Below are 55,106 nucleotides of genomic sequence, written 5' to 3'. Positions count from 1 at the left end.
GCGACTTCTTCGACGGGCAGGACGCTCGGTGCGCTGACGGACACCTGCGCGTGCGCTCCCGGACAAAGCGGCTCCGGGTTCGGCTCCTAGGGTCGACCGCGCATAGTCAGCACAGCATCGCAGGAGGCACCTCATGACCACCGGCTCCACACCCACGAGCAGTCAGCCGTGGCTGCACCAAAAAGGCTCGGTCATCCAGGAGTTCGGGACCGTCAAGCAGTTCCCCATCGCTCTGTCCTACGAGGCGCGCATGTATTCGTCCCAGCGCCTGAACAAGGTGCTGGCTGACACCCAGATCCTTTACGGCCTCTACAAGAAGCACCACTGGATCATGCGGGGCGCGACCTTCTACCAGCTGCACCTGCTCCTGGACAAGCACGCGGGGGAACAGCTGGAACTCGTCGACACCCTCGCCGAGCGCGTCCAGACCCTGGGCGGCGTCGCCGTGGGCGATTCCCGGCACGTCGCCGAGATCACGTCGATTCCGCGCCCGCCGGACGGTGTGGAGGAGGTCCCGGCCATGCTCTCGCGGCTGCTCGAGGCCCACGAGCTGATCCTGACGGAAGCCCATGACGCGGCCGCCCGCACCGCCGAGCTGGGCGACGACGGCACGAACGACCTGCTGGTCTCGCAGATCATCCGCACCGGTGAACTGCAGTCGTGGTTCCTGGCGGAACACCTGGTCGACACCCCGCTGGTCCGCGTCTGATCCGCGCCGCATGGCTCGCCGGGGATCGCCGTGACCGGCGGGCCGGATACTTCGACGTGGGGGCGCGCGCGGGGGCGGAGCGCACCCCGTGAGCGCCGCCCCGACCGTGCTGCTGGACGAGCCTGCCGCGAACCGCACCGGAGACCCGGTGCCCGAGCGGCTACGGGAGTGGGCGGCCGTGGACCGACCCGAACCGCGCCGCGCGGGACTGCTGCGCGGCGCTGCCCAGTCGGGCACGGTCGGCGCTGCCGGCCGCGCTGCCCCGAGCGCCTGCCCGCGACACCGCTGGTGATCGCGTTGCAGGAGCAGGACATCGACCTGCTGGACCGGGCGCCGGCGGCGGTCGTCCGCCTCGGTCATACCGCTGACGGCTCGCCGTGGGCCCGGTCGGCGCATGGGCTCAGTCGAAACGCAGGTCGGACAGTTGCCGTTCGAGTGCGGTGACATCGTCCTCGGGAGCCGCCTCGGCCGGACGAGCGGCCATCAAGCCGGCCAGCTCACCCCCCGCCCGCCGGATACGCACGGGCAGTCCCTCCGTGTACTCGTCGCCGCCGGAACCCCAGTCCTCGGACGCCGCGTACACCGCGGTGGGGACGACGGCGGCGCGCAGATAGGAGAACAGCGGGCGCAGAGCGTGCTCCAGGACCAGGGAGTGGCGGGCCGTCCCGCCCGTCGCCGCGATCAGGACCGGCTTGCCGGTGAGGGCGTCCGGATCGATCAGGTCGAAGAAGGACTTGAACAGTCCGCTGTAGGAAGCGGTGAAAACGGGCGTCACCACGATCAGGCCACCGGCGCCCGTCACCGAGTCGATCGCGGCGGCCAGAGGGGGCGGCGGAAACCCGGTCACGAGGTGGTTGGCGACGGCGACGGCCAGTTCGCGCAGCTCGATGGCTTCGGTCTCCACGTCGTGGCCCTGAGCGACGAGTTCGTCGCGGGCCGACTCGGTGAGACGGTCCGCGAGCAGACGGGTGGAGGACGGGGTGCTGAGCCCCGCCGACACGGCGACGAGCTTCATGCGGCGGTCTCCCCCTTGGCGGACACCGTGTCCTTGGCGGACTCAGCGGCGGCAACCCGCACCGGGTGCGTCGGCGCGTCCGGCACATCGGCGGGGCGGCCGTTCGCGAACTCCTTGCGCAGGACGGGCACGACCTCCTCGCCCAGTATGTCGAGCTGTTCCAGCACGGTCTTCAGCGGCAGGCCCGCGTGGTCCATCAGGAACAGCTGCCGCTGGTAGTCGCCGACGGTCTCACGGAAGGACAGCGTCCGCTCGATGACCTGCTGCGGGGAGCCCACCGTCAGCGGGGTCTGCTCGGTGAACTCCTCCAACGACGGCCCGTGGCCGTAGACGGGCGCGTTGTCGAAGTAGGGGCGGAACTCCCGCACGGCGTCCTGCGAGTTCTTCCGCATGAACACCTGCCCGCCGAGACCGACGATGGCGTCCTCGGGCCGGCCGTGGCCGTGGTGGGTGTACCGCCGCCGGTACAGCTGGACCATCCGCCTCGTGTGCTCGGCCGGCCAGAAGATGTTGTTGTGGAAGAAGCCGTCCCCGTAGAACGCGGCCTGCTCGGCGATCTCCGGCGAGCGGATCGAGCCGTGCCAGACGAACGGCGGTACGCCGTCCAGCGGACGGGGAGTGGAAGTGAAGCCCTGCAGCGGCGTACGGAACTTCCCCTCCCAGTCCACGACGTCTTCACGCCACAGCCGGCGCAGCAGCGCGTAGTTCTCCTTGGCGAGGTTGATGCCCTGCCGGATGTCCTGCCCGAACCAGGGATAGACGGGGCCGGTGTTTCCACGGCCCAGCATCAGGTCGACCCGGCCGTCCGCGACGTGCTGGAGCATCGCGTAGTCCTCGGCGATCTTCACCGGGTCGTTGGTGGTGATCAGCGTGGTGGCGGTGGACAGGACCAACTTCTCGGTACGGGCGGCTATGTAGCCGAGCATCGTCGTCGGGGACGACGGTACGAACGGGGGGTTGTGGTGCTCGCCGGTCGCGAAGACGTCCAGGCCCACCTCCTCCGCTTTGAGGGCGATGGCGACCATCGCCTTGATCCGTTCGTGCTCCGACGGAGTGCGGTTGTCGGTCGGGTCGGTCGTCAGGTCTCCGACCGAGAAAATGCCGAACTGCATGGGTCACTCATTCTTTCGTTAATGGTGTGAGGTGAGAACATCCCCCAGTGCGGACACCTCTGCCAGGAGGAGCATCCCGACGCCGCCGACGGTCTACCGCGGCTCCACCCGGTGGTGCTCGGTCATTCGCTCCATGATGTGCCGGATACGGGGGTGACCGTTGTCCGAATTCGACCCATTCGTGCCCACTCGGCAATCCTCCGTATCGGCAACAGCAGGCATCAGCGATGCGGCACCAAGCTATGCGGGTGTCCCCGTCGCGGGTTTGCCGACGGCGCACGGACTCTTGTCCGTCGGTGTACCGGACGGCTGTACAGCCCGTCAGGCGGCTCGGGGCCAGTCGTCCACGGTCCGGTGGTCGCGCGCCACCTCTTCCAGCGCACGTATCCCGAGGTCGACAAGCGGGTGCCGCCGACTGCCCCGGCGCACGCAGGTGAGAATCCGCCGCGTCGGCATGTTCTCGCTCGACACCGGCACCCGCACCACCGCCTGGCCCGCCGCGCCCTCGGCCAGCCGCGGGACCAGCGAGACGCCCAGCCCGTTCCCGACCAGGGACCAGATCGCCGCCCACTGGGTGGCGGCGTGCACGATCCGCGGCGAGAACCCGGCCGCCGCGCACAGCATCCGCACCCGCTGGGCGTGGTCGCAGGTGCCCGGGTCGGAGACGATCCAGTCCTCGGCCGCCGCGTCCTCCAATCGCACCGATGCCACCTGCGCAAACGCGTGGTCGGCGGGCACCAGCATGATGTACTGCTCCTCCAGCAGGAGGCTCTGCTCGAACCGCGCGTCATCCAGCGGCGGCCCGCCCTCGGTGGGCTCCACGACCGCGAGATCCGCCTTGCCCGCCACCAGCAGGTCCGTGCTCGCCATGGTGTCGCACTCGCGCACCTGCACCAGGAGGTCGGGATGGCTGTGCCGCAGCCGCCCGGCCGCGGGGGCGATCAGACCGCTGATCGCGGTGTTGAAACCCGCGATGCGCAGTGGTCCGGCCACGCCCGCCCGATAGGACTCCAACTCCGACTGCGCCTCCTCCCACCGGGCCAGCAGCGCGTCGGCGTGGTCGACGAGCAGGTGCCCGGCCGGGGTCAGCCGGACGCGGCGGCCCTGCGGCTCCAGGAGCGGGACCTTGAGCTGCCGCGCGAGCTCGCGCATGTGGTGGGAGACCGCCGACGGGGTGAGGTGCAGGGCCTCTGCGGCCGCGGTGACCGTGCCCTGCTGGTGCACCACGCGGAGCATGTGAAGCCGACGTAGGTCAATCATGAAATTATTTTGCACATACGACCAGTAAAACTTGCAATAGACCGCAACGGTTGTCCGGGGTCATCCTGCTGCCATGAACACCAACACGAACACCATCGTTTCCCGGCACACCACCAGCAAGGGTGTCGTGGTCTGGAGCCGCTGCGCCTGCGGACGGCTTCAGATGGCCCTGATTCCATACGGCACCGACGGCAGCGGACTCGCCGCGGGCGGACACGACATCCAGTGCCCCCACCGCGGCCGTTAGCGCTGCCCGGCGTCGGGCTCTCCCTCCACCGGGCTCGGGTCGGTCAGTTGCCGGGTGACCTCCGGAACTTTCCGGCCGTGTCGTCCCAGTCGCTGCCCATGGCGCCGGACGCCTCGGGGATGATGTGGCCGGCGAAACGCAACAGCCGCGGTGCCGGGCCGGGCTCCACGGCCGCCGTCCCCGTGGTGACCGCCACCGCTGCCGCACCGTCGCCGAACAGGCTGTTGACGACGGACGTGCGCATGGTGGCGTCGAGTACTACGCTGCCGAGCGCACCTCCGCACACACCATCAGGGCGACGCGTCCCGGATTGGCCCGGGATGCGGAGTCCCGAACTCGACACGCGGCACAGGTAGCCGAGATCGTCGAGGGTGCGTCCCGACGCCTCCAGGCAGGCGCACACAGCGGCGGCACCCAGCTCCACTCCCAGGCGGCCGTGTTTACGCAAGAGATCGCCCTGGGTCCCTGGGGCGCGGCTCGTGGGAGTCGCCCCCGACAACCTCGACCCGGCCCGCAATGCCCTGTTTTCTCAGCACCTCGTGTGCGTCGGACACGACATGCGGAAGGTCGAAGACAATCCCACGACGGTCCGCGTGGCGGCCGAGCAGGACGACAGCGGCGGGCGCGGCGACTTTGGCGGCCGGGACGCTGACGGCCACCGCCGTGAACACCGGGACGGCGACGGCCGCAGCGCGGCGTACCGGACCGCTGCGCGTGGACATCGCACGAGGATCGAGGTCGAGCACCGTTGGGCGGCGTGGGAGGCGGATGTGATCGTGGTGCCCGGTGGCGGGTACACCCGCCGTGACGGCCCCGGCATCTGGGCGGAGATCGACAGCGGAGTCCTGCCGCGGGCGCTCGCCGCGGCGCCCCGCCGGGGGCTGACGATCAGTTCACTCTGTACGGGGGCGCTGCTGCTGTCCGCCGCCGGGCTGACCAAGGGCCGTCCCTGCACCACCCATCACGGCGCGAAGGCAGAGCTCGAAGCGCAGGGTGGCGTCGTGAAGGACGCCCGTGTGGTCGACGACACGGATCTGGTCACCGCCGGGGGCATCACCTCAGGGCTCGAGCTCGGCCTGTGGCTGGTCAACCGCGAACTCGGGGCGGTTGCCGCGACAGGCGTGGAGGGCATGCTGGAGTACGAGGCACGCGGAACGGTCTGGACAGCGTCCTCGTCGTCATAGCCCGACCTTGGTCCTGACCTGGATGTGCACTGTTCGTTCTTCAACGAAAGTGAGTGTCATGAGCTCAGGAATACGGCGGCGCAGCATTCTGTCCGCGGCCGCTCTCGGAGGAGCAGCCAGCTCGCTCGGTCTCTCCGCGCCGGCGTTGGCACAGCCGGTCGTCGGCACCGAACCCTCAGCGGCCGCACTGCCCGCCGAGGACGGGTACGAGCTGTGGCTGCGCTACAGACGGGTGGAGGATTCCGGTCAACTCAAGCGGTACCGGGCCGCCTTACGGTCCCTGGTCTGGCAAGGGGGCGGCCCGCTCCAACAGTCGGCGGTGGACGAGTTGGCCCGCGGGCTCACCGGACTGCTCGGCACACGCGTGAGGCCACGCTCCAACGCTGCCTCGGGCGCGGCACTTGTGGTGGGCACCCCGACGAGTTCCGCCCTGATCCGGGAGCTCGTCCCCGCGGCCGACCTGGCCGAGCTGGGCGACGAGGGGTATGTCGTCCGCCGGGTCACCCGGCGCGGCAGGGACTTCACCGTGGTGGCGGCCCACGCCGACCGCGGTGTGCTCTACGGCGCGTTCCACCTGCTGCGCCTCGTACAGACCCGACAGCCGCTTGAACACGTCGACCTCACGGAGCGCCCGGCCGCCCCGCTGCGCGTGGCCAACCACTGGGACAACAAGGACGGTTCGATCGAGCGCGGCTATGCCGGCCGGTCCTTCTTCGACTGGGAGAAGCTGCCGCAACTCGACAACCGGTATACGGACTACGCGCGTGTCATGGCCTCGCTCGGCATCAACGGCGCCGTGATCAATAATGTCAACACGCCCGCGGACTACCTCGCCGAGCCGTTCCTGACCAAGCTGGCCGCGCTGGCCGGCGTACTGCGCCGCTACGGCGTGGCGCTGTACGTCACCGCGAACTTCGCCGCCCCCATCGACCTGGGCGGGCTGGACACCGCCGACCCCCTCGACCCGGGGGTGCGCGGTTGGTGGACGAAGAAGGCCGAGGAGATCTACGGCAGGATCGAGGACTTCGGCGGCTTCCTGGTGAAGGCCAACTCCGAGGGCCGCCCCGGGCCGTTGGACTACGGTCGCACCCACGCCGACGGCGCCAACCTGCTGGCGGACGCGCTGAGACCGTACGGCGGGATCGTGATGTGGCGTGCGTTTGTGCACGACAGCGACGAGAAGTGGGACCGGCAGGCCTACCTCGACTTCACCCCGCTGGACGGGAAGTTCGCGGACAACATCGTCGTACAGATCAAGAACGGGCCGATCGACTTCCAGGTCCGCGAGCCCGCCCACCCTCTCTTCGGCTCGCTGCCGCGTACCAACTCGGTGATCGAACTCCAGGTGACACAGGAGTACACCGGGCACGCCACCCATCTGTGCTATCTGGTTCCGCAGTGGAAGGAAGTCCTGGACTTCGACACGCTCAAGGCCGGCGAGGGCAGCACCGTGGCCCGTGTCGTGACCGGCCGGGTGCACTCCTACTCGCACTTCGGCTTCGCCGGCGTGATGAACTTCGGCGACGCCAGGAACTGGACCGGCTCACACCTGGCCGCCGCCAACACCCACGGCTACGGACGGCTCTCCTGGAACCCGGACCTGTCCGCGGAGGACCTGGCCGCCGAGTGGACCCGGATGACCTTTGGCAACGATCCCCACATCGTCGAGACGGTCTCGACCCTGCTCCGGGACTCCTGGCGCACCTACGAGGACTACACCTCGCCGCTGGGCACCGGATACCTCACGCACCCGCCGGACGGCTCGGTGACCGGGCACCTCGACCCCAGCCCGACGACGACCACCCAGTTCCACAAGTCCAACCGCGAAGGCATCGGCTACGACCGCACCGCCGCCACCGGCGACGGCTACACCAAGCTGTACGCGCCGGCGATACGGGACGCCTACGAGTCGCTGGAGAACTGCCCCGAGGAACTGCTCCTCTTCCTGCACCATGTCCCGTACACCCACCGGCTGGACAACGGCGAGACGGTGATCCAGCACATCTACGACACGCACTTCTCCGGCGCGGGGCGGGTGGCGGACATGCGCACCGACTGGGATGGGCTGCGGCGCCGCGTCGACCACCGGCGGTTCACCGAGGTGCGGCGCCAGTTCGGGGAGCAGATCACCGGGGCCGCCCAGTGGCGGGACACCCTGGTCGCCTACTGGTTCGACCTGAGCCGGATCCTCGACGAGCGCCGCGGCTGGCTCCAGGCGATCGTCGCCCCGGCCGATACGGCGCTGCTGGGCGGGGAGCGCAACGAACTGCCGGTGCAGGTGGTCAACGCGACGAGCTCTGGGCTGCGCACGGTGACCACCCTGGACGTACCCGAGGGCTGGCGGTCCGAGGAGGCGAGCTGCTACGTGGCCTCGCGGGAGGGCGAGACGGTGAAGATGGCCGTCGTGCCGCCGCCGACCCCCGCGCTCGCCACCCTGCACGCGCGCCCGAAATCGGGCGCGGTGCAGGTCCTCGACTCCTCGCTGCGCAGCCTGGCCAAGGCCGTCGTCGTCCCGCCCGCCACGCGATGCGTACACGCGCTGGACGCCGGGCCCGACTCGGCGCCGGTGCTGAAGGACTACACCCGTCTCTCGCCGGCCAGCCGCTGGCACGAGGGCGCCGCGTTCGGCTGGGTCGACAGCACACCCGCCGCCACGGACACCGGACTGTTCGATGTCGTCCGCCGGGACTACGTACGCGGCGGCGCCCCGACCGTGCTGCGGCTGAAGCTGCCCGCCGGACGCTGCACCGCGCATCTGCTCACCGGCGACCCCAACACCTTCAACAGGCCGCTGATCGTCCGTGTGGACGGGACGGAGAAGGCCCGGAGCGAGCAACTCGCCGGCCGGGAGTTCACCTGGCTCCGGATCCCGCTGGACGGCGGCTCGTCCGGAAGCGAGGTGGATCTGGAGCTGTCCACGGAGGAGGGACACACCTGGCATCTCAGCGCCTGTGTGGTGCTGGCCGACGACCAGGAGCGGGCCTAGCCTCGATCGCTGATCCCGGCGCCTGGGCCTGGTAAGCGCGCAGGTCGCCGGGGCGCGGTGGCGGGTGCCGAGGTGCCGCCCTACGGTGGACGGGGGAAGCGCCGTTTCGCAGGCACTGCGGAAGGGATGTGGCCCATGGGTGCACGCTCCGGCGAGCCGGTTCCCCAACCGGTGCTGTCCCCGCTGACGGCTGCGGCGATCTTCCTGGTCGCGACCATCGACCAGGGCGGCGAACCGGCCACCCGGGAACTGTTGTCGGATCTCAATGGCCTGCAGCGGTCCGTCGGATTCCACGCCACGCCGGACGGGCTGCTGAGCGTTGTCGCAGGGATCGGCTCGCAGGCGTGGGACCGCCTGTTCGCCGGGCCACGCCCGGCGGAGCTGCATGCCTTCCGCGAGCTCTCCGGACCGCGGTACCGAGCGGTGTCGACGCCCGGTGACCTGCTGTTCCACATCAGGGCCACCCGCCCGGACCTCTGCTTCGCGCTGGCCGCCGAAATCATGGAGCGGCTTCGCGATGTCGTGACGGTGCGCGACGAGGTCCATGGTTTCAAATACTTCGACGTGCGTGACCTGCTCGGCTTCGTCGACGGCACGGAGAACCCGACGGGCGCGGCGGCGAGCGCCGCCGTGCTGATCGGCGACGAGGACCCGCAGTTCGCCTCGGGCAGCTATGTGATCGTGCAGAAGTACGTACACGACCTGCAGGCGTGGAAGGCCCTTCCCGTCGAGGCGCAGGAGATGGTGATCGGGCGCCGGAAGCTGTCGGACATCGAACTGGACGACGCCGTCAAACCGGCCGACTCACACGTGGCCCTCACCACGATCGAAGACCCCGACGGGACCAAGCACGAGATCCTGCGCGACAACATGCCTTTCGGGACGGTCGGACAGGGCGAGTTCGGCACGTACTTCATCGGATACGCCCGCACTCCGACCGTCACCGAGCGGATGCTGAAGCGCATGTTCCTGGGCGCTCCGCCGGCGTCCCACGACCGGATCCTGGACTACTCCACACCGGTCACCGGGTCGCTGTTCTACGTGCCAAGCAGCGACTTCCTGGACGACCTTCCCGAACCGCCGGGCCGGAGCGGGACGGCTGACGCCGATACGGCGCCGCCTGTGGCCAGATTTCCGGCCGTGAACGGCTCCCTGGGAGTCGGCGGTCTGCGGAAGCAACAGAAGGCGAGCACCGCCGATGGACAATCTGCACCGTGAACTGGCGCCCATCTCGGCCGTCGCGTGGGCCGATATGGAGCAGGAGGCGCGACACACCTTCAAACGCCACGTGGCCGGCCGCCGGATCGTCGACGTTCCCGATCCGGGCGGCACCGAACTGTCCGGGGTGGGCACCGGCCGCCTCGAGGCCGCCGAGGCTCCGGCAGAAGGGATCACGGCCCATACCCGCGCCTTCCGGCCCCTGGTGGAGCTGCGGGTGCCGTTCACCGTGGATCGGCAGCAGGTGGACGATGTGGAACGCGGAGCCAAGGACACGGACTGGCAGCCGGTGCAGGACGCGGCGCGGGACATCGCGCTCGCCGAGGACCGGGCCGTGTTCGAGGGCTACGCCGCCGCCGGAATCGCGGGCCTGCGCTCAAGCTCGTCGAACCGGGCGCTCACCCTGCCCACCGAGGTACGCGAGTACCCGACCGTCGTCAGCGAGGCCGTGAGCGCGCTGCGGCTGGCGGGTGTCGGGGGTCCGTACACCATGGCGCTGAGCGTCGAGGCGTACACCGCCGTCAGCGGTACGTCCGACCACGGCTATCCGGTCGTCAAGCACATCGCCCGCCTCCTGGGAGGCGACATCGTCTGGGCGCCCGCGATCGACGGGGCCTTCCTGCTGTCCACCCGGGGCGGCGACTTCGAACTGCGCATCGGCCAGGATGTGTCCATCGGCTATCTGTCGCACGACGAGCGCAGCATCCGGCTGTACTTCCAGGAGTCGCTGACCTTCCTCGTGTACACGAGCGAAGCCGTGGTGCCCGTGGGTCGCCCGGCACCCGGGTAGCTCCTACGACAGCATCAGCCGGCCGAGAAGCCGTCCGGTCGAGTCACCAGGCGCACCAGGTCCGCCCAGGTGGCCTGGAGGTCGTCGGCGGGGATTCCGCGATCGCGGACCAGATGGTCCGCCGTCTCGAAGGCCGTGAAGGCGAGCAGGGCATGGGCGAGCACGTCGGAGTCGGTGTCGACGCCCGCTTCCCACAGGAGGTCCGAGACATGGCGGTGAAACGCGCGGCCCGTCTCGGAGGCGTTGCGGTTCCGGGGCCGGAGTTGTCGCGCCAAGGCGGCGCCCAGGTCCGTGGCATCGGCGATGCGGTCGATCAGGGTCCAGCCGAACGCCGTCAGCCGGTCCGCCGCCGGCGCACCGGGGCCAAGTGGCGGGGGACCCGAGGTGCACACCTCGCGGAAGTCGGCCTCGACCTCGTCGAGGAGGACGCGCAGAAGGCCCTCCCGATCACCGAAACGGCGGAAGAGGGTGCCCTTCCCCACCCCGGCCTCCTTCGCGACCGCCTCCATCGTCACATGCTCGGCGCCGTGCTCGCTGACCAGGCGACGGGCGGCCGCCAGCAGCCGGGCGCGGTTGCGGGCGGCGTCGGAACGCTCGGCGCCGCCGGCGGTGCCATCCGGTGTCTCCATCAGCGCCGAGGCTAACGGCGCGGGACGGTGCCGGGATGCGACCCCGGCCCCAGTCCGTGTCGGCAGATGGGACTAGGACTCCGGCAGGACTCCCCTCCCCAGCGACTAGCGATCTTGGGTCTGGAGAATTAGGTTCTCTACTGCGAGAATCCAATCACCATCCGACTGCCGTTCCAGAGCGAGGGAGGCGGGCCAGTGGCGCCCACCGACGAGCCGTCCGACGACATTCACGCGATCGACTTCTTCCGTGACGACGGGGCGGTGGCGGACCCGTACCCCTACTTCGACTCCCTGCGCACACGCTGTCCCGTGCTCCGCGAACCCCATCACGACGTCGTGATGGTGACGGGATACGACGAGGTGGTGGAGGTGGCCCAGGACTCCAAGTCCTTCTCGTCCTGCGTCTCGGTCACCGGCCCCTTCCCCGGCTTCCCGGTCCCGCTCGAAGGGGAAGACGTCAGCGACCTGATCGAGCGGCACCGCGACGAGCTGCCGATGAGCGACCAGCTGCCGACCCTCGACCCGCCGGTGCACACCGCGCACCGCGCACTGCTGATGCGGCTGATCACGCCCAAGCGCCTGAAGCAGAACGAGGCGGCCATCGGGGAGATCGCCGACCGGATGCTGGACACCTTCCTGGCACGGGGCGAGGGCGAGTTCATCAGCGAGTTCGCCGGCCCCTTCACGCTGCTGGTCATCGCCGATCTGCTGGGTGTGCCCGAGGAGGACCGGGAGGAATTCCTCGACCGGCTCCAGCGCCGGCCGCAGGCCGGGGGCGGCATCGGCAGCACCGGCGAGGGCGCGATGGCGCACTCGCCGTTGGAGTTTCTGTACGGGCGCTTCGCGGACTACATCGAGGACCGGCGGCGGCAGCCACGCGACGATGTGCTGACCGGCCTGGCCACCGCCAGGTTCCCGGACGGCTCCCTGCCCGATGTCGCCGATGCGGTGCGGGTGGCCGCCAATGTGTTCTCGGCCGGGCAGGAGACGACCGTACGGCTGCTCAGCTCCGCGCTCATGCTGATCGCCGAACACCCGGACATCCAGGAGCGGTTGCGTACGGAACGCGGCCTCATCCCCAACTTTGTCGAGGAGGTGCTACGGGCGGAGAGCCCGGTCAAGGGCGACTTCCGGCTCGCCCGGATCCCCACCACGGTGGGCGGCGTCGACATTCCGGCGGGCACCACCCTCATGCTGCTCAACGGCGCGGCCAACCGCGATCCGCGGAAGTTCGAGGACCCGGCCACCTTCGACCCGGCCCGTCCCAACGCCCGTCACCACCTCGCCTTCGGCCGCGGCATCCACACCTGCCCCGGTGCGCCGCTGGCCCGGGCCGAGGCGCGGGTGGGCATCGAGCGGCTGCTGGACCGCACGAGCGACATCAGGATCTCCGAGCGTGTGCACGGCCCCGCGGACGCACGCCGCTACCGGTATCTGCCGACGTACATCCTGCGGGGCCTGACCCACCTCAATCTGGAGTTCACGCCCGCCGGGGAGGCCACACGATGAAGGTCGTCATCGACGAGGACCGCTGCCGCGGCCACGCGGTCTGCTGCACGCTCTGCCCCGAGGTCTTCGACCTCAGCGACGACGGCTACGCGGTCGTCGAACCGGCCGACGTTCCGGCGCAGTTCGAGCAGGCCGTACGCACCGCGGCGACGTCCTGCCCCGAACGTGCCATCACCGTGCTGATCTGACCCGTGGCCGGTGCCGGCCGGCTCACTTCTCCGCGGCCGCCAGAGCAGCCTGCGCCTTCGTACGGTAGACGGCCAGCTTCTCCGCCGGGGCGACGATCTGGTGGCTGCGGGGCTTGATGGACACATCGTGGCCCTCGGCGGCCTTCCGCAGGGCGCCCACGGTGGCCCGCTCGCGCGGGATGTGTGCGAACGGGTCGAAGGAGTACCAGCGCATCGCGTTCTCGTACGTCATCTTGTTGATCTCCGCGTCCGGTACGGAGTTCGCGGTGAGCACGTCGTGCAGTTCCTCCGGGGCGTTCGGCCACATGGAGTCGCTGTGCGGGTAGTCGGCCTCCCAGCAGATGTTGTCGATGCCGATCTCATGGCGCAGCTTCACCCCGATCGGATCGGAGATGAAGCAGGTCAGGAAGTGCTCACGGAAGATCTCGGACGGCAGCTTGCCGCCGAAGTCCTGGAGGGTCCAGGTGGCGTGCATCTCGTAGGTGCGGTCGATCCGCTCCAGGAAGTACGGGATCCAGCCGGTGCCGCCCTCCGACAGCGCGATCTTGACGTCGGGGTACTCCTTGAGGACGCGGGACCACATCAGGTCGGCCGCCGCCTGAACGAGGTTGACCGGCTGGAGCGTGATCATCACATCCGGCGGGGCGTCGGCGGAGGTGATGGCGAGGCGGCCGGAGGAGCCGATGTGCAGGTTCATCACCGTGCCGCAGTCCGTCAGCGCCCGCCATACCGGGTCCCAGTAGTCGGTGTGGAAGCTGGGGTAGCCGAGCGGGACCGGGTTCTCGGGGAAGGTGAGCGAGTGGCAGCCCTTCTCGGCGACCCGCCGGATCTCCTGGGCGCACAGTTCGGCGTCCCAGATCGCGGGGAGAGCCATCGGGATGAAGCGGCCGGGATGGGCCGCGCACCACTCGTCGATGTGCCAGTCGTTGTAGGCCCGTACCAGGGCGAGGGAGAAGTCGGAGTCCTCCGTGGCGAACATCCGGGCCGAGAAGCCGGGGAAGGAGGGGAAGTTCATCTGGGCGAGGACACCGCCGGCGTTCATATCGGCGACCCGCTCGTCGACGTCGTAGCAGCCGGGCCGGATCTCGTCCAGGCCCTGCGGCTCCATGCCGTACTCCTCCTTGGGACGCCCGGCGACCGCGTTGAGGGCGGAGTTGCCGACGGTGTTGTCCCGGAACTGCCAGACATCACTGCCGTCCTCGCGGTGGACCAGGCGCGGGGCGTCCTTCTTGTACCGCTCCGGCAGGTGGTTGGCGAAGATGTCGGGCGGCTCGATGATGTGGTCGTCGACGCTGATCAGGATCATGTCGTCGCGGTTCATACGGGCTCCTTGGGGCTTGGCTGGGATCAGTCCGAGGCGGGCAGCGCTTTGGGGGCCTTGATGGTCAGCGGCTTGCCGCCGTAGGTGAGCGGACCGGCGCCGGAGGCGGTGCAGAGAAGTTCGAGGGTGTCGGCGGCGTCGACGTACCGCTTGCCGATGAGGGCGCCGGGCGCCTCGTCGGAGGGGGGCGGGGCGGGGACTTCGGTGGCGGGGACCATCGGACTGCCGCCGCACTCGACGGTGCCCGCCGCGTCCCGCGGGGCCCGGATGACGATGACGCGGGTGGAGCTGGTGGCGGAGGCGAGCTGGTCACCGGGGCGCGGGGTCGGTGCGGGGGACTCCATTGCGCGGTTCTCCTTCGGGTACGGGTGCTGGTGTGCCGAGGCGCTCCCCCAGCCGGTCCAGGTCGTACGACTGGCGGGCGAGCCAGAAGCGCAGGAAGCCGGTGAGCGAGTAGCGCAGGAACAGGGCGCCCCCCACCACGGCGGCGGCGATCCCGCCGAGGCCGATGGCGAGGGCGTCGCCCTGGGCCAGGGAGTTGTCGGTGGCGTGGGCGAGCGGGAAGGCGAGGGCGCCGAGGAAGAGGCCCGCCGCCATGAGCAGTCCGCCGAGGCGCAGCCACAGGGCCGCGCGGGCGGCGGCGGGGTCGGGGATCTTCAGCTCGGCGAGCTCGCGGACGAACCGGTCCGCGCGCGCCTCGGAGGCGGAGGTCATGTCGGGCTCCCCAGGTAATAGGAGGACAGTTCGGCGTGCAGGGAGCTGTCGGGGTGCCCCTGCCACTGGATCCGGCCGCCGGCGAGGACGGCGGCGTGGTCGGCGATCTTCAGGACGGCGGCGGCGAACTGTTCGACCACGAGCACCGCGACGCCCTGCCGCGCGATCTCGGCGACGTGCTCGTACAGTTCGGCGACGACCAGCGGGGCGAGTCCCATGGAGAGCTCGTCGAGCAGCAGGACGGCGGGGTCGGTGGCCAGGCCCCGGGCGAGGGCGAGCATCTGCTGTTCGCCGCCGGAGAGCGTGCCCGCGTGCTGTGCGCGGCGGGCGCCGAGTACGGGGAACCGGGCGTACGCGGTCTCCTCGATCTCCTCCCGGCCGCGACCGGCGAAGGTCATCATCAGGAGGTTGTCGCGTACGGAGAGGTTGGGGAAGACCCCGCGGCCCTCGGGGATGAGGCAGACGCCGACGCGGGCGAGGTCCTGGGGACGTGCACCGGTGGTGTCCCGGCCACCGAGGAGCACCCGGCCGCCGGTGGGCGGGTGCATACCGGCGGCGGTCTTGAGGGCGGTGGTCTTTCCGGCGCCGTTGGGGCCGATGAGCGTCACCACCTGGCCCGCTTCGACGGCGAGATCGATGCCGTGCAGCACGGTGATGCCACCGTAGGCGGCCCGGATGCGGGACAGTTCGAGCAGCGGGGTCACGGTTGTGCCTCCCCCAGATAGGCCGCGAGGACCGCCTTGTCCTGCCGGATCCGCGCGGGCGGACCGCAGGCGACGACGGCCCCCAGGTCGAGGACGTACACCTCGTCGCAGACGCCCATCACCAGGCTCATGTCGTGTTCGACGAGCAGCACCGCTGTGCCGCCGTCCGCGAGGGAGCGGAGCAGGGCGGCGAAGCGTTCGGTCTCCTCGGTGTCCTGTCCGGCCGCCGGTTCGTCGAGGAGCAGTACCCGCGGGTCGAGGACGAGGGCGCGGCCGACCTCCACGAGGCGGGCGAGTCCGGTGGGGAGAGCGTCGGCGCGGTCGTCGGCCACCTGGGTCAGGCCGAGCCGGTCGAGCACCTCCTCCGCGGTACGGGACGCCTGGCGCCGCCCGGAGCCGAGTTCGGCGGCGACGAGGAGGTTGTCGCGCACCGAGAGGCGGCCGAAGAGCTCCAGATGCTGGAAGGTGCGGGACAGGCCACGGCGGGCGCGGCGGGCGGGGCCCTCGCGGGTGATGTCCCTGCCGTCCAGCCGCACCCGGCCGGTCCGGGGGCGGCGCAGTCCGCAGACCACGTCGAACAGGGTGCTCTTCCCTGCTCCGTTGGGTCCGATGAGCCCGGTGACGCGGCCCGCCTCGGCGGTCAGCGACACCCCGTCGAGGGCCCGGCGTCCGCCGAAGGTGACGGTCACCTCCTCAGCCCGCAGCAGTGGCACGGTTCAGCGCCTCCCCGTCCTCGGGCCGCCAGGGGCGGCGCAGTCCCCACCACTCCAACGGGATGTCGGAGGGCCCTTGTCGGCGTGCGGCGGCCCGGACGCGTAGCGCCAGGGCCGCCGCGAGGGCCACGGCGAGCAGCGGCCATCCGTCGGCCGCGCCGACCGCGGCGAGCAGCCAGCAGCCGGCGAGTACGACGCACAGGGCGGGCATCAGCAGCCGGTCACGGACCAGCGGCGCCCATTCGGCGCGCATCCCGGCGAGCACGCCGCTCGGGCTGTGGGCCAGGCCCATCCCGGCGAGCGCGACGAGGAGCGCGGTCACGTCATGGGCCCAGGGGCCGAGCCCGTCGAACAACTGGGCCGGTACGACGAAGGCGACACCGGTGAACAGACCCGCGCCGACCGCGCCGAGCCCGCCGATCACCGCGATGAGGAAGATGGGCAGTCCGGCGACGAGGTTGAACTGCTCGGCGGTGACGGTCTGCAGCTGCATGCCGTACAGCGCGCCGCCCAGCCCCGCGATCCCGGCCGACAGCGCGAACACCGCCGCCTTGGCGCCGAGCAGGCGCCCGCCGAGGGTGGCGTAGGCGGCCTCGCTGTCCCGCAGTGCGATCAGGCGGCGCCCGAACCTGCCTCGGCGCAGCGCGACGACACCGAGCGAGGCGAGGGCGAGGCAGACCGCGGCCAGGAGCAGCAACTGAGTCGGCGAGGTGAGGTGCAGGCCGAAAATGTCCGGTCCGGTGATGACCACCGAGCCCTGGTCGAACAGGGCGATGCGCACACCGAGCACGTCGAAGGCGGGCAGGGTGAAGATCCAGCGGTCGAGGACGACGGCGAAGGCGACGGTGCCCAGGGCCAGGTAGATCCCGGACAGGCGCAGGGCCGGCAGCGCGATGAGCGCGCCGACTGCCGCGGCCACCAGCACGGCGACGGGCAGCGCCCACAGTTGCCCCTGCGCGCCGAGGTGTCCCCACACCACCGCGCCGATCCCGGCGATGGACAGCTGGCACAGGGAGATCTGCCCGGCGTACCCGGCGAGTGGGACGTACGACAGGGCGATGACGCCGAGCGAGAAGACCGTGCCGTACGAGACGATCGCGTCCTCGGTCAGCACGGTCACGAGGAGCAGCGCGAACACGAGGATGCTCCCCGCGAGGAGCAGGCTGCCGCGCACCGTCGGCAGCGGCACCCGCACCAGGGTACGGTCGCGGCCGCGCAGCCTTCGGTGCGGGAAGGCGAGCAGGGCCAGGAGGAGCAGCAGGGCCGGGGCGGCCAGCCGCAGGCCCGGCAGGTAGTCGTTCCGCGGCAGGTAGCCGGTGAGGTATGCCTCCAGCAGGGCGACGACGACCGCGCCGAGGAAGGTCAGCGGGAGGCTGCGCAGGCGGCCGAAGACGGCGGCGGTGTAGGCGCTGACGATGAGCAGCGACAGCTGCTGGGCGTCCAGTGCGACGGTGGGGGCGATGAGGATGCCGCCGACGGCGGCGAGCTGGATGCCCAGCACCCAGGCCAGCCGCCCCGCGCGCAGCGGGTCGGCGCCGGTGAGCCGGGCGAGTGCGCGGTCGTCGACGCAGGCGCGCATCTGGGTGCCGGCGCGGGTGCGGTGCAGCAGGACCCACAGAGCCGCCGCGATCGCGAGGGCGGCCGCCATGGTGATCGCCTGGTGCCAGGTGACGGCGGCCGGGCCCAGCCGGATCGCGGGACGGTCGGCGAGGAACGGGCTGAGCGGGCGCGGGGTGTTGGGGTCCCACACCCAGCGGGCGAGCGCGATGCACCCGGTGAGCAGGGCCACCGTCATCACGAGGCGTTCGGCCTCGCCGAGTGCCTGTACGGGGCGCATCAGGACGCGTTCCACGAACAGTCCGAAGGCGGGCGCGAGCACGAGCAGCACGGCGGCGAGGGCGAGCGGTACCGGCCAGCCCCAGCCGACGGCGAGCTGCCAGTAGGCGAAGGCGGCGAGCATCCCGGCCGCACCATGGGCGAAGTTGAACACTCCGGCCGTGGTGTGGGTGAGTACCAGGCCGCTGCCGATCACGGCGTAGATGGCGGCGGTACTCAGGCCCACCACCGTGAAGGCCAGGAACTGATCCATGATTTGGAAACTAGCTTCTCCTTATTGGAGAAGCAACCATTCGCGCAGAGGGAGCTTCCCTGCCGTTGACGACTCCCCCTGCCGCATGGAAGCGTGATACTCGAATTCGAGAATCACATTCTCCAGGAGGACCCGGTGAGTGACACCGACGATCTGGTGGCGATCGAACAGCTCCTGGCCCGCTACGCGGTCGCCATGACCCGCGGTGACGTGGACCGGGTGCTCGCCGTCTTCACCCCGGACGGCACCTACAGCGCCTTCGGCGACAGCTACCCCCTCGACGAGTTCCCGGCGCTGATCGCCGCCGCGCCCAAGGGCCTCTTCCTCGTCGGCACGCCCGTGATCGAGCTCGACGGCGACAGCGCCACCGGCACCCAGCCGCTGTGCTTCGTCGAGCACTCCGAGCACGAGCTGCGCATCGGCTACTACCAGGACACGTACGCCCGCACACAGGACGGCTGGCGCCTGCACACCAGGGCCATGACCTTCATCCGGCGCAGCGGCGCACACGACTCGGGCCGTCCGCACGCCTTCGAACGCGGCCGTTCATGAGGACCGAGGAGTTCCGGCAGTCCTTGCGGAGCTGGCTCGACACCCATGATCTGACCCCGGAGACGAACCATCACGACCTCGACGCCCAGGTGGCCCAACTTGCCCGGGTTCGGCGGGCGTTGTGGGACGCCGACTGGATGCGCCACGGCTGGCCGCGGGAGGTCGCCGGGCTCGGCGGGCCGAGCGTGCTGCGTGCGGTGCTGGGCGAGGAGGTCGCCTCCCGCGATCTGGCGGAACCCGGCATCTGGTCCATGGTCGAGGTCCTGGTCCCCACCCTCATCGACTACGCGCCGCCCGCGCTCGCCGCCGAGATGGTGCCACGGCTGCTGGGCGGCGCGGAGCAGTGGTGCCAGGGCTTCTCCGAGCCCGGTTCCGGCAGCGATCTGGCGTCGCTGTCCACGCGGGCGGTGCGCGACGGGGACGCGTGGGTGGTGACCGGCCAGAAGGTGTGGACGAGCCTCGCGCAGTACGCGGCCCGCTGCGTCCTGCTGGCCCGCACCGGAGGACCGGGGCACGACGGCATCAGCGCCTTCTTCGTCGACATGGACTCCCCCGGCGTCACCGTGCGCCCCCTGCGCACCATGCACGGCGTCGACGAGTTCGCCGAGGTCTTCCTCGACGAGGTGCGTGTCCCGGCGGCCCGGCTCCTCGGGGCTCCGGGGGACGGCTGGCGGCTGGCCATGGACCTGCTGCCGCACGAACGGTCCACCTGCTTCTGGCACCGGGTCGCCCACCTCTACAGCCGTCTCGACCGCCTCCTCGCGCAGAGCTGCGAACCCGACGCCGACGCGCTCGGCGCCGCCTGGCTCGAGCTGCACACCGTGCGCTGCCGCTCGGCCGCCACCCAGCGGTCCCTCGCGGAGACCGGGCGGCTCGGCCCGGAGACCTCCGTCGACAAGATCCTGCTGGCCACCGCCGAACAACGGCTGTTCGACACCGCGCGTGACCTGCTGCCGGGCACCGTCGAACTTGCGGCGGACGACACGTGGCGCACCGAGTACCTCTACTCGCGGGCCGCGACCATCTACGGCGGCACCGCCGAGATCCAGCGCAACATCGTCGCCCGCCGTCTGCTGGACCTCGGGAAGGAGTGACGCGCGTGGACGCCGCCGAACGGGAACTGCTGGCAGAGGCCCTGCGCAAGACGCTGACGTCGGACACCGATGCGGACACCGATGCGGGCGCCAATGCCGACGCCGACGCGGACGCCGGCCTGGCGGACCTGGGCTGGCCACAGATGCTGACTGAGGAACCCGGCACCGCCGTCCCGCTCGTCTTCCGGCTGCTCGGCGAGACGGGCGCGCATGCGCCGGTCCTCAACGACGTTCTCCTGCACGCGACCGGCCGGCCGCTCGGGGGCACGCTTCCGCTGCCGTACGCGGGCGGCGCCTGGGTGGAGTGGCCGCGGGACGGATCGGGCGACGGGACGGCGCTGGACCCCGCGCTCCCGCTCCGCCGGGTGGACCCGGGCGATCCGGTCCCGCTGGCCGCCGGGCGCCTGGCACTCGGCTGGTGGCTGCTCGGCACGGGCCGCGCGATGCTCGACCTCGCTCGCCAACACGTGCTGGACAGGGTCCAGTTCGGCCGCCCGCTCGCCTCCTTCCAGGCCCTTCGGCACCGGCTCGCCGAGACGTACGTGGCCCTGGAGGGCGCCGAGGCGGCCCTCGCCGCCGCCGCGGACGACACCGGCGCCCTGCTCGCCAAAGCGGCGACGGGCCGGGCCGCGCTCACCGCCGCCCGCCACTGCCAGCAGGCACTCGGCGGCATCGGGTTCACCGCCGAGCACGGCCTGCACCGGCACGTCAGACGCGCCCTGGTGCTCGACGGGCTGCTCGGCTCGGCCCGCGAACTGACCCGCGAGGCGGGCGCGTCGCTGCTGCGCGAGGGGCGGGCGCCCCGCCTCGTCGACCTGTGAGTGCTGGACTCGTGAGTACTCGACCTTTGAGGGAGTACGTGTGACCACGGACCTGTGGCACGATCTGCTCGGCTGCCTCGACCTCGCGCCGCTGGGAGGCGGCGCCTACGAAGGCCGCTCGCAGCGACTGGAGTACCACCGGCTGTTCGGCGGTCAGCTCCTCGCCCAGTTCGCGCGCGCCGCCACCCTCGCCGCGCCCGACAAGGGCCTGAAGTCACTGCACACGCAGTTCCTGCGCGAGGGCAGCACCGATGAGCCCGTGCGCTACGAGACGGACGTGCCGCAGCAGGGGCGCACCTTCGCGACCGTACGGCTCACCGCCCGTCAGGGGCAGCGGGTCATCGCGGTGGCGAACGCGAGCCTGCACACCTGGGAGGACGGGCAGCCGGAGCGGCAGACGGTCGATTCCGCACCGGCGCTGCCCGGCCCGGAGCGGATCGTGGACCTCGGAGTGCTGCCCTGGGAGTCGAGGGCGGCGACCGACCTCGACACCGAGAAGTCCGAGCCGCCCGGCTACGAGCTGTGGACCCTGATCCCCCAGGTCCACCGGGTCCTGGCACCCGCTCTTGTCGCCTACGCCACCGACCTCACGCCGATCGGTACCGCGCTGCGGCCCATGGCAGGCGTCACACAGACGGGCGCGGGGCGCACGTTCACATCGGCCGTCACCTCGCACACCGTGTGGTTCCACCGCCCGTTCGACACCGGGGAGTGGCTGCTGCTGCGCCAGCACAGCCCGCTCGCCGCGCACGGGCGGTGCTTCGGGCGCGGCGACGTACTGGGCGCCCAGGGGGCGCTGATCGCGTCGTACGCGCAGGAGGCGCTGTTGCGCTTCGGCTGACGCCCGCCCCGGGCGCGGCTCAGGGTGCGCCGCCCCGGGCCGGACTCAGGGCGCGGGCACCTCCACGACCAGCGCGGAGCCCATACCGCCTCCCGCACACATGGCGGCCACACCCACTCCCCCACCCCTGCGGCGCAGTTCGTGGACGAGGGTGACGACCATGCGCGCACCCGTCGCGGCGACCGGATGGCCGAGGGAGCAGCCGCTGCCGTTGACGTTCACCGCCTCGGGGTCCAGGCCGAGTTCGCGGACGGCCGCGACCGGCACCGACGCGAACGCCTCGTTGATCTCGAACAGATCCACATCGGACACCGCCATACCGGCCCGCTGAAGCGCCTTGGGGATGGCGTACCCGGGGGTGAGCCCGGTCTCGGCGGGGTCCAGGGCGACCGACGCCCAGGAACGTATGATCCCCAGGGCGGGCAGGCCGAGGCGGCCGTCCGCGACCGCCAGGGCCGCCGCCGCGTCGTTCGCCCCGCACGCGTTGCCCGCGGTGATCGAGAAGCCCTCGATCTCCGGGTGGAGCGGCTTGAGGGCGGCGAGCTTTTCCGCGCTGGTGTTACGGCGCGGATGCTCATCGGCCTCGAAAGGGCCGTGCGGGGTGTCGACGGGCACGACCTCGGCCTTGAACCGGCCCTCGTCGAGCGCGCGCACGGCGTTGCGGTGCGAGCGCAGCGCCCACGCGTCCATGTCCTCGCGGGTGATCCCGGCACGCACCGCCGTGTTCCAGCCGACCGTGATCGACATATCGAGGTTGGGGGCGTCGGGGCGGTCGGGGTGCGAGGGCGGCACCCATTTCTCGGCGCCCCGGTAGGACAGCTTGGGCGCGGTGGAGGCGGAGTTGACCCCTCCGGCCAGTACGAGCCGGTCCATGCCGGCGCGGATCGAGGCCGCGGCGGTCTGGACCGCGGCGAGCCCTGCCGCGCAGTGCCGGTTGAGGGCCAGGCCCGGCACGCGCGGCAGTCCGGCGGTGACGGCCGCATGCCGCGCGACGACCCCACCGCCGTAGTGGGTTTCGGCGAGCACCACATCGTCGACGAGGGCGGGGTCAAGCCCCTCGGCGACCGCCGTGACGACGCGGTCGGCAAGTTCGTAGGCGGTGGTGTCCCGCAGGCTCCCCTTGAAGGCGGTGCCGATCGGTGTGCGCAGGGCGGTGACCAGGACGGCTTCAGGCATCGGCGGCCTCTTCCAGTTCTGTGACGAGGGTGCGGCGCAGGAGCTTGCCGGTGGGTGTGCGGGGCAGTTCGGGGCGGAAGACGACGGTGTCCGGGGTCTTGGCGGAGCGCAGCCGCTGCCGGGCGAAGGACCGGATGTCCTCGGGGTCTCCGGCCCCGACCAGGACGGCGACCAGCCGCTGCCCCCACTCGGGGTCGGGCACGCCGAGCACGGCGGCCTCCCGTACGCCCGGGTACTGCAGCAGTACGTCCTCGATCTCGGCGGGCGCGATGTTCTCGCCGCCGCGGATGATGGTGTCGTCGGCACGGCCCTCGATGAAGAGATAGCCCATCTCGTCCAGTCGTCCCCGGTCGCGGGTGGCGAACCAGCCGTCGGTTTCGAGGGCACGGCCTCCGGCGTACTCCCCGGAGATCTGCTCGCCGCGTACGAAGACGAGCCCGGTCCTGCCGGGGTCGAGCACCTTGCCGTCCGCGTCCCGGATCTCCACCCCGATCCCGGGCAGCGGACGGCCCACCGAGCCGAGCCGTTCGCGCACCGCCGGATCGCCGGAGGCCAGCGCCCTCCGGTGGTCCTCGGGGCCGAGGACGCAGATGGAGGAGGCGGTCTCGGTCAGCCCGTAGGCGCCCACGAACCCGGTATCGGGGAACTGCCGCAGCGCCCGCTCCACCACCGGGCGCGGGGCGCGCGCCCCGCCGTAGGCGAGGCTGCGCAGGGTGGGCGCGTCGGCCCGGCCGTCGCCGAGTTCGGCCGTGATCCGGGCGAGCATGGTCGGCACCAGCATGGCGTGGGTGACGCCCTCGCGGCGTACGGTCGCCAGCCAGCCCGTCGGATCGAAGGCGGACTGGTAGACGATCCGGCGGCCCGCGTAGAGGTTCGTCAGCAGGTTCATCAGCCCGGCCACGTGGTACGGCGGGAGCGCCACCAGCGTCGCGTCGCCCGCTTCGGCCGAGCCGAAGTCCTGGGTGTTGAAGACGTAGGCCAGCAGATGGCGATGGCGGAGCAGGGCCGCCTTGGGGGCGGAGGTGGTGCCGCTGGTGTAAAGGATGACGGCGGTGGCGTCCCGGTCGTCGGGCACCGGCCGCCACTCCGGTTCACCGGTCGGGGCCAGCAGGGCGTCGAGATCGCCGGGGTGCAGCACCTCGGCGCCCGGGTGCCGCTCCAGCAGGGCGCTCAGCTGGTCTTCCCCGAGTCGGTAGTTGAGGGGGACGAACGGTACGCCGGCCAGGGCCGCGCCGAACAGGGCCACCGGGTAGGAGACGTGGTTCGCGCCCAGGTACAGGACGGCCGAGCGGTCACGGAAGCGGTCGGCCGCGTGGCGCGCGAGGCGCTGGAGTTCGGCGGCGGAGAGCGAACGGCCGTCCTCGGTGACGGCCGACCGGTCCCCCGCCGAGGCGGCCATTTCCAGGATCACGGCTATATTCATGAGAATTCCATTCTCATATACTCAGAGGCTCACTCGCAAGAGAGGGGAACGATGGTGCGCATCGAAGGTTCCTCGGCCCTGGTGGTCGGCGGCGCGGGCGGGCTGGGCGAGGCGACGGTACGGCGACTGCACGCCGCGGGAGCCCGGGTGGTGGTCGCCGATCTCGCCGACGACAAGGGCAAGGCGCTGGAGGCCGAGCTCGGGGTGCGCTACGTCCGCACCGACGCCACGGACGAGGCGTCGCTCACGGCCGCCGTCGAGGCGGCAGAGGACGCCGGGGGCACCGGGGGCACCGGGGAGTTCCGCATCGCGGTGGACTGCCACGGCGGCCCGGCGAGCGGCGGGCGGCTCGTCGGCAAGGACGGCTCCCCCCTGGACCTCGCCGGATTCCGCACCACCGTCGACGTCTACCTGACCGGGGTCTTCAACGTACTGCGGCTGGCCGCCGCGGCGATCGCCCGCACCGCGCCGGCCGGCGAGGACGGCGGGCGGGGCGTGATCGTCATGACGTCGTCCATCGCGGCGTACGAGGGGCAGATCGGCCAGCTGCCGTATGCCGCCGCGAAGGGCGGGGTGAGCGCGATGACGCTGGTCGCGGCGCGCGACCTGTCCCCGCTCGGCATCCGGGTGGTGTCCGTCGCGCCCGGGACGGTGCTCACGCCCGCGTACGGGAAGGCGGCCGGCACGCTGGAGGCGTACTGGGGTCCGCAGGTGCCCCATCCGCGGCGGATGGGGCGGCCCGAGGAGTACGCGGCCCTGGTCCAGCACCTGTGCGAGAACGACTACCTCAACGGCGAAGTGATCCGTCTGGACGGCGGGTTGAGGTTCCCGCCCAAGTGACCCGGGTGACGGCCGACCGGTGTTCAGTCGGCGGCCATCTCCTGGCGCGCCTTGGCCCACAGCCAGGCCGCGTAGGTGTGCAGCCCCTCGCCGAGTTCGCGGTTCATCCGGCCGGCGAGGGCGCGGGCGTAGCTGCCCTCGAGGAGGGCGGCGAGCCGGAAGCAGGCGAGGACCTGGTACCAGCGGAACGTGGAGACGTCACGGCCGGTCGCCTCGCCGTAGTACGCGACGAGCTCGGCCCGGCCGGGCACCCCGTCCCAGGGCTGGAACTGCGGATCGCTGCCCGGCGGATCGCCCTTCTCCCGCCAGGCGGTCAGGATCCAGGCCAGGTCGAGCAGCGGATCGCCCAGCGAGGTCATCTCCCAGTCGACGATCGCGGCGAGGCGCGGCGCGTCGTGCGCGAACATCACATTGGCGAACTGCAGATCGCCGTGGACGATCCCGGTGGCGCCGGACTTCGGGGCGTGGGCGGTGAGCCAGTCGGCGACGGTATCGACCAGCGGGGACTCGTGCTCGCGGTAGGTGGCGTCGGCACGGTAGCCGTGCAGCATCTTCAGATACTTCGGCGGCTGCCGCTCCAGCCAGCCCTCGGGACGGCCCAGGTCGTCCAGGCCGTGCGCGTACGGGTCCACGGCGGCGAGCTTCGCGGCGCCATCGACGAGGGCGAAGGCGACCGTACGCCGCCACTCGGCGTCTTCGGCGTAGCTGCCGGGCAGCCGGCCCCGTGGCATAAAGCCGTCGATCTTCTCCAGAACGGAGAACGGACCGCCCAGCACCGATGCTTCGAGCACGCTCGCGTGCAGGCGCGGATGCGGTACGTCCGTGTCGGCGAGGGCGGCGAGGGCGCGGCTCTCGCGCCGGAAGGCGTCCGAGGCCCCGGAGGCCAGCTGGCGCCCCGGGCGGCGCAGCACGAGTTCGGTGCCGTCGGCGCGGCGGAGGGTGAACAGGAGGTTCTGGGCGCCGCCGGTGAGGGGTTCCAGGGCGGTCACGGGACCGTCTCCGGGGAGCTCGGCGAGGCCCGGCCAGGCGTTGAGGCGGCCGAGGTCTTCTTTGGCATCGTCGCGGGTGGTCACCAGGTCACCGCCGTTTCCTTCAGCCGGTCCGCGTAGGTGGCGCGGGCCGCGGCCAGCCGGGTGGGCAGATGTGCGGAGCCGAAGAGGGGGTCCTCGGCGGGCACGGCGTCCTTGAGGAGGAGCCGCGCCACGACGTCCTGGTGGGCCTCGGTGGGGCCGTCGGCGACGCCGAGCGTCGGGCCTGACTGCCACATACGGGTCAGCGGCAGCTCGTTGGAGACGCCGAGGGCGCCGTGCAGATGGAGGGCGCGATAGGCGATGTCGACCAGGATCTTCGGGGTGACGACCTTCACGCCGGAGACATGGAGTCGGGCGCGGCGCGCGTCGGCCTTGTCGCCGGTGCGGTTGGCGCGGTCCATCTGCCAGGCCGCGTGCAGGACCTGGAGGCGGAACTGCTCGATCTGGATCCAGGTGTCGGCCAGTTGGTGGCGGACGGACTGCTGGTCGGAGAGCGGGCCGCCACGCGTACGGCGGGAGGCGATCCGCTCGGTCATCATCTCCAGTGCGCGCTTGCACTGCCCCACGGACCGCATCGCGTGGTGCAGCCGCCCACCGCCGAGCCGGGTCTGTGCGATGACGAAACCGGAGCCGGGCTCGCCGAGCAGGTTGTCTGCGGGGACACGGCAGTCGGCGAACCGCAGATAGGCGTGGACGCCCTGACCCAGCGGCTCCCCGGCCAGACCCGTTCCGCGCACCATCTCCATCCCGGGCGTTGCGGCCGGGATCAGGATCATGGAGGCGCCCTGGTGCACCGGCACATCCGGGTCCGTGATCACCATGGCGATGACGAAGGCGGCATGCGGGTAGTTGGACGCGAACCACTTCTCGCCGTTGATCACCCACTCGTCGCCCTCGCGGACGGCGCGGCAGGTGAAGCCGCCGGGGTCGGCGCCGCCGGTCGGCTCGGTCATCGCGAAGGTGGAGACGATCCGCCCGTCGAGCAGCGGTTCCAGGTACTCCTCGCGCTGCTCCTCGTTGCCGTAGTGGGCCAGGATCTCCGCATTGCCGGAGTCCGGGGCCTGGGTGCCGAACACCATCGGCGCCCAGCTCGACCGGCCCAGGATCTCGTTGAGCAGCCCCAGGTTCACCTGGCCCATGCCCATACCGCCGAGCGACGGCGGCAGATGGGCGGCCCACAGCCCCTGCTCGCGCACCCGACCCTGCAGCGGACGGACCACCTCGCGGAAGACCTCGCTGTCACGGTCGTACGGATCGGCGTTTCCCGGGAACAGGACGTCGAGCGGTTCGATCTCCTCGCGGACGAATCCGGCGGCCCAGTCGAGCTTCTGCTGGAACTCGGCCTCGGTACTGAAGTCCCACATGACGCAGCCTCCACTCTCCATCAGAATGGCATTCTGAAACTAACAGAACGACATTCTCCAGTCCAGAGATGGTCACTTCCGATTGCGGGCGTCGGGCGCGCGCACTCCCGCGAGGACAAAGCCGACCAGGTGCTCGACCTCCACCGGACCGGGCACCTCCTCCGTGAACAGCCAGTACTGCAGCGCGGCCACCACCGCACCTGCGGCGGTCCGCGCGGCACGCACCGGGTCCCCTGCCCCCAACTCGGCGGCCGGCCCGGCGAACAGGGCCGTGAGCGCGTCCACCAGCGCGACAGTGACATGACCGGCGCGCGGCGCAGGGCCGCCGGTCGCATTGGCCAGTACGGCCCGGGTCTGCCGGGCGAGACCGGCGTCGGACGCCTGCCGCAGCACCGCAGCGAGCCCGGCCCGCAGCTGCGCCTCCGGCCCCTCCCCGGCCGCCCGCGCGATCCGGTGGCGTACGTAGCCGACGACCGTACGCGCGCCGCGCTCGACGATCGCCTCTACCAGCGCATCCTTGCCGGTGAACGACCGGTAGAAGGCATCGTTGGACAGCCCGGCCGCGGACACGATGTCGGCCACGCGAGGCCTGCGCCCGTCACCCGCGACCATCAGCGCCAGCCCGGCGTCCAGCAAGGCATCGGCATCCGACTTCAGAATATTATTCTGCATGAGCGAGAATCATAATCTCAGGATCGAGAACCCTACAGGAGGCGCCATGGGGTACGCGGACGAGCTCTTCGACCTCTCCGGCCGGGTGGTCCTGGTCACCGGCGGCAGCCGGGGGCTGGGGCGCGCGATGGCGCTGGCCGCCGCGCGCTGCGGCGCGGACGTGGTCGTCGCCAGCCGGAAGTACGACGCCTGTGCCGCGGTGAGCGCCGAGATCGAGAAGGAGACGGGGCGCGCCGCGCTGCCCTACGCCGTGCACGTGGGCCGCTGGGACGAGCTGCCGGGGCTGGTCGACGCCGCGTACGAGCGCTTCGGCAGGCTCGACGCGCTGGTCAACAACGCCGGTATGTCCCCGGTCTACGACGACCTCACCGCCGTCACTGAGCAGATGTTCGACTCGGTGCTCGGCCTCAACCTCAAGGGCCCGTTCCGGCTGTCCGTGCTGGCCGGTTCGCGGATGGCGGAGGCGGGCGGCGGCACGATCGTCAACGTCAGCTCCACCGGCTCGATCCGGCCACGCCCGGCGATCGTGCCGTACGCGGCCGCCAAGGCCGGGCTGAACGCGGTGACCGTCGGGCTGGCGCAGGCGCTCGGCCCGGCGGTCCGGGTCAACACACTGATGTGCGGGCCGTTCGCCACCTGGGCCACCCGCGGCTGGCAGCAGGACCCGGACCAGCTCGCCGAGGGCGTCCGCCCGCACGCCCTGCAGCGCATCGGCGACCCGGCCGAGGTGGTGGGCGCCGCGCTCTACCTGATCTCCGACGCCTCCTCGTACACCAGCGGGGCGACCCTTCGGGTGGACGGCGGGATGCCGTGACCCCGCAACCGGCAGGGCCTGATCAGTGTCATCTCAGGTCATGTCACCGTGCTCTCCCAGCCGCGGCGGCGGCCCGTACGCCCCCGGCAGGCCGGCGCCCCGGAACGGGCTGCCGACCAGGCGGTACCCGTCCGCCTCCACCACCGCCCCCGGCGCCGCGGCCAGAGCCTCGGGAAGGGTGCGGACGGCCGCGGCGGGGACGCCGAGGGGGCGCAGGCGCGCTTCCCAGGCGGGCGCCGTGTCCGCGGCGAGTGCCTTCGTCACGGCCGCGATGACCTCGTCCCGGCGGGCCGCGCGCTCGGCCATCGTCGCGTAGCCGTCGATACCGACCTCGGCGGCGAAGGAGCGCCAGAAGCCGTCGTGGGTGATGAACAGGGCCAAGTGGCCGTCTGCCGTGGGGAAGAGCTGGGCGGGGACGTAGTAGGCGTGGGCGCCGCCGAGGCGGCGCGGTGCCGCTCCGTCGTTCAGCCAGGCCGCGGCGTGGTAGTTCAGCTGGGAGAGCATGACGTCCCGCAGCGAGACCTCGATCTGCCCGCCCCGCCCCGAGTGCACCTGCGCCAGCAGGCCGAGGGCGGCGGCGAAACCGGCCGAGTTGTCGGCTGAGGAGTAGCCGGGCAGCAGGGGCGGGCCGTCCGGGTCGCCGGTGAGGGCGGCGATGCCGGTGGCGGCCTGGACGACGTAGTCGAAGGCGGGGTCGTCGCCCGCGTCCATGCCCCAGCCGGTCAGGGCCACGCACACCAGACGCTCGTTGACGGGCTCCAGGGCCTCGTAGGTGAGGCCGAAGCGGCGGATGGCGGACGGTTTGAGGTTGACCAGCAGCGCGTCCGCGCTCCGTACCAGCTCGTGCAGCTTGTCCTGGCCCTGCTGCGTGGCCAGGTCCAGGCGGACCGAGCGTTTGCCCCGGTTGAGGCTGGCGAAATAGGCGTCCGAGACCTGGCGGGAGAGGTCCCCGCCGGGCGGCTCCACCTTGGTCACCCGCGCCCCCAGGTCGGCGAGCAGCATGGTGGCGTACGGCCCGGCGAGGATGTGGCCGACCTCCAGCACCCGGAGCCCCGCCAGCGGGCCGGAACCGCTCACCGGAAGTCCGCGGCGATCGCCGCGACCGCGTCGCGGGTACGGAGCTTGGACGCGACGAGTTCGTTCCGCCCGGTCCCGATCGGCAGCAGGCGGACGGACAGGTCGGTCACCCCCGCGTCCGCGAACCGCCTGAAGCGGGCCGCGATGGCCGCCTCGTCGCCGGCCGCGCACAGGTCGCCCACGTCGTGTGCGTCGCCGTACCCCAGCAGCCGCCGGTAGTTGGGCGAGATCTCGGCCTCGCCGAGGATGCGGTTGGCGCGTTCACGGGCCGTGTCCACCTCATGCGGCGCGCACAGGCACACCGGGATGCCCGCCACGACACGCGGGGCGGGGCGGCCCGCGGCCTCGGCCGCCTTGGTGATCGTCGGTACGACGTGCTCGGCCACCGCCCGTTCGTCCGCCATCCACAGCACGGTGCCGTCCGTGCGCTCCCCCGCGATGCGCAGCATCACCGGGCCGAGCGCGGCCAGCAGCACCGGCAGCGGAGCGACCGGGCCAAGGGTGAGCGGGTTGTGGACGCGGAAGACGTCGTTCTCGACGTCCACCGAACTGCCCCCGGTCAGCGCGGCGTTGAGCACCTCCAGGTGGGCACGGGTGTACGCGGCGGGCTTCTCGTACGGGATGCCGAGCATGTCGCGCACGATCCAGTGGTGGGAGGCCCCGACGCCCAGCGCCAGCCGCCCGCCCGCCGCCGCGTGTGCGGACAGCGCCTGGCGGGCGAGGGCGATCGGGTGCTGGGCGTGCACCGGGACGACCGCCGTGCCGAGCTCGATACCCGAAGTGGCCTGGCCCATCAGCGAGATGGCGGTCAGCGCGTCGAAGTCGGTGGGCACCTGAGGCACCCACACCGTGTCGAATCCGGCCCCCTCAGCCCACCGGGCGTCCTCGACCATCCGCGCCGCCTTGTGCGCGGCGTCGCCCCGCTCGGGGCCGCTCATCACTCCGACTCGCATCTCAGTCCTCCGGGGCGGTCAGGGCACGGATGTCCGCGACGATCGCGTCCAGCGAAGTGCCCGTGGGGAACACGGCGGCGGCTCCGGCCTCGCGCAGGCGCGCCACGTCAGCGGCCGGGATGGTGCCGCCGACGACAACAGGGATGTCGTCGGCGCCCGCCGCGCGCAGGGCCGCCACCGTGCGGTGGGTGAGCGCGAGGTGGGCGCCGGAGAGAATGGACAGGCCGACGACGGCCACGTCCTCCTGGACGGCGGTGCTGACGATGTCGTCCACGCGTCGGCGGATGCCGGTGAACACCACCTCGAACCCGGCGTCCCTGAGCCGGCGGGCCACGAGTTTGGCGCCGCGGTCATGTCCGTCGAGGCCGGGCTTGGCGACGAGTACGCGCACGGGTGCCGGCATCAGAACACCACCGGCTGCCGGAACTCGCCCCACACCTCGCGCAGGGCGTCGGCCATCTCGCCGACCGTGCAGTAGGCGTTGGCACAGGCGATCAGCGGTTCCATCAGGTTGCTGTCTCCCTCGGCGGCGTGCCGCAGTTCGGCGAGGCGGGCGCGTACGTCGGCGGTGCTCCGCTCCGACTTCACCCGCGCGAGCCGCTTGAGCTGGCGTTCGCGGCCTTCGGCGTCGAGTTCGTAGGTGGCGAGGTCGGGCGGCGGTTCGTCCACCGTGAAACGGTTGACGCCGACGACCGGCCGCGCACCGGAGTCGGTCTCCTGGTGCACGCGCCACGCCTCGTCGGCGATGAGCCCTTGCAGGTAGCCGTCCTCGATGCAGCGGACCATGCCGCCGTGGGCCTCCAGATCGGCCATGATCCGCACGATGCGTTCCTCGGTGGCGTCGGTGAGCGCCTCCACGAAGTACGAGCCGCCCAGCGGGTCGGCGACCCGGGGCACGCCCGTCTCATGGGCGAGGATCTGCTGGGTGCGCAGGGCGAGCGTCGCGGACTCCTCGCTGGGCAGCGCGAACGGCTCGTCCCATGCGGCCGTGAACATCGACTGCACCCCGCCGAGGACGGAGGCCAGCGCCTCGTACGCGACGCGCACGGTGTTGTTGCGGGCCTGCGGCGCGTACAGCGAGGCCCCGCCGGCGACGCAGCCGAAGCGGAACATGCATGCCTTGTCGGTCTTCGCCCCGAACCGCTCGCGCACCAGCGTGGCCCAACGCCTCCGTCCGGCCCGGTATTTGGCGACCTCCTCGAAGAAATCGCCGTGTGTGTAGAAGAAGAAGGAGATCTGCGGGGCGAACTCGTCGATGGTCATACGGCCGCGTTCGAGCACCGTCTCGCAGTAGGTGACGCCGTCGGCGAGGGTGAACGCCATCTCCTGTACGGCGTTGGCGCCCGCGTCGCGGAAGTGCGCTCCGGCGACCGAGATCGCGTTGAAGCGGGGCACCTGCCCGGCGCAGAATTCGATGGTGTCGGCGATGAGCCTGAGTGACGGCTCGGGCGGCCAGATCCAGGTGCCGCGTGAGGCGTACTCCTTGAGGATGTCGTTCTGGATCGTGCCGGTGAGCTTGGCCCTCGGGATGCCGCGCCTCTCGGCGGCGGCCACGTACAAGGCGAGCAGGATCGCCGCCGTGCCGTTGATGGTGAAGCTGGTGCTGATCCGGTCCAGCGGGATGGTGTCGAACAGGATCTCGGCGTCGGCGAGGGTGTCGAGGGCGACCCCGACCCGGCCGACCTCGTCGGCGTACTCCGGGTCGTCGGAGTCGTAGCCGCACTGGGTGGGCAGGTCGAGCGCCACCGACAGGCCCGTGCCGCCCTGGTCGAGCAGATAGCGGTAGCGGCGGTTGGACTCCTCCGGGGTGCCGAATCCCGAGTACTGGCGCAGGGTCCAGGTGCGGCCCCGGTAGCCGGTCGGGTAGTTGCCGCGGGTGAACGGGTAGCTGCCCGGGGCGGGCGGTTCGGTACGGGCGTCGGCCGGGCCGTAGACCGGTTTGAGGGGGATACCGGAGGCGGTACGGGGGTCTTGGGTCATGACAGTTGGTCCTTCATCACCTTGCCGGTGGCGTTCAGCGGCAGTTCGGGGCGGAACACCACATGGCGGGGCACCTTGAAGCCGGCCATGCGTTCCTTCGCCCAGGCGATCAGCTCCCCCGCTGTGATCTCGGCGAACTCGCCGCGCGGCACGACGAATGCCTTGCCGACCTGCCCCATCCGCTCGTCGGGCACGCCGATGACGGCGACCTGGGCGACGGCCGGGTGGCGGAGCAGGAAGCCCTCGATCTCGGCCGGGTAGGCGTTGAAGCCGCCGACGATGAACATGTCCTTCTTACGGCCGATGATCTTCAGCCGCCCTGCCTCGTCCAGTTCGCCCAGGTCGCCGGTGTGCAGCCAGCCGTCGGCGTCGATCGTCTCGGCGGTGGCCTCGGGGTCGTCGAGATAGCCGCGCATGACGGCGTAGCCGCGGACCAGGACCTCCTTGTCGTCGGCCAGGCGCACCTCGAAGCCCGCGCAGGGGCTGCCGACGGTGGTGGCGACGGCCTCGTACGGGTCACCGGGGCGGGAGGCGGTGACGGTGCCGGCCTCGGTGAGGCCGTAGCCCGTCATGAGGTGGCTGAAGGGCAGTTCGGTGGTGATACGGCGGACCAGCTCGACGGGGATGTCGGCGGCGCCGGTCACCGCGACCCGCAGCGAGGACAGGTCCCGGCCGCCGCCCGACGCCAGCAGGGAGTGGTAGACGGTCGGCGGGCCGGGCAGGACCGTCACCCGCTCCTTCTCCACCAGCTCCAGCACCCGGTCGACGTCGAAGACGGCGACCGGCAGGATCGTCGCGCCGCGGATCATGGCGGCGACGCAGCCTGCCTTGTAGCCGAAGATATGGAAGAACGGGCTGACGATCAGGTACCGGTCGCCCTGCCGGAGCCCGGCCAGCTCGCACCACTCGGCGTACAGCCGCAGCGTCTGGCCGTGGGTGGTCATCACGCCCTTGGGGCGGCCCGTCGTGCCGGAGGTGAAGATGATGTCGGCCAGGTCGTCCTCGCCGACCTTCCGCTCCAGGGGTTCGCCCGAGGCGAGGAAGCCGTCGGTCTTCAGGTCGATGACGGGGACGCCGGGCGGGCCGCCGAACTCCCGGTCGAGGAAGCCGTTCTGCACGCACAGCGCCTTGGCTCCGCTGCGTACGACGATGTCGTGCGCCTCCTCGTCGCGGAACCGGGTGTTCACCGGGACGACCACACCGCCCGCTGTGAGCAGGCCGAACGCGGCGACGATCCACTCGGCCGAGTTGGGCGCCCAGATCGCCACCCGGTCGCCCGGCCCGACGCCCGCCGAGGCGAACGCCCCGGCGGTCCGCCGCACCCGGTCGGCGAGGTCGGTGAAGGTCAGCCGCAGCTCGCCGTCGACCACGGCCTCCGCGTCGCCGAACCGTGTCGCGGCGCCGAGCACCAGCTCGGGGATGCTGCGCCACCGTGCGGGGATGGTCATGCGTCGATCAGGCGTGCCAGGTTGCCGCCCATGACCTTGGCCTTGTCGCCCTCGGTGAGCTTGACCAGATGGTCGACGTAGCTGACCGGGTCGGCCAGGCCCTCGGGGTGCGGATAGTCGGAGCCGAACAGGACACGCTCGATGCCGATGAGGTCGCCGAGGGCGGCCATGTCCTCCTCCCAGAACGGGCTGATGTGGATGTTCCGCTTGAAGACCTGGACCGGGTCCTCCTGGAACTCGTGCGGCATCTTCTTGTACACATCGGCCAGACGGCTCAGTACCGGCTCCACCCAGGAGGCGCCGTTCTCGATGACGGCGACCTTCAGCTCGGGAAAGCGGGACAGGGCGCCGTGGCAGATCAGCGAGGAGACGGCGTCCTCGATCGGGCGCCACTCGTTGACCTGGCGGAAGGCGTTGGGCTTGAAGGGCAGGAACTCGCGCCGGTTGCCCTCCCAGTCGCCTGCGTAGTTCGCGTAGCCGCTGTCGGAGGAGTGGAAGGCGACCAGGACACCGGTCTCGACGACCCGCTTCCAGAACGGGTCGAACTCCGGCAGGGCGAAGGAGCGGGTGCCGCCGAAGCCGGGTACGGGGGCGGGGCGGATCAGGATCGCCCGCGCGCCGCGCTCCACCACCCAGTTCAGCTCCGCGATCGCCTTCTCGACGATCGGGAGGGTGATCACGGGGACGGTGAAGATGCGGTCCTGGTAAGTGAAGCCCCAGGTCTCGTGCAGCCACTGGTTGAGGGCGTGGATGACCGCGTGGATCAGCTCCGGGTCGTCCTTCATCCGCTCCTCGATGAGACTGGCCAGCGTCGGGAACATCAGGCTGCGCTGGATGCCGAGCTGGTCCATCAGCTCCAGGCGCGGGGCCGGTTCGCGGAAGGCGGGGACGGAGCGCATGGGCTCGCCGAAGATCTGGCGGCGGGTCTTGCCGTTGGGGTTGCCGATCTTGAAGTACTCCTCCATGGCGCCGGGGCGGGCGACCACGTCGAAGGTGGGGTTCGGGATGTACTCGCTGATCTGCCCGCGTATCGCGATCTTGGTGCGGCCGCGGACGTTCACATACTCGATGGCCCCGTCGTACTCCTTCGGGAGGTACCTGGTGAGCGCTTCCTGGGTCTCGTAGAGGTGGTTGTCCGCGTCGAACAGCGGATAGGCGAGCGCGCGAGAGGGCATGAAATCCTCCTTCACTGATTCAGAGAAGCGTATTCTCATCGAAAGAGAGTGGCAATGCGATCGCGGAGGACGAACTTCTTGACCTTGCCGCTGGGGGTGCGCGGGAGGTCGTCGACCGCGTGGATCTCCTCGGGCCACTTCTGCCTGGCCAGACCGGCCCGTTCGAGGTGCAGCCGCAGCTCGGCCAGGCCCGGCGCGGACCAGCCGGGCAGCAGGCGCAGCACGGCCGCCGCACGCTCCCCCAGGCGTACGTCGGGCACACCGACCACGGCCGCCTCCGCCACGCCGGGCAGGCCGAGCAGGGCCTCCTCCACCTCCAGGGCGCTGATGTTCTCACCGCCGCGGATGATGACGTCGGCCTTGCGGTCGGTGATCGCCAGCCAGCCGTCCGCGTCGAGGGCGCCGATATCGCCCGTGCGGTACCAGCCGTCGGCGTCGAAGGCGGCCCGGGTGAGGTCGGGGTCGGTGTAGCCGAGGCACAGATCCGGTCCGCGGGTCAGGATCTCGCCGTCCTCGGCGAGCCTCAGCTCGACGCCGGGCAGGGGCAGCCCATCGGTGTGCAGGCGTTTGTCCGCCGGGCCGTCGTAGGGGGTGCAGGTGACGGAGGGGTGCTCGGTGGAGCCGTAGGCGCGGAAGACGGAGATGCCCAGGCGCTCCAGCCGGGTCGTCACGGCGGAGGGCACGGCCGCGCCGCCCAGACCGGCGTACCTCAACTGCGCGATGTGCTCGGGGGTGCAGTCGGGGTGGTCGAGCAGGCTGGTCATGTAGTACGTGGCTCCGCCGCCGACCGCGAGGCCGTCGGAGCGCAGGAGGGCGAGCGCCCGGGCGGGGTCCCAGGTGTCCCCGAGGTTGACCGGGGAGCCGTCGAGTACGGGGATGAGGAAGGCGTTCACCATGCCGATGAAGTGGCCGACCGGTGCGACGGTGAACTGCCTGCCCCGGTCCGGCGGGTAGCTCGCGGCCAGCTGGCGGGTCTCGTAGCCGAGGGCCTGGTGGCTGTGCACCACACCTTTGGGGTCGCGGGTGGTGCCGGAGGTGAAGGCGATCAGCGCGGGCCCGCCGGGGTCGACCGGGAGGAGGCCGGACATCGGCTCGTCGGCGAGCAGGGCGTCGAAGTCGCGGCCGACGACGCCGACGATCGGCACCTCGGCGCACAGGTCCGGCCGGAAGGAGAACCGGCCGAAGCGCTCGGGGGCGAAGAACGCCTTCGGACGGGTGGCCCGGAGGATGTGGCGGACTTCCTTGGGGCCGTAGAAGTGGACGACCGGGACGACGATGGCGCCGAGGAAGGCCGAGGCCCAGAACACGGCTGCCGCCTCCATCCAGTTGGGCAGCTGCATCACCACCACGTCACCGGGGCCGACCCCGCGCTCCCGCAGACCGGCGGCCAGCCGCCGGGCGACCCGTTCCACCTCCGCGAACGTCCCCGACCAGGGCCGCGCCTCGGAGTGCACGCGGAACTCCACATCCCCCGCCTTGCCCAGGCCGCCGGTCAGCATCTCGCCCAGGGTCTCGCGGGTCCACCAGCCCTCGGCCTCGTAGCGCGCGGCCAGTTCGGCCGGCAGCGGTCGCAGGGCACCGGAGGGAATCGTCGACATGGCAGGGGCTCTCCTCTCGCACACGACGGCGCACGCTGATGAGCGTATGAGAATTGCACTCTCCCATGACGAGAAGGTAAGTTCCACACATGGCACGCGACCACGGCTTCCATCCGGTGCGGATCACCCGGATCGTCGACGAGACGCCGGATGTGCGCACCTTCACCCTCGACGCGCGTTTTCCGTACCGGGCCGGGCAGTTCCTGACGTTCAAGGTGTGCGGGACGCTGCGCAGCTACTCGATGTCGAGTTCACCCGACACCGACGGCGAGATCCGCGTGACCGTGAAGCGCGTGGCGGGCGGACTGGTGTCCGGGTGGATGCACACGAAGCTGAGGCCGGGTGACGTCCTGGAGGCCACTCGGCCTACCGGGTCGTTCTGCCTGCGCGAGGGCGCGGCGTGGCGGCCGTTGGTCGCCTATGCGGGCGGAAGCGGGATCACACCGGTGTTCTCCCTGGTCAAGAGCGCGCTGGCGACGACCGACCGGCCCGTCATGCTGCTGTCGGCCCATCAGAACGCCGGGGCAGCGATCTTCCGTGAGTCGCTTGACGCGCTCGCCGAGCGCCACGCCGGCCGGCTGCGGCTGCGCTGCCATCTCGACGACCGGGACGGGCTGGTCACCGGGGACGAGATCCGAGCCCTCGCCGACGGCCATGCCGATGAGGCGGACTTCTATCTGTGCGGTCCTGAGCCCTTTATGGCGCTGGTGGAGAACACCCTGACCGCCCACGGGGTGGCCGCCGAGCGGATCTTCGTCGAGCGGTTCGCGCCCGCGGAACCGGGCGCCGCGCCCGACCGCCCCGCCACGCCCGACCGCCCCGCCGACGGCAGCGTAACCGTCGATCTGCGCGGCCGGCGTCGTACCGTGCCGCAACGGCACGGCGAGACGTTGCTGCAGAGCGCCCGACGGGCCGGTTTCAGCCCGCCCTTCTCCTGTGAGTCCGGGGACTGTGCGACCTGCATGGCCCGGCTGACCGACGGCGAGGCCAAGATGCGCGTCAACAACGCCCTCGACCCCGACGAGGTCGAGGCGGGCTGGGTGCTCACCTGCCAGGCCGAGCCCACCACACCCGAGGTGACCGTGGTGTACGAGGACTGACACCCACAGGAGCATCCGCACCCACCGACCACCGTCGACCGACCGGAAGGGCCGCGCATGGTTGAGCTGGAGTTGGAGGACGGCCTGGCCGTCGTCACCATCGACCGACCGCACGCCCGCAACGCCATCGACCCGAACACCATGGGCGAGCTGGAAAAAGCCCTGGACATGGCCCAGGGCGCGATGGCGCTGGCGGTGACCGGGGCGGGCGAGAATGCCTTCGTGTCCGGCGGGGACCTCAAGGAGCTGGCCCGGTTGCGCACCGAGCGGGAGGCCGCCGACATGGCCCTGCGCATGCGGGCGCTGTGCGACCGGATCGCCGCCTTCCCCGGCCCGGTGCTGGCCGCGCTCAACGGGCATGCGCTGGGCGGCGGAGCGGAGCTGGCGGTCGCCGCCGACATCCGCGTCGCCGCTGACGACATCCGGATCGGCTTCAACCAGACCAAGCTGGCCATCGTGCCCGCCTGGGGCGGCGCCGAGCGGCTGGCCCGTCTTGTGGGGCCGGGGCGGGCGCTGCTGCTGGCCGGCACCGGCCGGGTCATGGCCGCGGCCGAGGCCGAACGGCTGGGCCTGGTGGATCTCGTACTGCCGCGGCCCGCCTTCCAGGACGGCTGGCGTGAAGTGGCACGCGCCCTCGCCACCCCGCAGTCCCGCGAGATCAAGACCCTCACGACCCGGACGCGCCCACCGCGCGAGGCCGCCGCGGCCTTCGCCCGGCTGTGGGTGTCCGAGGAACACTGGCAAGCGGCGGAGAAGGTGATGTCCCGTGGCAAATGAAGTCCGCGTCGAGGACGGGCCGTTCGGACCCGAGGTGTGTCCGGAGGGAGGCACCTCGGAACAGACGGTGCTGTTTCTGCACGGCGACCCACGGCTCGGGGGAAGTCCTCAGGACGCTCTGCCGACGGCTCGCGAACTGGCCAGGCTCACCGGTTGCGCGGTCGTCTGCGCCCGCTATCGTCCACACTTCCCCGAGGCGGTGGAGGACGCGTACGCCGCCTGGGAACACTGCCACGGCCAGGGCCCGGCGGCGGTGGCCGGCAAGCGCCTGGGCGGGGCCCTGACCGCGGGCCTGCTGCTGCGGCTGCGCGACGAGGGCGCGGCACCGCCGTCCTGCGCGGTGCTGTCGTCGCCGCTGCTGGACTTCACGCTGGACGCACCGAGCCTGCTGCTCAACGCCGCAGCCGACCGTACGGTGGACGCCGAGGCGCTGCCGGTCCGCGCGGCGGCGTACGCGGGCACGACACCGCGCGACCATCCGCTGCTGAGCCCCCTGCACGGCAACCTCCACGGTCTGCCGCCGCTCCAGCTCCACGCCGCCGGTACGGAGGTGCTGCTGGACGACACGCTGTCCTTCGCGACGCGGGCTGCGCACTCGGGGGTCGCCGTGGACATACGCATCTACGAGGACGCGTCCGCGCAAGGGCTGCGCCAGCTGGGGGCGATGGCGGAGTTTCTGCGCGCCTGGTCGCCGAGCGCCGCGGTCACGCCTCGCGGATGAGGCCGCCGTCCTGATGCAGACGCGCCCCGGCAGGCAGGCCCCGCCGGGGCGCGTTCACGTCAGGACCCGGCCGTGCTGTCGTGATGGACCTGCCCGCCCTTCATCACGAAGCACACCCGTTCGGTGACGGAGATGTCCGCGAGCGGATCGCCGGGGACGGCGATCACATCCGCGAGCAAGCCGTCCCGCAGCCGCCCCCGGTCGTCGGCGTCGATGAGCTCGGCGGCGACGGTGGTCGCGGCGCGCAGCGCCTGGAGGGGCCGCATGCCCCGCTCGACCAGGGCGAGCAGTTCCAGGGCGCCCTTGCCGTGCGGGATGGCGGGAGCGTCGGTGCCCAGGGCGACCTTGACGCCGCGCCGGATCGCGCGTGACGTGGACTCGCGGGCGCGCGGGAAGACGTCCGCGGCCTTCGCCTGGAGCGCGGGGTCCGCGTGGGCGGTGTTCATGCCTTCGGTGAGGTAGGTGGTGGCGACCAGGAAGGTGCCGCGCTCCACCATCAGGTCGAGGGTGGCGTCGCTCGCGAGGAAGCCGTGTTCGATGCAGTCGATACCGGCCTCGACGGCGGCCCGGATCGCCGAGTCGCCCATGCAGTGCGCGGCCACCTTCACCCCCGCCCGGTGTGCCTCGTCGACGATGGCGCGCAGTTCCTCGTCCGAGTACTGCTGGGCGCCCGCCGGTCCGGTGTGCGACATGACCCCGTTGGAGGCGCACACCTTGATGACCTTGGCCCCGTACTTGATCTGGTGGCGGACCGCCTTGCGCACCTCGGCCACCCCGTTGGCGATGCCCTCCTCGACGGTGAGCGGCAGCACCCCGGGCGCGAAGGCCTGGAACATGGTCGGGTCGAGGTGACCCCCGGTCGGCGCGATCGCGTGTCCGGCGGGCACGATCCGCGGGCCCTCGGTCCAGCCGAGGTCGATCGCCTTTTTCAGCGCGACATCGAGGAGGACGCCCCCGGTCTGCACGAACAGACCCAGGTTCCGTACGGTCGTATAGCCGCGCCGGAGGGTGCGGCGGGCGTTGGCGACCGCGCGCAGGGTGCGCAGCGCCGGGTCCTCCTGGACCGGGATGAGGGGGCTGCGGTGGTCGGGGCCGCCGAGGAAGAGGTTGACCTCCATGTCCATCAGGCCCGGCAGCAGGGTGACATCGCCGAGGTCGCGCACCACCGTGCCCTCGGGGAGCCGGGCGGGCCGCCCGACCTCGGCGATGCGGCCGTCGACCACCAGCACCTCGCCCGGCTCGACGAGTTCGCCCGCGTCGATGTCGAGCAGCCGCGCCGCGCGCAGGAGCACGGGCGGTTGCGGTGTCCTCGCGCGCGCCGCCATCACACGGCGGGTTCGACGACGGCGTCGATGCTGGAGGGACCGCTGTCCGGGACCCGTGGCTGGCCCCATGCCTCCACCGGGAACGCGACGGTCACCAGCGAGCAGAACGCCCACAGCAGGTGTTTGTCCTGGTCGCCGATGCCGTCGAGGCTGACCTGCTCCAGGTACGCGGTGCCCTTCCGCAGCAGGGGGAACGCCACGTCGTAGAAGGCCTGCAGCTCCTCCATGGTGCTCGCGACGCGCTTGGCGTAGCGGGCCCGTTCGCCCTGGATCGCCCAGTCCGCGAAGGGCTCCAGCTCATGGAACTCGGCGGGAAAGACCATGGCCATGTCTGCACTCTCCGTGTCTGCTCGCTGGGCGTCTCAGGATGCGGGGACCGGCGCCGCGGACTGCTCGTAGGCGCGCACGTACTGCCGCGCGGTGGTGTGCAGATGGCGCAGCAGAACCTCCTGGTCGCACAGCGGGAACTCGTTGACCGTGCGCGATTCGAGCATCGTCTGGGTCGCCTCGAGGGTGTTGCCGTCCTGTAGGCCGTACTCCTTGAACGACACCACCGCGAGTTCCTGCTGGAGGCGCTGGAAGGCGTTCTCCGGCGGTACGAAGTAGGCCGTGCCCTCGAAGATGTGGGTGTTGTACGAGGTGGGCCAGTAGTGGTAGGTCAGCACCCAGTTCGGCCGCCAGATCAGCAGCATGAAGTTGGGGAAGAACACGAACGAATCCATCCCCCACACCTTGCTGCGCGTCGGGTTGATCGCCGGCGGCAGCTGTTCGGTGGTCAGGCCGATGTCGGGCGCCTCCCAGGGGCCGAACAGGCCGCTGCGCAGGGCCCGTTCGACGGGCTTGACCATCGCCCGCTCTTTCGGGGGCGCGATGCCGCCCCACGACGAGACCAAGCTGTGCGGGCCGTCGATATCGTAGGACAGCGCCTCGTACCCGTACTTCTTGATCTTGGCGGCCTCCTCGGCCACGTACTGGCCCGAGTGCAGGATCGGCGCGTGGTAGAACTCGGCGAACGCGTCGATGAACAGCTTCCAGTTGCTGCCGATCTCGGCACGGTACCTGTGCACCTGGGTCAGCTTGTGGAAGGGGTAGCCCTCGATGCCCTGGGCGAACTTGCCCAGGTAGTCGCGGAGCGGCGTGGTGTTGTCGGGATCGAGGTTCACGAAGACGAACCCCTCCCACACCTCGGTCCGCACGGGGAGCAGCCCGTACTTCGACTTGTCGATGTCGAAGAACTCCGACTCCTGCTGGACGAAGGTGAGCTTGCCTTCGAGGTCGTAGCGCCACGCGTGGTACTTGCAGGTGAAGGCGCGGCAGGTGCCCTTGGTCTCCTCGCGGGGATAGTCGTCCCATACCAGCTTGTTGCCACGGTGCCGGCACACGTTGTGGAACGCGCGCACCTCGCCGTCCGAGCCGCGCACCACGACCACGGAGGCACGGGCGGCGTCCAGCTCCTTGGTGAAGTAGCTCCCCTTGCGCGGCAGTTGCTCGACGCGCCCGACGTTCAGCCAGGTCCGGCGGAAGATGGCGTCTCGCTCCAGCTCGTAGAACTCCGGCGAGATCGAGTCCGCGTAGGAGACCGGCTCCGTGTCGATCTTGAAGTGCTCGGTCCAGCTGCCCTCGGGGGGCTTCGGGAAGTGCGCCATGGGTCGGAACCTCCGGTCGGTTGACCCCGCAAAGATAACAGTGATCTCAGATTCGGAGAATACCGTTTCCGTAAACTGGCAATGATGGTGTTCAGGGCCGTGCCCTTACGCCCCGGCTATGGGTGGAGGAGATGGCGGATGTACGACGGCGAGTGGCAGCGGGTCGGGTTCGTGGGGCTGGGCAGCATGGGCGGTGTGCTGGCGTCGAACCTGGTGCGCTCGGGCTTCGAGGTCGTCGCGTACGACGCGGCCGGCCCCGCTCGCACCCCGCCGGGCGCCCGGTGGGCGCAGGGCCCGGCGGACGTGGCACGGGCGGCGGACACCGTGGTGCTCAGCCTGCCGGACGGCGAGGTCTGCACCCAGGTGGTACGGGAGCTGGCGGGCGCCCGCGACCGGCGTGTCACGCACGTCGTGGACACCTCCACGGTCGGCGTGACGGCCGCACGGCAGATGGCCGCCATGCAACTGGCATACGTGGACGCGCCGGTGTCCGGCGGGGTCGCCGGGGCCCGCAACCGCACCTTGATGGTCATGTACGCCGGCACGGACGGGGACTGCGCGCATGTCGAACCGGTGCTGGCCGGGCTGAGCGACCGCCGCCGCCGGGTCGGCGACCGGCCCGGGCAGGCGCAGGCGCTCAAGCTCGCCAACAACTTCCTGTCAGCCACCGCCCTCGCGGCCACCAGCGAGGCCGTGGCCTTCGGGCAGGCCGCCGGGCTGGACATGGCCGTGATGCTGGACGTCCTCAACGCCTCCAGCGGCCGCAGCGGGGCCAGTGCCGACAAGTTCCCCGACGAGGTGCTGACCGGGCGCTACGCCGCCGGCTTCAGCAACACGCTCATGGCCAAGGACGTACGGCTGTATCTGCGCGAAGTGGGCAGGCTGGGCGGGGCGGCGGCGGTGGCCTCCGTCATGGAGACGGTGTGGGAGGCGTTCTCCGCCACGGAACCGGGCGCCGACTTCACCCGTATCTACCCCTTCGTCGCGGGTGACTGAGGCCCGTCGGCCGCCTCCGTGCCGAGCAGCGCGGCCAGCGCCTCGCGGATGACCCGCGGATAGCGGTCGGCGTCCCGGTCCACGAGCCACAGCTGAGGGACGCCCTCGATCAGGCAGTGGACGGCGGTCGCCGCGGTCCGCGCGTCGAGGCCGCTGGGCAGCCGCTCCCCGTACCGCTCGATCAGCCGCTCGGTGAGATGGTCCTGGATGGAGCGGCAGCGGTCCCGTACATATCCGGCGGCCGGCTCCTGACCGGTGATCGCCTCGGCGACCATCACGTTGTGGACGGTGGCGAAGCAGGGGTGGTCGAGTTCGAAGGCGACGACCTCGGCGAAGTCACCGGCCCAGTCCTCGCCGACCGGCCGGTCGGACAGATGCTCCCGGACGCGCCGCTGGCGGAACTCCATGATCTCCAGCAACAGACGCTTCTTGCTGGGGAAGTAGTGCAGTACGCCCTGCCGGGTGAGGCCGACGCGCTCGGCCACCGCGTCGATCGAGGTGCCCTTGAACCCGCGTGCGCCGAAGACCTCCAGCGCCGCCTGAAGGATTTCCTCACGCTGTGCGGACACCACGTCTCGCCCCTTCCGCCGTTGGACAGGTGCCCGCTCACCCTACGGACGACCGCCGGGCGCGACGAGGGGGCGTACCGGGCCGCACGAAGTCCTCCGCTTTCAGGCCGCCTTCCGTGGCCGCCAGAACACGGCGAGCAGTCCCGCCGTCGCGACCGCGCCGACCCCGAGCACCAGCCCGGCGCCAGCCCATCCGGTCACCGCGATGTCCGCAACCTCGTCCAACGCGTACGTCCCGGGTCCCCAGGCGCCGAGCGCCACCGCGAGCACGCCCAGGACGAGGACCTACTCGTAGCCCTCCTTGAAGACGAAGAAGCCGTGCGGCCGGTGCGCCAGCAGCCCGGCGACCAGCATCACCGAGAGCACGGCCGCGCAGGCCAGCGGGGTCAGCAGCCCGGCGACGAGCAGGGCGCCCGCGCCCAGTTCGGTGAGCACGCTCAGCCATGCCTTCAGTCGCGGGCGGGTCAGCCCGAGGCCCGCGAACCAGCGTGCCGTACCGGTGATACCGCCCCCGCCGCGCCAGTGGTTCCAGCCGTGCGCCACCATGACCGCGCCGAGCACGAGCCGTACGGCCAGCAGGGCCGCGTCCGATGCCTCACCCATCGCGCCGCCCCCGCTCCGTGGGCAGCGCCCGTACGCCGAGCGCGCACTCCTCGACGAAGGCCAGGACGTGCAGATGGTAGGCGAGGGCGGTGCGGCCGACGCTGGTGTTGTGGCCCGCGCCCGCCTGCTCGTGCGGCACCACGCGGGGCGAGCCGGTGAACATCGAGGCGAGGTCGGCCAGGCCCTCCGGGCCATTGGCCCACACCTGCTCATGCTCGGCGAGGGTGAGGTGCACCGGCACCGGTACGCGGGCCGCGAGCCGGGCGAACTCCTCCTGCCAGCCCTCCCGGCGCCCCTCGTACGCGGGTGAGGCGGCGCCGATGTGCCGGCCGCCGTGCACGTCGGGCGGGTACGCGTCCGGCGGGTGCCACAGCGCCCGGCGCAGATTCGGCCGGGTGCGGACCGGATCGCGCCGCCACTCCTCCATCGCGCTCAGCGCGTTCGGATGGTGGCTGCGGCCCATCCCGGCCAGCTCCACGCCGAGCAGCCGCGCGCCGCGCGGATCGCTCGCCATGCGCACGGTGAGTTCGCCGCCCGCCGAGTGCGCCCAGAGAAACGTACCGACCCCGCGTGCACGGTCGTCCAGCAGCGTCTCCACGGCCTCGAAAACGAAGTCGGTGCGCTGCTCGGGTGTGCGCATACGCTCCTCGTGGCCGGCCGAGCTGCCGTAGCCCGGGCGGTCCAGGGCGACGACCGTGAAACCCGCCGCTGCGGCGGTGCGCAGCAGGGACAGCCGGGGGTGTCCCGGGTGGTCGAAGTAGGCGGAGGTGGTGGCGCCGCCGTGCAGGGCCACGATCACGGCCTGCGGCCGGGGCGCCTCGGCGACCAGCGCGGAGGCGGGGACGCCCCGCACATCCACCACCTGCTGGTGTACGCGGGTGGCGAGTTCTGGTTCGAGAGAGGTCATACCGCCGTCCCGGAAGTCATGCGTCCTGATGTCATGCGCCCGTCCTGAGCAGGAGTACGCCGCTGGGTGTGAGGCCGCCGCTGGAGACCACCGCGGTGCGCGCGCCCGCCACCTGCCGCGCCCCGGCTTCGCCGCGCAGCTGGAGTACGGCCTCGTGGAGCAGGCCCATGCCGTGGGTGCGGCCGTGCGAGAGCTGCCCGCCGTGCGGGTTCAGCGGCAGCGGCCCGTCGGGGGCTATGTTCTTGCCGCCGTCCAGGAAGTCGCGCCCCTCGCCGATGCCGCAGAAACCAAGCGCCTCGATCCAGGACAGACAGTTGAAGGTGAAGCCGTCGTACAGCAGCGCCACGTCCACGTCGGCGGGGCGCAGTTCGGTGCGGGTCCACAGATGGGCGGCCTGGCCGAGCACCTGGGGCTCATGGGTGAGGGAGGCCTGGTCCCATTCGGGGCGCTCCACGATCCGCGTGCCGACGGCCTCGATCCGCACGGGCGGTTTGGGCGCGTCCGCGGCCGTCTCGGCGGCGGAGACGACGACCGCCACCGCCGCGTCGCACGGCACATCGCAGTCGTACAGCCCGAAGGGCGTGGCGATGGGGCGGGCCGAGAGGTAGTCGTCCATGGTGAGCGGAGCGCGGTAGACCGCGTCCGGGTGGCGGGCGGCGTTGGCGCGCTGGTTGAGGGCGATCCAGCCGAGGGTTTCGCGGGTGGTGCCGTAGCGGTGCATATGCCGCTGGGCGTTCATCGCCAGCATGATCGCGGGCGAGACGGCGCCGAAGGGCTTGAACCAGCCGTCCGGGCCGGTGGAGGGCGGCATACGGATCCGGCCCTGCTTCAGGAGTTCGGCGTACGTCGCCTCCCAGACCGTACGGAAGCACAGCACATGGCGGGCGAGGCCGCCCGCCACCGCGAGCATCGCGGCGATCACCGAGCCGCCGGGGCCGAAGGTCTCAGCCGCGCCGTTGTGCCACACCGGGCGGATGCCGAGCGCGGACTCCAGCGCGGTCACCCCGCCCTCGGCGAAACCGCCGTAGGCGCCGCCGCCGGGGTAGCTGGACAGGCCGTCGATGTCGTCGAGGGTGAGCCCGGCGTCGGCGACGGCCTTCTCGCAGGCCTCGACGGTGAGTTCGAGGGGCGGGACCATCAGGCGGCGGCCGATACGGGAGGCTCCGGCGCCGCTGATGACCGCGCGCTCCTCGAACTTGCGCGTCACCGGCGCGGCCCGCGGGCTCTCGGGGATCGGCTCGTCGGCGGGGAGGGGGGATGGTCCGGGCTGTTCGGCGCACGGCCGGAACAGCGGCAGCCACGCGTCCCCGGCCCGCTCGAAGGCCACCTCCATACGCATCCCGAGCCGCAGGTCCTCCGGGGCGCAGTCGACGACGTTGGTCGTCAGCCGTATCCGCGGGTCCTCCTCGATCGCCACCTGGGCGACGACGAAGGGGGTGGGCAGGCCCGGGAACGGGAAGCGGTGGTTGACGGTGAAGCCGATCAGCGTCGCCCGGCCGGACACCTCACGGATGACCGTGTCATGGCTCCGGCAGTGGCGGCAGACGGGCTGCGGCGGGTGGATCAGGCCGCGGCAGGTGGCGCAGGAAAGGAAGCGGAGCCGTCCGTCGCGGCCGGAGGCCCAGAAGAACTCGGTCTCCTGGGTGGTCTGCGGCTGCGGACGGACGGCTCCCGGTGTGCCGCTCAACGGATCTTCGCCTCCGCCTTGCGGACGGTGACGGGCTCCGCGAGCCCTTGCTCGTCACAGGCCCGCTGAAGGGTCACCAGCGTCTCCTCGAGACCCGGCCCCAGGCGCTCGCCGGGGGTGAAGCCGGCCGGGAGGTGGCGCATGCCCTGGATGACACCGATGGTCGGGTAGTGGACCGTGCCCTCGGGGTCACAGACGAAGTCCGGGATACGGTCGAGGACGTGGACCAGCATCCGTTTGAAGACCGTACGGGCCACGTTGGAGCCGATGCAGCGGTGGATGCCGAGGCCGAACGCGGTGTGCCGGTTGGCGCCGCGGGCCAGGTCGACGCGGTCGGGGTCGGGGAAGACGGACGGGTCGCGGTTGGCCATCGCCCAGGACAGCCACAGCCGGTCGCCCTCCTTGAACTCGGCGCCCGCGAGGGCGCAGTCCCGCGCGACCGTACGGCCGTCACCGGGGGCCGGGGTGAAGTAGCGCAGGAATTCCTCGGTGGCCGTGTCGAGCAGGGTGTCGCGCTCGTGGCTGAGCCGGGTGCGCTCGGCGGGGTGCTGGGAGAGCCATTCCAGGGCGTGCGCGGTCAGGGCGGTGGTGGTGTCGAAACCACCCCCGATGAGCAGCGCGAGGGCGCCGACCAGGTCCGCCTCGGCCGGGGCCCGGCCGTCGATCTCCATCCGGACGACGGCGTCGGCCAGGCCGGGGCGCGGGTGGGCGCGGACGTCCTGGATGGTGGCCGCGATGTCCTGGAGCATCGCCCGGTGGGCCTGCACCACGCGGGCCATCTCCGGGGAGTCGGGCGGGGTGTAGACACCGGAGTGGGCGGGCTCGTTGTACAGCTCCCACTTCTTGAGCGGGATGCCCATCATGGCGAGGGTGAGAACGGCGGGGACGATGTTGGCGAGGTCGTCGACGAAGTCGATCCGGCCGGTCTCGATCCGCTCGTCGAGGCAGGCGCGGGCGATCTCGTCGACGAACGGGATCCAGCGCGTGACGGCCGCCGGTGAGAGGTAGGGGTTGAGGGCGCTGCGGTAGGCGCGCTGTTCGGGCGGGTCCATCTCCAGAAAACCGCCGCGGATGCCCCTGCCGCGGGGCGGCGCGGGGATGCTGATGCCCTGGTAGCCCCGCCGTTCGCCGTGTACGTCGTGGTCGTTGGAGAGCGTGTCGCCGGCCCGGGCGAGGGCCAGCAGCTCGCGGTTGCCGGCGGCCACCCAGTGCCCGCCGTAGGTGTCGGACCAGGCCAGCGGGCAGCGGGCGTGGAACTCCCGGGTCTGCTCCTCGAACCGGTGCCGGTACTCGGGGGCGTGCCGGTCGAAGTGGACCCGGGGTTGTTTACGGGCTCGGCCGTCGGTCGGGTCCGGTGCGTCCGGTGCGGTCATATGTGCCTCCGTTTCGGTGCCTCGTGGCCGCTCAGGTGACGCTGATGGCGCGCTCGGGGCAGGAGCGGACGGCCTCGACGACCGCGCTCTCCTGGCCGGTGGGCACCTGCTCCGTGACCGGCGAGGAGTGCCCGTCGATCTCGCTCAGCTCGAACACCTCCGGGGCGCGCATCGCGCACAGGGTGTGGCCCTGGCAGCGCTCGGGGTCGACGCGTACCTTCACCTGGCTCATCTCCCTCGGGGTCAGGTCGGACTCGGGGTCAGGTCAGATCGGACAGGGACTTGCCGACGTCGGCGAGGGTGACCGGCTTGCCGTAGTCGCCCCGGTACTTGTAGGCGGGCGCATCGCAGCGGAAGGCGCCCTTGTCCGGTTTGAAGTCGGCCGCCCGCCACCCCTTGGTGGTCGCCTCGACGACCAGGTAGCACGTGGGCGACTCCTTCGACGTCAGGTCGAAGGGGGCCTGGAGGCCGCCCGCCGTCCAGTCGGTGTTCTTGCGCGCGTTGTCGTATACGCACCTGCGGGTGAGCTCGGCGCAGTCACGGGCGGCGGTGGCGAACAGCAGCCAGGCGGAGAAGGCGCGCAGCGCCGGGTAGGTGACCTGTTTGCCGGGCGCGTACTGCTTGAACAGGTCGATCACCTGCTGGGTGGCGGGGCTGTCGGCCGCGCTCTCCACCGGGACGGTGGCGAACAGTTCGGCGTAGTTGTGCTGCTTGGCGAGGGCCGGGCCGGCCAGTTGGGTGAAGGCGGGGCCGTAGACGTTGCTGTTGGCGTCGATCCAGTCGGGCGCGTAGCCGATGTTGGTGAGCGCCTGCTCGAGTTTGGCGAGGCTCGCGAAGTCGCCGAGGAAGATCAGGCCCTTGACGCCGTTCTTCTTGATGGACTGGGCGTACGGCGTCCAGTCGGCGACGCCGGACGCCGGGTACAGATCGCTGTAGTCGGCCTTGCCGCCGAGCCCTTCGACCGCCTCCGTGAACTGGGCGGCCATGACCTTGGTGACGGGGGAGTCGCCCGCGATGATCCCGACCTTCCGCGCCGAGCCGGGGTACTTCTCCTTCAGCAGCCAGGTGTAGTAGCCGGAGTACTGGAAGTACCCGGCGATCGGTGCGGCGGCGATGACCTGGAGGTCGGAGCCGATGGCGCCGATCTGGCTGGACTGGCCGGGAAAGTTCGGCAGGAGGCACTTCAGCCGGTCCTTGACGCCGAGGCTGTCCAGCGCCGCGCCGCCGCCGACCAGGGCGAAGTCCGCCTTGCAGGCCTCCAGGGTGCGCTGGCGGACCTCCATGAGCTTGGTGTCGCGCGTCACGGGGGCGATCTCGCGGCCGTTGATGCCGCCCGCGTCGTTGCACCAGGAGGTGAACACCTCGGCGGCGTCCACGAATTCCGACTTCTTGGTGAATCCCATGTCGGTCATGACGCCGACCTGGATCTTCTTGTCGGTGACGCCCTGGACGTCCGATGCGGCGTCCGATGCGGCGTTCGATGCCTTGGCGGTGCCGGGGCCGCATACGTTCTTCAGGGTGCCGAAGTCGCCGTTCGCCTTGGAGGAGGCGCCCGCGGTGGGGCTCGCCGAGCGGGCGGTGTCGGTGTCGTCGTCGGAGCGGGTGGAGCAGCCGGCCAGCAGCACCGCGACCGCGGTGACCGCGCCGATGAGCAGTCTGCGCATGGTGTCTCCTCGGGGAGGCTCGGACAGTGGAGTCCGAGAGAGACTTCGGATGAGGATCAGGTGATCGCGCCCCGGGCCTTGAGGGTGAGGATGCGGTCCCAGTCGTAGCCGAGTTCGGTGAGGATCTGCTCGGTGTGCGCGGCGAACTCGGGGGCGGGTTCGAGCCGGGTGTCCCGCACGTCGAACTGGACGGGGCTGGCCACCAGTTCGAGTTCGCCGGCCTGTCCGACGTAGCCGTTGGCGCGCACCTGTGCGTCGGCGGCGGCCTGGAGGGTGTCCTGGACGGGCGCCCAGGGGCCGTCGAGCGCGGCAAGGCTCTCGGACCATTCGGCGAGGGTGCGGGTCGCGACGGTCTCGCGGAGGATCTTCACCGCGTCCGCCGTGTGCTCGGCGATCGACTCGGCGGTGGCGAAGCGCGGATCGTCGGCGAGGTCGGGTCGGCCGAGGCAGTGGCATACGTTCGCCCAGAACCTGGCCGGCTGGAGCATGACGAAGGAGACGTACCGGTCGTCGGCGGTGCGGTACAGCCCGGACAGCGGGTTGGTGGGCGAGCCGTGCCCGCTCGGGGCGATGCCCTCCCACGCCCGGTCGAGGTGCAGGGACAGGCCGATGGCATGGCCCATCGCCCACAGACCGCTGCCCAGCAGGGAGACGTCCACCACGCTCGGCTCGCCGGTGCGTTCGCGGCGCAGCAGCGCGGCGGCGATGCCGCCGGCCAGGTTGGTGCCGGAGATGGTGTCGCCGTAGGCGGGGCCTGGCGGGCTGACCATGCCTTCGGTGCCGGGCGGGGTGATGCTGGCGGCCGTGCCGGCGCGGGCCCAGAAGGCGGTCATGTCGTAGCCGCCCTTGCCGGACTCGGGGCCGCGCGGGCCCAGCGCCGTGCCCCGGGCGTAGATGATCCGCGGGTTCACGGCGCGGATGTCGGCGACGTCGATGGCGAAGCGGGCGCGGGCGGCGGGCAGAAAGCTGGTGAGGAACACGTCCGCGCCCTTGGCCAGCTCGTACAGCACCTCGCGGCCCTCGGGCGTGGCGATGTCCAGGCCGAGGGAGCGCTTGCCGCGGTTGGCGTGCGCCACGTTCGGGTTGGGGTCGCCCTCCACCACGAAACTGCCGGTCCGGCGCAGTCCGCGCTGCGGGTCGCCGTTGACCGCGTGCTCAACCTTGACCACGTCGGCGCCCCAGTCGGCGAGCACGGCACCGGCCGAGGGCACGAAGCCGTACATGGCGACTTCCAGGACGCGGATCCCCTCCAGCGGTTTCACGGCCGCTCCTGGGGGACCACGACGCGCGCGAAGGACTTCTCCTCCAGGAACTCCTCGAATCCGGAGCGTCCGCTCTCCCGGCCGACACCGGACTGCTTGTAGCCGCCGAAGGGCACATCGGGGGCGAAGTAGTTGCCGCCGTTGATGGAGAACGTGCCGGTGCGGATGCGGCGGGCGAGGCGGATCGCGCGCTGCTCATCAGCGCTGTGCACGGCGCCGGACAGGCCGTACTTCGAGTCGTTGGCGATGCGTACGGCGTCGTCCTCGTCGTCGTACGGGATCACCGCGAGGACGGGTCCGAAGACCTCCTCCTGGGCGATCTCACTGCCAGGGTCGACGTTGGCGAGGAGGGTGGGCTCGTAGAAGAATCCGGGGCCGGTGGGCTTGCCGCCGCGCACCAGGGTGGCACCGGCCTCGACCGCGCGCCGGACCATGCCGTCGACCTTCTCGCGCTGCTGCTCGCTGATCAGCGGGCCCATGTTCGTCTTGAGGTCGGTGGGGTCGCCGATGCGTACGCGCTCCATACCGGCCGCGACCAGTTGCACGATCTGGTCGTGGTGTTCGCGCGGGACGAGGAGGCGGGAAGTCAGGGCGCAGCCCTGACCGGAGTGGGAGCAGATGGTGAACGCGGCGAACATGGCGGCCTTGGCGAAGTCCGCGTCCCGAAGGACGATCATGGCGGACTTGCCGCCGAGTTCGAGGAAGACCCGCTTTACCGTGTCGGCCGCGGCGGCCATGATGCGGCGGCCGGTCGTGGTGGCGCCGGTGAAGGTGACCGCGTCGACGTCGGGGTGGGTGGTCAGAACCGCACCGACCTCGGCGTGCGAGGAGCTGAGGATGTTGACGACGCCGGGCGGGAGGTCGGTGTGCTCGGCGATGAGTTCGCCGAGGGCGAGGGTGGTCAGCGGGGTCTGCGGGGCGCCTTTGAGGACCACGGTGCAGCCGGCGGCGAGGGCGGGGGCCAGTTTGGCGAGCGCGAGCTGGTTGGGGAAGTTGTACGGCAGGATCGCGGCGACGACGCCCGCCGCCTCCTTCTCCACCCAGCGGTGATGACGCTGGCCGCGCGACTCGATCTCGCCGAGATCATCGCTGAACTCATAGCCTTCGAGCAGGTCGGCGTAGTACTTCACGATGCCGATCGGCTCGTCGAGCTGCGGGCCGTGAGTGAGCTGACGGGGCGCGCCCACCTCGGCGATGGTCAGCTCGCGCAGCTCCTCGCGGTGCTCGTCGAGGGCGGTGTGCAGCTGCCGCAGACAGCGCAGCCGCAGTTCCTTGTCGGTGGACCAGCCGGTGGTGTCGAAGGCGCGGCGGGCGGCGGCGATCGCCGCCTTGGCGTCGGTCTCCGTCGCGTCGGGGGCATGGCCGAGGAGTTCGCCGGTGGCGGGGTTGTACGACGGAAACGTCGTGGAAGGGGCGTCGGCGGCGAGCAGTTTGCCGTCGATCAACTGGCGCTTGACGAGGGGGGCGCTCACAGCCGCACCACGGATCCGCCGTCGACGGCGATGACCTGGCCGGTGACCCAGGCCGCGTCGTCGGAGAGCAGAAACAGCAGGGCGCCCGCCTGGTCGGCGGGGGTTCCCATGCGCTTGAGGGCGAAGGACCGCACCATGGCCGTGCGGTGCTCCTCCGGGATGATGCTGCGGGTCGCCTCGGTGTCGGTCGGGCCGGGCGCGATGGCGTTGACACGGATGCCGCGCCCGCCGAGTTCGGAGGCGAGGGACGCGGTGAGGTGGTTGATACCGGCCTTGGCGAGGCCGTAGAAGCCGGTGGCCTGCCAGGCCGCGGTGGACGACTGGTTGACGATGGCCGCGCCCTCCTCGAGGTGCGGCAGGACGGCGCGGGTGACGTACAGCGCGCCCAGCAGGTTCACCTTCAGGAACCGGTCGAGGTAGTCGTAGTCGACGGTGACGATGCCCTCGCGGCGCATACCGTGGAAGATGGCGGCGTTGTTGACCAGGTAGTCGATCCGCCCGCATTCGCGGATCACCGTATCGGCCAGCGCCTCGGCGGAGGCCGGGTCGCAGACGTCGACCTTCACGAACAGGGCGTTGCCGATCTCCTTGGCGACGCGCTGCCCCTGCTCCTCGTTCAGCTCGGCGACCACGACCCGCGCACCCTCGGCGGCCAGCGCCTTGGCATACCCCTCTCCGATGCCCTGTCCGGCCCCGGTGACGATGGCCACCTTGTCCTTGAACCGCATCCCAGCCTCCTTGCTCGGTTGGCCCGGAAACTACATTCTCTATTTGAGCGAAGCAAGGATTCAAGCAAGAGAACATGATGCTCTCGACTTCCACCCGCCCCCACTTGAGAATATGATTCTCGAATACGGAAGGGGTGTTTCCATGATCGAATCGAGGGCCTTGACCCCGTCGCTCGGGGTGGAGTTCACCGGTGTCACCGACCCGCTCGACGATGCCTTCGTGCAGCGCTGCGGCGAAGCCCTCAGATGGCGGGGGGGTGCTCCTGGTCCGGGGACTGCACCTCGACGACGAGCGGCAGCTGGCCTTCAGCCGCCGGCTGGGCGAGGTGGTCGCACTGCGCGGCAAGGAGATCTTCCCGATCTCCATCAACCCGGAGAAGAGCAGGACCGCCAAGTACCTCAAGGGCGCGTTCCACTGGCACCTCGACGGCACCAGCGACGATGTGCCGATCAAGGCGACCACGCTGACCGCCCGCCAGGTCGCCATGGTCGGCGGCGGCACCGACTTCGCCAGCACCTACGCGGCGTACGAGAACCTGCCGGAGAAGGACCTCGAGCGCTACGACGGCCTGCGTGTGGTGCACAGCTTCGAGGCCGCGCAGCGGCTGGTCACCCCCGATCCCACCGAACAGGAGCTGGCCGGCTGGCGCACCCAGCCCAGCCATGAGATGTCACTGGTGTGGCGGCGCCGCGACGGCCGCCGCTCACTGGTCACCGGCGCCACCGCCGACCACATCGCCGGCATGGACCCCGACGACAGCCGGGCCCTGCTGGACGAGCTGCTGGACTGGACGACTCAGGAACGGTTCCGCTACACCCACGACTGGGCGGTCGGCGACCTGGTGGTCTGGGACAACACCGGCATCCTGCACCGGGCGCTGCCCTACGCCGAGAACTCCGAGCGGCTGCTGCACCGCACGACCGTCGTCGGCGACGAGGCGTTCGTATGAGCGTGTCTTGGCGCGCTGCGCGGGCTGGACTGAGGAGCCGCGCAGCGACGAAGGAGCGAGCAGTGACGAGGGAAGCCCG

Annotated in this window: 57 protein-coding genes; 20 read left to right on the top strand and 37 right to left on the bottom strand. The window is 71.3% G+C overall.

All coding sequences use genetic code 11. The annotated features are described in order from the left end of the window. Positions 1-133 precede the first annotated feature (133 nt). Together ACWDSL_RS14520 and ACWDSL_RS14515 are read left to right on the top strand one after the other, a co-directional pair. Positions 134-709: a Dps family protein gene (locus tag ACWDSL_RS14520; RefSeq protein WP_089505747.1), complete on the top strand. Its 576-nt coding sequence runs from the start codon at positions 134-136 to the stop codon at positions 707-709. 88 nt (positions 710-797) lie between these two features. Next, positions 798-1,001: a hypothetical protein gene (locus tag ACWDSL_RS14515; protein ID WP_450485206.1), complete on the top strand. Its 204-nt coding sequence runs from the start codon at positions 798-800 to the stop codon at positions 999-1,001. Positions 1,002-1,109: 108 nt separating this feature from the next. Here ACWDSL_RS14515 and ACWDSL_RS14510 read toward each other — a convergent pair whose 3' ends face one another. The 3 genes from ACWDSL_RS14510 to ACWDSL_RS14500 form a co-directional block, all read right to left on the bottom strand. Beyond that, on the bottom strand, positions 1,110-1,724 hold the full coding sequence (locus tag ACWDSL_RS14510) for an FMN reductase (protein WP_450485204.1): 615 nt from the start codon (positions 1,722-1,724) through the stop codon (positions 1,110-1,112). Beyond that, complete coding sequence (locus ACWDSL_RS14505; RefSeq protein WP_450485203.1) at positions 1,721-2,836, bottom strand: LLM class flavin-dependent oxidoreductase; 1,116 nt, start codon at positions 2,834-2,836, stop codon at positions 1,721-1,723. The genes ACWDSL_RS14510 and ACWDSL_RS14505 overlap by 4 nt, the downstream gene beginning before the upstream one ends. Positions 2,837-3,157: 321 nt before the next feature. Further along, a complete protein-coding gene (locus ACWDSL_RS14500; RefSeq protein WP_450485201.1) occupies positions 3,158-4,096 on the bottom strand; it encodes a LysR family transcriptional regulator in 939 nt (312 codons plus the stop codon). Positions 4,097-4,169: 73 nt separating this feature from the next. Between ACWDSL_RS14500 and ACWDSL_RS14495 the strand changes: the two genes are divergently transcribed. Continuing rightward, the gene (locus ACWDSL_RS14495; RefSeq protein WP_450485199.1) at positions 4,170-4,343 is read left to right on the top strand and encodes a hypothetical protein; all 174 of its coding nucleotides are present in this window, start codon (positions 4,170-4,172) and stop codon (positions 4,341-4,343) included. Positions 4,344-4,386: 43 nt separating this feature from the next. Here ACWDSL_RS14495 and ACWDSL_RS14490 read toward each other — a convergent pair whose 3' ends face one another. Continuing rightward, positions 4,387-4,587 carry a hypothetical protein gene (locus ACWDSL_RS14490; RefSeq protein WP_450485197.1) on the bottom strand — a complete coding sequence of 67 codons (201 nt, stop codon included), beginning with the start codon at positions 4,585-4,587 and terminating at the stop codon, positions 4,387-4,389. Between the two features lie 313 nt (positions 4,588-4,900). On the opposite strand from ACWDSL_RS14490, the gene ACWDSL_RS14485 reads away from it, so the two are divergent. The 4 genes from ACWDSL_RS14485 (at position 4,901) to ACWDSL_RS14470 (ending at position 10,521) form a co-directional block, all read left to right on the top strand. Continuing rightward, entirely contained in the window at positions 4,901-5,527 is a 627-nt protein-coding gene (locus ACWDSL_RS14485; RefSeq protein WP_450485195.1) for a DJ-1/PfpI family protein, read from the top strand. 58 nt (positions 5,528-5,585) lie between these two features. Beyond that, positions 5,586-8,513, top strand: a complete 2,928-nt coding sequence (locus ACWDSL_RS14480; RefSeq protein ID WP_450485193.1) for an alpha-glucuronidase family glycosyl hydrolase — start codon at positions 5,586-5,588, stop codon at positions 8,511-8,513. A 135-nt stretch (positions 8,514-8,648) separates the two neighbouring features. Then, positions 8,649-9,731, top strand: coding sequence for a Dyp-type peroxidase (locus ACWDSL_RS14475; protein WP_450485191.1), 1,083 nt, complete (start codon positions 8,649-8,651; stop codon positions 9,729-9,731). Continuing rightward, positions 9,712-10,521: a family 1 encapsulin nanocompartment shell protein gene (locus tag ACWDSL_RS14470; protein WP_450485189.1), complete on the top strand. Its 810-nt coding sequence runs from the start codon at positions 9,712-9,714 to the stop codon at positions 10,519-10,521. The genes ACWDSL_RS14475 and ACWDSL_RS14470 overlap by 20 nt, the downstream gene beginning before the upstream one ends. A gap of 14 nt (positions 10,522-10,535) precedes the next feature. On the opposite strand, the gene ACWDSL_RS14465 is transcribed toward ACWDSL_RS14470, so the two are convergent. Next, entirely contained in the window at positions 10,536-11,150 is a 615-nt protein-coding gene (locus tag ACWDSL_RS14465) for a TetR/AcrR family transcriptional regulator (protein WP_450485187.1), read from the bottom strand. Between the two features lie 195 nt (positions 11,151-11,345). Between ACWDSL_RS14465 and ACWDSL_RS14460 the strand changes: the two genes are divergently transcribed. After that, complete coding sequence (locus tag ACWDSL_RS14460) at positions 11,346-12,659, top strand: cytochrome P450 (RefSeq protein ID WP_450485185.1); 1,314 nt, start codon at positions 11,346-11,348, stop codon at positions 12,657-12,659. Then, positions 12,656-12,847, top strand: a complete 192-nt coding sequence (locus ACWDSL_RS14455; RefSeq protein WP_450485183.1) for a ferredoxin — start codon at positions 12,656-12,658, stop codon at positions 12,845-12,847. Before ACWDSL_RS14460 ends, ACWDSL_RS14455 begins: the two co-directional genes overlap by 4 nt. A gap of 22 nt (positions 12,848-12,869) precedes the next feature. Here ACWDSL_RS14455 and ACWDSL_RS14450 read toward each other — a convergent pair whose 3' ends face one another. From ACWDSL_RS14450 to ACWDSL_RS14425, 6 genes are read right to left on the bottom strand one after another with little or no spacing between them, the layout of a single operon-like run. Beyond that, the gene (locus ACWDSL_RS14450; RefSeq protein WP_450485181.1) at positions 12,870-14,168 is read right to left on the bottom strand and encodes an amidohydrolase family protein; all 1,299 of its coding nucleotides are present in this window, start codon (positions 14,166-14,168) and stop codon (positions 12,870-12,872) included. Between the two features lie 26 nt (positions 14,169-14,194). Beyond that, complete coding sequence (locus tag ACWDSL_RS14445; protein WP_450485179.1) at positions 14,195-14,512, bottom strand: hypothetical protein; 318 nt, start codon at positions 14,510-14,512, stop codon at positions 14,195-14,197. Then, positions 14,478-14,882, bottom strand: a complete 405-nt coding sequence (locus ACWDSL_RS14440) for a hypothetical protein (protein WP_218830780.1) — start codon at positions 14,880-14,882, stop codon at positions 14,478-14,480. Before ACWDSL_RS14440 ends, ACWDSL_RS14445 begins: the two co-directional genes overlap by 35 nt. Beyond that, entirely contained in the window at positions 14,879-15,586 is a 708-nt protein-coding gene (locus ACWDSL_RS14435; protein WP_450485177.1) for an ABC transporter ATP-binding protein, read from the bottom strand. Before ACWDSL_RS14435 ends, ACWDSL_RS14440 begins: the two co-directional genes overlap by 4 nt. Continuing rightward, a complete protein-coding gene (locus tag ACWDSL_RS14430; RefSeq protein ID WP_450485175.1) occupies positions 15,583-16,299 on the bottom strand; it encodes an ABC transporter ATP-binding protein in 717 nt (238 codons plus the stop codon). Before ACWDSL_RS14430 ends, ACWDSL_RS14435 begins: the two co-directional genes overlap by 4 nt. Continuing rightward, positions 16,280-18,388, bottom strand: a complete 2,109-nt coding sequence (locus ACWDSL_RS14425; protein ID WP_450485173.1) for a branched-chain amino acid ABC transporter permease — start codon at positions 18,386-18,388, stop codon at positions 16,280-16,282. The genes ACWDSL_RS14430 and ACWDSL_RS14425 overlap by 20 nt, the downstream gene beginning before the upstream one ends. A gap of 135 nt (positions 18,389-18,523) precedes the next feature. Between ACWDSL_RS14425 and ACWDSL_RS14420 the strand changes: the two genes are divergently transcribed. The 4 genes from ACWDSL_RS14420 to ACWDSL_RS14405 are packed head-to-tail and all read left to right on the top strand — an operon-like array spanning position 18,524 to position 21,696. Then, complete coding sequence (locus tag ACWDSL_RS14420; RefSeq protein ID WP_450485171.1) at positions 18,524-18,940, top strand: nuclear transport factor 2 family protein; 417 nt, start codon at positions 18,524-18,526, stop codon at positions 18,938-18,940. Then, entirely contained in the window at positions 18,937-20,034 is a 1,098-nt protein-coding gene (locus ACWDSL_RS14415; RefSeq protein WP_450485169.1) for an acyl-CoA dehydrogenase family protein, read from the top strand. Before ACWDSL_RS14420 ends, ACWDSL_RS14415 begins: the two co-directional genes overlap by 4 nt. Positions 20,035-20,039: 5 nt before the next feature. Further along, positions 20,040-20,855, top strand: a complete 816-nt coding sequence (locus ACWDSL_RS14410) for an acyl-CoA dehydrogenase family protein (RefSeq protein WP_450485167.1) — start codon at positions 20,040-20,042, stop codon at positions 20,853-20,855. Positions 20,856-20,895: 40 nt separating this feature from the next. Then, entirely contained in the window at positions 20,896-21,696 is an 801-nt protein-coding gene (locus ACWDSL_RS14405) for an acyl-CoA thioesterase (protein ID WP_450485165.1), read from the top strand. 45 nt (positions 21,697-21,741) lie between these two features. Here the strand turns inward: ACWDSL_RS14405 and ACWDSL_RS14400 are convergent, their stop codons facing one another. Both ACWDSL_RS14400 and ACWDSL_RS14395 read right to left on the bottom strand, forming a co-directional pair. Continuing rightward, positions 21,742-22,872 (bottom strand): thiolase family protein, encoded by a 1,131-nt coding sequence (locus ACWDSL_RS14400; RefSeq protein ID WP_450485163.1) that lies wholly within the window; start codon positions 22,870-22,872, stop codon positions 21,742-21,744. Beyond that, the gene (locus ACWDSL_RS14395) at positions 22,865-24,295 is read right to left on the bottom strand and encodes a class I adenylate-forming enzyme family protein (RefSeq protein ID WP_450485161.1); all 1,431 of its coding nucleotides are present in this window, start codon (positions 24,293-24,295) and stop codon (positions 22,865-22,867) included. Before ACWDSL_RS14395 ends, ACWDSL_RS14400 begins: the two co-directional genes overlap by 8 nt. A gap of 54 nt (positions 24,296-24,349) precedes the next feature. Between ACWDSL_RS14395 and ACWDSL_RS14390 the strand changes: the two genes are divergently transcribed. Continuing rightward, positions 24,350-25,135 carry an SDR family oxidoreductase gene (locus tag ACWDSL_RS14390; RefSeq protein WP_450485215.1) on the top strand — a complete coding sequence of 262 codons (786 nt, stop codon included), beginning with the start codon at positions 24,350-24,352 and terminating at the stop codon, positions 25,133-25,135. Between the two features lie 23 nt (positions 25,136-25,158). Here the strand turns inward: ACWDSL_RS14390 and ACWDSL_RS14385 are convergent, their stop codons facing one another. From ACWDSL_RS14385 to ACWDSL_RS14375, 3 genes are all read right to left on the bottom strand, one after another. Continuing rightward, a complete protein-coding gene (locus tag ACWDSL_RS14385; protein ID WP_450485159.1) occupies positions 25,159-26,208 on the bottom strand; it encodes a phosphotransferase family protein in 1,050 nt (349 codons plus the stop codon). Further along, a complete protein-coding gene (locus ACWDSL_RS14380; RefSeq protein ID WP_450485157.1) occupies positions 26,205-27,530 on the bottom strand; it encodes an acyl-CoA dehydrogenase family protein in 1,326 nt (441 codons plus the stop codon). Before ACWDSL_RS14380 ends, ACWDSL_RS14385 begins: the two co-directional genes overlap by 4 nt. 72 nt (positions 27,531-27,602) lie before the next feature. After that, positions 27,603-28,202 (bottom strand): TetR/AcrR family transcriptional regulator, encoded by a 600-nt coding sequence (locus ACWDSL_RS14375; protein WP_450485155.1) that lies wholly within the window; start codon positions 28,200-28,202, stop codon positions 27,603-27,605. Positions 28,203-28,248: 46 nt separating this feature from the next. Between ACWDSL_RS14375 and ACWDSL_RS14370 the strand changes: the two genes are divergently transcribed. Further along, entirely contained in the window at positions 28,249-29,016 is a 768-nt protein-coding gene (locus tag ACWDSL_RS14370) for an SDR family NAD(P)-dependent oxidoreductase (RefSeq protein ID WP_450485153.1), read from the top strand. Positions 29,017-29,049: 33 nt separating this feature from the next. Here ACWDSL_RS14370 and ACWDSL_RS14365 read toward each other — a convergent pair whose 3' ends face one another. Genes ACWDSL_RS14365 through ACWDSL_RS14335 form a run of 7 tightly spaced genes read right to left on the bottom strand, consistent with a single transcriptional unit; the run spans position 29,050 to position 37,247 of the window. Beyond that, a complete protein-coding gene (locus tag ACWDSL_RS14365) occupies positions 29,050-30,093 on the bottom strand; it encodes a CaiB/BaiF CoA transferase family protein (RefSeq protein ID WP_450485151.1) in 1,044 nt (347 codons plus the stop codon). Then, a complete protein-coding gene (locus tag ACWDSL_RS14360; protein WP_450485149.1) occupies positions 30,090-31,046 on the bottom strand; it encodes a TIGR03564 family F420-dependent LLM class oxidoreductase in 957 nt (318 codons plus the stop codon). The genes ACWDSL_RS14365 and ACWDSL_RS14360 overlap by 4 nt, the downstream gene beginning before the upstream one ends. 1 nt (position 31,047) lies before the next feature. Beyond that, complete coding sequence (locus ACWDSL_RS14355) at positions 31,048-31,449, bottom strand: cobalamin B12-binding domain-containing protein (RefSeq protein WP_089505721.1); 402 nt, start codon at positions 31,447-31,449, stop codon at positions 31,048-31,050. After that, the gene (locus ACWDSL_RS14350; protein WP_450485146.1) at positions 31,449-33,026 is read right to left on the bottom strand and encodes a methylmalonyl-CoA mutase family protein; all 1,578 of its coding nucleotides are present in this window, start codon (positions 33,024-33,026) and stop codon (positions 31,449-31,451) included. Before ACWDSL_RS14350 ends, ACWDSL_RS14355 begins: the two co-directional genes overlap by 1 nt. After that, positions 33,023-34,474, bottom strand: coding sequence for a FadD3 family acyl-CoA ligase (locus ACWDSL_RS14345; RefSeq protein ID WP_450485145.1), 1,452 nt, complete (start codon positions 34,472-34,474; stop codon positions 33,023-33,025). Before ACWDSL_RS14345 ends, ACWDSL_RS14350 begins: the two co-directional genes overlap by 4 nt. Continuing rightward, positions 34,471-35,649, bottom strand: coding sequence for an amidohydrolase family protein (locus tag ACWDSL_RS14340; protein ID WP_450485143.1), 1,179 nt, complete (start codon positions 35,647-35,649; stop codon positions 34,471-34,473). The genes ACWDSL_RS14345 and ACWDSL_RS14340 overlap by 4 nt, the downstream gene beginning before the upstream one ends. Before the next feature lie 35 nt (positions 35,650-35,684). Beyond that, a complete protein-coding gene (locus tag ACWDSL_RS14335; protein ID WP_450485141.1) occupies positions 35,685-37,247 on the bottom strand; it encodes an AMP-binding protein in 1,563 nt (520 codons plus the stop codon). Positions 37,248-37,336: 89 nt separating this feature from the next. On the opposite strand from ACWDSL_RS14335, the gene ACWDSL_RS14330 reads away from it, so the two are divergent. From ACWDSL_RS14330 to ACWDSL_RS14320, 3 genes are read left to right on the top strand one after another with little or no spacing between them, the layout of a single operon-like run. Next, positions 37,337-38,347: a 2Fe-2S iron-sulfur cluster-binding protein gene (locus ACWDSL_RS14330; protein WP_450485139.1), complete on the top strand. Its 1,011-nt coding sequence runs from the start codon at positions 37,337-37,339 to the stop codon at positions 38,345-38,347. A gap of 57 nt (positions 38,348-38,404) precedes the next feature. Beyond that, positions 38,405-39,124, top strand: coding sequence for an enoyl-CoA hydratase/isomerase family protein (locus tag ACWDSL_RS14325; protein ID WP_450485137.1), 720 nt, complete (start codon positions 38,405-38,407; stop codon positions 39,122-39,124). Further along, positions 39,114-39,845 (top strand): alpha/beta hydrolase fold domain-containing protein, encoded by a 732-nt coding sequence (locus ACWDSL_RS14320; protein ID WP_450485135.1) that lies wholly within the window; start codon positions 39,114-39,116, stop codon positions 39,843-39,845. The genes ACWDSL_RS14325 and ACWDSL_RS14320 overlap by 11 nt, the downstream gene beginning before the upstream one ends. Positions 39,846-39,904: 59 nt before the next feature. Here ACWDSL_RS14320 and ACWDSL_RS14315 read toward each other — a convergent pair whose 3' ends face one another. The 3 genes from ACWDSL_RS14315 to ACWDSL_RS14305 are packed head-to-tail and all read right to left on the bottom strand — an operon-like array spanning position 39,905 to position 42,816. Further along, the gene (locus ACWDSL_RS14315; protein WP_450485133.1) at positions 39,905-41,137 is read right to left on the bottom strand and encodes an amidohydrolase family protein; all 1,233 of its coding nucleotides are present in this window, start codon (positions 41,135-41,137) and stop codon (positions 39,905-39,907) included. A gap of 32 nt (positions 41,138-41,169) precedes the next feature. Further along, a complete protein-coding gene (locus ACWDSL_RS14310; protein ID WP_450485131.1) occupies positions 41,170-41,499 on the bottom strand; it encodes a hypothetical protein in 330 nt (109 codons plus the stop codon). A gap of 33 nt (positions 41,500-41,532) precedes the next feature. Next, positions 41,533-42,816: an aromatic ring-hydroxylating oxygenase subunit alpha gene (locus ACWDSL_RS14305; protein WP_450485130.1), complete on the bottom strand. Its 1,284-nt coding sequence runs from the start codon at positions 42,814-42,816 to the stop codon at positions 41,533-41,535. 138 nt (positions 42,817-42,954) lie between these two features. Here ACWDSL_RS14305 and ACWDSL_RS14300 point away from each other — a divergent pair, with 138 nt between their 5' ends. Then, the gene (locus tag ACWDSL_RS14300; RefSeq protein ID WP_450485128.1) at positions 42,955-43,812 is read left to right on the top strand and encodes an NAD(P)-dependent oxidoreductase; all 858 of its coding nucleotides are present in this window, start codon (positions 42,955-42,957) and stop codon (positions 43,810-43,812) included. Here ACWDSL_RS14300 and ACWDSL_RS14295 read toward each other — a convergent pair. The 11 genes from ACWDSL_RS14295 to ACWDSL_RS14245 all read right to left on the bottom strand — a co-directional run bounded on the left by ACWDSL_RS14295 (position 43,788) and on the right by ACWDSL_RS14245 (position 54,077). After that, positions 43,788-44,381: a TetR/AcrR family transcriptional regulator gene (locus ACWDSL_RS14295; protein ID WP_450485126.1), complete on the bottom strand. Its 594-nt coding sequence runs from the start codon at positions 44,379-44,381 to the stop codon at positions 43,788-43,790. The two genes, ACWDSL_RS14300 and ACWDSL_RS14295, sit on opposite strands and share 25 nt — an antisense overlap. 102 nt (positions 44,382-44,483) lie before the next feature. After that, positions 44,484-44,651 carry a hypothetical protein gene (locus ACWDSL_RS14290; protein WP_450485124.1) on the bottom strand — a complete coding sequence of 56 codons (168 nt, stop codon included), beginning with the start codon at positions 44,649-44,651 and terminating at the stop codon, positions 44,484-44,486. A 15-nt stretch (positions 44,652-44,666) separates the two neighbouring features. Then, positions 44,667-44,984, bottom strand: a complete 318-nt coding sequence (locus ACWDSL_RS14285; protein WP_450485122.1) for a DoxX family protein — start codon at positions 44,982-44,984, stop codon at positions 44,667-44,669. Next, a complete protein-coding gene (locus ACWDSL_RS14280; RefSeq protein WP_450485120.1) occupies positions 44,977-45,891 on the bottom strand; it encodes an alpha/beta hydrolase in 915 nt (304 codons plus the stop codon). Before ACWDSL_RS14280 ends, ACWDSL_RS14285 begins: the two co-directional genes overlap by 8 nt. A gap of 31 nt (positions 45,892-45,922) precedes the next feature. Continuing rightward, positions 45,923-47,578: a thiolase C-terminal domain-containing protein gene (locus ACWDSL_RS14275; protein ID WP_450485118.1), complete on the bottom strand. Its 1,656-nt coding sequence runs from the start codon at positions 47,576-47,578 to the stop codon at positions 45,923-45,925. After that, on the bottom strand, positions 47,575-48,951 hold the full coding sequence (locus ACWDSL_RS14270; RefSeq protein WP_450485116.1) for a cytochrome P450: 1,377 nt from the start codon (positions 48,949-48,951) through the stop codon (positions 47,575-47,577). Before ACWDSL_RS14270 ends, ACWDSL_RS14275 begins: the two co-directional genes overlap by 4 nt. 31 nt (positions 48,952-48,982) lie before the next feature. Next, positions 48,983-49,183 (bottom strand): ferredoxin, encoded by a 201-nt coding sequence (locus ACWDSL_RS14265; RefSeq protein ID WP_450485114.1) that lies wholly within the window; start codon positions 49,181-49,183, stop codon positions 48,983-48,985. Between the two features lie 28 nt (positions 49,184-49,211). Continuing rightward, the gene (locus tag ACWDSL_RS14260) at positions 49,212-50,615 is read right to left on the bottom strand and encodes an ABC transporter substrate-binding protein (RefSeq protein WP_450485112.1); all 1,404 of its coding nucleotides are present in this window, start codon (positions 50,613-50,615) and stop codon (positions 49,212-49,214) included. 56 nt (positions 50,616-50,671) lie between these two features. Further along, positions 50,672-51,877: a CaiB/BaiF CoA transferase family protein gene (locus ACWDSL_RS14255; protein ID WP_450485110.1), complete on the bottom strand. Its 1,206-nt coding sequence runs from the start codon at positions 51,875-51,877 to the stop codon at positions 50,672-50,674. After that, positions 51,874-53,349, bottom strand: a complete 1,476-nt coding sequence (locus ACWDSL_RS14250) for an aldehyde dehydrogenase family protein (RefSeq protein ID WP_450485108.1) — start codon at positions 53,347-53,349, stop codon at positions 51,874-51,876. The genes ACWDSL_RS14255 and ACWDSL_RS14250 overlap by 4 nt, the downstream gene beginning before the upstream one ends. Next, positions 53,346-54,077, bottom strand: coding sequence for an SDR family oxidoreductase (locus ACWDSL_RS14245; RefSeq protein ID WP_450485106.1), 732 nt, complete (start codon positions 54,075-54,077; stop codon positions 53,346-53,348). The genes ACWDSL_RS14250 and ACWDSL_RS14245 overlap by 4 nt, the downstream gene beginning before the upstream one ends. A 257-nt stretch (positions 54,078-54,334) precedes the next feature. Here ACWDSL_RS14245 and ACWDSL_RS14240 point away from each other — a divergent pair, with 257 nt between their 5' ends. After that, positions 54,335-55,027: a TauD/TfdA dioxygenase family protein gene (locus ACWDSL_RS14240; protein ID WP_450485104.1), complete on the top strand. Its 693-nt coding sequence runs from the start codon at positions 54,335-54,337 to the stop codon at positions 55,025-55,027. The last annotated feature ends 79 nt before the right edge of the window (positions 55,028-55,106 follow it).

It is taken from the genome of Streptomyces sp. NPDC000941 (genome assembly GCF_053599555.1).
This window is presented reverse-complemented; position numbering and strand designations above follow the sequence as displayed.

Coding starts and splice junctions, on each gene's coding strand:
- ACWDSL_RS14520 (WP_089505747.1), top strand. CDS start 134: ATGACCACCGGCTCCACACCCACGAGCAGTCAGCCGTGGCTGCACCAA.
- ACWDSL_RS14510 (WP_450485204.1), bottom strand. CDS start 1,724: ATGAAGCTCGTCGCCGTGTCGGCGGGGCTCAGCACCCCGTCCTCCACC.
- ACWDSL_RS14505 (WP_450485203.1), bottom strand. CDS start 2,836: ATGCAGTTCGGCATTTTCTCGGTCGGAGACCTGACGACCGACCCGACC.
- ACWDSL_RS14500 (WP_450485201.1), bottom strand. CDS start 4,096: ATGATTGACCTACGTCGGCTTCACATGCTCCGCGTGGTGCACCAGCAG.
- ACWDSL_RS14495 (WP_450485199.1), top strand. CDS start 4,170: ATGAACACCAACACGAACACCATCGTTTCCCGGCACACCACCAGCAAG.
- ACWDSL_RS14490 (WP_450485197.1), bottom strand. CDS start 4,587: ATGCGCACGTCCGTCGTCAACAGCCTGTTCGGCGACGGTGCGGCAGCG.
- ACWDSL_RS14485 (WP_450485195.1), top strand. CDS start 4,901: ATGCGGAAGGTCGAAGACAATCCCACGACGGTCCGCGTGGCGGCCGAG.
- ACWDSL_RS14480 (WP_450485193.1), top strand. CDS start 5,586: ATGAGCTCAGGAATACGGCGGCGCAGCATTCTGTCCGCGGCCGCTCTC.
- ACWDSL_RS14475 (WP_450485191.1), top strand. CDS start 8,649: ATGGGTGCACGCTCCGGCGAGCCGGTTCCCCAACCGGTGCTGTCCCCG.
- ACWDSL_RS14470 (WP_450485189.1), top strand. CDS start 9,712: ATGGACAATCTGCACCGTGAACTGGCGCCCATCTCGGCCGTCGCGTGG.
- ACWDSL_RS14465 (WP_450485187.1), bottom strand. CDS start 11,150: ATGGAGACACCGGATGGCACCGCCGGCGGCGCCGAGCGTTCCGACGCC.
- ACWDSL_RS14455 (WP_450485183.1), top strand. CDS start 12,656: ATGAAGGTCGTCATCGACGAGGACCGCTGCCGCGGCCACGCGGTCTGC.
- ACWDSL_RS14450 (WP_450485181.1), bottom strand. CDS start 14,168: ATGAACCGCGACGACATGATCCTGATCAGCGTCGACGACCACATCATC.
- ACWDSL_RS14445 (WP_450485179.1), bottom strand. CDS start 14,512: ATGGAGTCCCCCGCACCGACCCCGCGCCCCGGTGACCAGCTCGCCTCC.
- ACWDSL_RS14440 (WP_218830780.1), bottom strand. CDS start 14,882: ATGACCTCCGCCTCCGAGGCGCGCGCGGACCGGTTCGTCCGCGAGCTC.
- ACWDSL_RS14425 (WP_450485173.1), bottom strand. CDS start 18,388: ATGGATCAGTTCCTGGCCTTCACGGTGGTGGGCCTGAGTACCGCCGCC.
- ACWDSL_RS14415 (WP_450485169.1), top strand. CDS start 18,937: ATGAGGACCGAGGAGTTCCGGCAGTCCTTGCGGAGCTGGCTCGACACC.
- ACWDSL_RS14400 (WP_450485163.1), bottom strand. CDS start 22,872: ATGCCTGAAGCCGTCCTGGTCACCGCCCTGCGCACACCGATCGGCACC.
- ACWDSL_RS14395 (WP_450485161.1), bottom strand. CDS start 24,295: ATGAATATAGCCGTGATCCTGGAAATGGCCGCCTCGGCGGGGGACCGG.
- ACWDSL_RS14380 (WP_450485157.1), bottom strand. CDS start 27,530: ATGTGGGACTTCAGTACCGAGGCCGAGTTCCAGCAGAAGCTCGACTGG.
- ACWDSL_RS14375 (WP_450485155.1), bottom strand. CDS start 28,202: ATGCAGAATAATATTCTGAAGTCGGATGCCGATGCCTTGCTGGACGCC.
- ACWDSL_RS14370 (WP_450485153.1), top strand. CDS start 28,249: ATGGGGTACGCGGACGAGCTCTTCGACCTCTCCGGCCGGGTGGTCCTG.
- ACWDSL_RS14360 (WP_450485149.1), bottom strand. CDS start 31,046: ATGCGAGTCGGAGTGATGAGCGGCCCCGAGCGGGGCGACGCCGCGCAC.
- ACWDSL_RS14355 (WP_089505721.1), bottom strand. CDS start 31,449: ATGCCGGCACCCGTGCGCGTACTCGTCGCCAAGCCCGGCCTCGACGGA.
- ACWDSL_RS14350 (WP_450485146.1), bottom strand. CDS start 33,026: ATGACCCAAGACCCCCGTACCGCCTCCGGTATCCCCCTCAAACCGGTC.
- ACWDSL_RS14345 (WP_450485145.1), bottom strand. CDS start 34,474: ATGACCATCCCCGCACGGTGGCGCAGCATCCCCGAGCTGGTGCTCGGC.
- ACWDSL_RS14340 (WP_450485143.1), bottom strand. CDS start 35,649: ATGCCCTCTCGCGCGCTCGCCTATCCGCTGTTCGACGCGGACAACCAC.
- ACWDSL_RS14335 (WP_450485141.1), bottom strand. CDS start 37,247: ATGTCGACGATTCCCTCCGGTGCCCTGCGACCGCTGCCGGCCGAACTG.
- ACWDSL_RS14330 (WP_450485139.1), top strand. CDS start 37,337: ATGGCACGCGACCACGGCTTCCATCCGGTGCGGATCACCCGGATCGTC.
- ACWDSL_RS14325 (WP_450485137.1), top strand. CDS start 38,405: ATGGTTGAGCTGGAGTTGGAGGACGGCCTGGCCGTCGTCACCATCGAC.
- ACWDSL_RS14310 (WP_450485131.1), bottom strand. CDS start 41,499: ATGGCCATGGTCTTTCCCGCCGAGTTCCATGAGCTGGAGCCCTTCGCG.
- ACWDSL_RS14305 (WP_450485130.1), bottom strand. CDS start 42,816: ATGGCGCACTTCCCGAAGCCCCCCGAGGGCAGCTGGACCGAGCACTTC.
- ACWDSL_RS14300 (WP_450485128.1), top strand. CDS start 42,955: ATGTACGACGGCGAGTGGCAGCGGGTCGGGTTCGTGGGGCTGGGCAGC.
- ACWDSL_RS14285 (WP_450485122.1), bottom strand. CDS start 44,984: ATGGGTGAGGCATCGGACGCGGCCCTGCTGGCCGTACGGCTCGTGCTC.
- ACWDSL_RS14280 (WP_450485120.1), bottom strand. CDS start 45,891: ATGACCTCTCTCGAACCAGAACTCGCCACCCGCGTACACCAGCAGGTG.
- ACWDSL_RS14270 (WP_450485116.1), bottom strand. CDS start 48,951: ATGACCGCACCGGACGCACCGGACCCGACCGACGGCCGAGCCCGTAAA.
- ACWDSL_RS14265 (WP_450485114.1), bottom strand. CDS start 49,183: ATGAGCCAGGTGAAGGTACGCGTCGACCCCGAGCGCTGCCAGGGCCAC.
- ACWDSL_RS14260 (WP_450485112.1), bottom strand. CDS start 50,615: ATGCGCAGACTGCTCATCGGCGCGGTCACCGCGGTCGCGGTGCTGCTG.
- ACWDSL_RS14245 (WP_450485106.1), bottom strand. CDS start 54,077: ATGCGGTTCAAGGACAAGGTGGCCATCGTCACCGGGGCCGGACAGGGC.